Below are 54,822 nucleotides of genomic sequence, written 5' to 3'. Positions count from 1 at the left end.
ACCGCCACGCACCAGGTGCCACCGTTCGACGACGCGACCGCCACACGGGACGCAAGTCTTTTTCTGGATATGGACCTGTCGATCCTGGGAGCCGCGCCGGACGACTTCGCCGCCTATGAGCGCGCCGTGCGGCGCGAGTATCACTGGGTGGAGGAGCCGATGTGGCGAGCCGGACGCAGTGCGGTCTTGAAGAACTTCCTCGCCCGCCCGCACATCTTCCACACGCAAGAGTTTCGCCAGCGCTGCGAACCGCAGGCCAGGGAAAACATGACGCGGTCATTGCAGGCCCTGCAAACCCCTTTGTGATCGTCGCCGGGGCGCGCTTGCATATCGCCCTATCCGGCCACGGGCGTTGCATCGAACAATGCACCGAGAAACGCCTGAACAAGCGAGCGCTGCGCGTCGGTCTTGCGATAGGCGACGCGGTGTATGGAACTGAACGAATAGGCCCTTGGCTTGATGGCCCGCATGTCTCCGGCCGCGACCCAGGGATCGGCAAAATGGCACGGCAGAAAGCCGATGAAATTGCCCGACAGGATCAGCATCAACTGCGCCTCCATGTGAACGACCGATGCACTCGCCCTGGGATGGCCGACAAGGTAGAGGTCGTCGAAATGGCGATAGCTGCGCACCGAGAACCGCGCAGCGTCGACGGCGCCTTGGTCGATCCTTGAATCGGGCATCGCAAAGAGCGGGTGCCGACGGCCGCAATAGAGAAGATGCGGTTCGCCGCAATAGTCGCGATAGACGACCCCAGGCGCTTTCTGCGACAGCGGCCCGATGACAACGTCGCGGCCGCCATCGGCGACTTGTTGCTCGAGTTCGGACGGCGTGCCCACCGAAAGGTCGATGAAGACGTCGGAATCCGGGCCCATGAAGCGGCTGAGGGCGTGCTGGATACCCAGTTCGCCACTGGTGAAGACCCCATCCGACGTGCCGACCCGCAAGCGGCCCGACAGGCTGCCGCTGGCTGCATTGATGCGATGTCCGAAATCGTCAAGGTCGCGGAACAGCTTCTGCGCCGCATCGTAGGTTGCCTGTCCAACCTCGGTCAGGCGGAATTGCTTGCGCCCGCGATGGCAGAGCTGCGCACCGATGCGTTTCTCCAGTTCCGCCAGATGCGTGCTCAGCGTCGGCTGCGACAGGTTGAGCGTGATTTGGGCGGCGGCGAACCCGCCTGAATCGGCCAGCGCCACGAAAACCCGCAGCAGGCGGATGTCGATGTTGTCCAGCCGGCGCATGCCCAGTCCCCCATGATGCCCAGAACGATACATCGATATTATTCGATGTATCGTTCTAAATAAACTCATTTACATCAATGTCAGAAATCGCGAGCCTGTACGGAACAAAATTGGGGAACAATCATGAAACCGTTACTCGGCACCGCCTTGTCCGCAGCCCTGCTGCTCGCCAGTTCGCAGCTCGCCCTCAGCGCCGACCAGATCCGCATCCTGGCGCCGACATGGCTGGGATTTGCGCCTGTCCATATCGCCAGCGACCTTGGCTGCTTCACCGCCAAGGGCCTCGACGTCAGCATCAAGTTCGAGGACGACCTGACCAACGTCATGGCGGCGATGGCGCGCGGCGACATCGAGATGCAGATGCGCTCGGTCGGCGAATATCAGGGCCGCCCGCGCGATGCTTCGACGCCCGGCATCATCATCGGCACGATCGACGAATCCGTCGGCGGCGACGGCGTCATCACGGATGACAAGATCAAGTCGGTTGCCGATCTCAAGGGCAAGGTCGTCGCGGCCGAGCCCAACATTCCTTCGCGCCTGCTGCTGCAGATGGAGCTGAAGCAGGCCGGCCTGTCGCTGAAGGATCTTCAGATCAAGGACATCGCGACAGCCGATACGGGCGCGGTTTTCGTCGATGAATCGATCGCCGCGATCGCGACCTACGAACCGTTCATGTCGCAGGCGCTGAAGGCCTCGACCCGCACCGGTGCCCGCATGCTGATCTCGTCCAAGGATCATCGCGGCATCATCATCGACGCGATCATCGCCCGCAACGACGACTTCAAGGCGAGCCCCGACAAATACGCAAAATTCCTCGGCTGCATCTACGAGGCGGTCGACTTCATCAAGGCCGAGCCGGAAAAATTCGCCGACATGGCGTCCAAGCATTTCGGCCTGACGCCTGCCGAAGTGACCGACATCGTCAACTCCAGCCTGTCCTACACGACGCTTGCAGAATCCCTGGCCTATATGGGCAAGCCGGGAGAAAAAGGCACGCTGCACGGGATATTCGACACGGTGATGGATCTTAACCTGGAGAACGGTGCCGCCGACAACAGGCTGGTGGCGGCCGACCAGATCGACAATTCGGCGATCAACAAGATTCCGGCGAAATAGCGGTTCGCACGGCCGGGCCGGCAGCCTCTTGGCGGCTGTCGGCAGGGTTATTCCGGCTCGCGCCGGTGACGGCCGTTCTTTCGATCATCCGGGGATAGTGATTTGTTCAGCAGCCTGTTTGTCTTCCGCGGTCGCGCATCGCCGATGCTGGAGTTTGCCGTCAGTGTCGCCGCGGCTGTGCTCGTCGTTGCCCTGTGGGAGCTGGCGGCGCGCGCGGGCATCATTGCGCCGCAGTTCCTGCCGTCGCCGAGCCGCGTCGTCATCGCGCTGTGGACGATGCTGACCGAGCAGAACCTGCTCTGGCACGTCGCGGTCTCGACCACCCGTGTCTGGATCGCGTTCCTGCTTGCCGCCGTCATGGCGGTCCCGATCGGCATCATGATGAGCAGCTACCGGATCGTCGGCGCCGCCCTCGAGCCGATGATCGATTTCATCCGCTATCTGCCGGTCCCCGCACTGGTGCCGCTGTCCATTATCTGGTTCGGCGTCGGCGAGGAGACCAAGATCTTCCTGCTCTGGCTGGGCACGTTCTTCCAGCTCGTTCTGCTTGTCGCCGACGACATGCGGCGCGTGCCGCAGGAGTTCGTCGAGGTCGCCCGCACCGTCGGCGCCAATTCGAGGCAGGTCATGATCGACGTCGCCCTGCGCTGGATGGGGCCGACGCTGCTCGACAATCTGCGCATCACGCTTGGCTGGTGCTGGACCTATCTGATCATCGCCGAGATCGTCGCCGCCGATTCCGGCATCGGCTATGTGATCTGGACGGCCCGGCGCTTCGTCAAGACACCGGAGGTCATGGCCGGCGTCGTCGTCATCGGCCTGATCGGCCTTGTCACCGACCAGCTTTTGCGCCTGCTTCACCGCCGGCTGTTCCGGTATCTGTGAGGAGCATGACATGACCGGATATGTTCAATTCGTCGGCACGGCCAAGTCCTTCGGCCCCGTCGATGTGGTGCGAAAGACCAGCCTTGGCCTCGACCGCAATTCGCTGGTCGTCTTCCTCGGCCCGTCGGGCTGCGGCAAGACCACCCTGATGCGCATGGTCGGCGGCCTCGACGAACCGAGTTCGGGCTCGATCCTGCTTGGCGGGGAAAAGGTCGTCAGGCCGGACCGTCGGCGCGGCATGGTGTTCCAGTCCTATTCGTCGTTTCCCTGGCTGACGGTCAAAAACAACATCGCTTTCGGCATGCGCTACAGGAAGGACCTCGGCGCCACCGAAAGAGCCGAGCGTATCAGCCACTATCTCAAGCTGTTCGGGCTCGCCGACTTTGCCGACTCCTATCCAAACCGTATCTCTGGAGGCATGCGCCAGCGCGTGGCCATAGCCCGCACGCTCGCCGCGGGCTCGGACGTGCTGTTGATGGACGAGCCCTTCGGCGCCCTCGACGCGCTGACGCGCGAGCGGCTTCAGGTCGAGCTGCGGCAGATCCAGATCCGCGAGGAAAAGACCATCATCTTCGTCACCCACGACGTGGAAGAGGCGGTGTTCCTCGCCGACCGGATCATCCTGTTCTCGCGCCGTCCGGCTTCGATCGTCGCCGATATCGATGTTGCGGCAGAGCTTGGTCCGGACCGGCCGCTGGAGATCCGGGAAACCCAGAAATTCTTCGAGCTGCGCAACAAGGTCCTGCATCTGATCCGCAACGAAACGGGAGTGGCCGTATGAGCCTCTCCTTTTGCGGAAAGACCGTCGTGATCACCGGGGCCAGCCGCGGCATCGGGCTCGGCATCGCCAAGGGCTTCGCCCAGGCCGGCGCCAGCCTGCACCTTATTGCCAACGACGCGGCCGTGCATGAACGGGCCCATGACTTGGGCGCCACCGGCACGGAGGCCGACATCGCCGACCGCGAGGCGGTCGGGGCGGCACTCGAACCGATCTCCCGGATCGACGTGCTCATCAACAATGCCGGCCTCGAGCTGATGACGCCGATCACTGACAGCAGCGACGAGGCCGAAGCCGCCTTCCGGCGCATCATCGAGATCAACATCATCGGCACGGCGCTGGTCACCGCGCGCGCCTTGCCGCGCATGCAGGCCGGCGCTTCGATCATCAACACCGCATCGATCTGGGGCCGCGTCGCCGAAGCGCGGTTCGGCGCCTATGTCGCCTCCAAGCACGCCATCATCGGCCTGACGAAAACCTGGGCCAAGGAACTTGGATCGAGAGGCATCCGCGTCAATGCAGTCTGTCCCGGATGGGTCCGCACGGAGGCATCGATGCGCTCGCTTGGCCGCATGGCCGAACAAGGCGCGGTCAGCGAAGCAGCGTTGCTTGAAGACATCGTCGGCGCGCAGGCCCTGCCTGGCCTGATGGAGCCGGCCGACATGGCCGGCACCTATCTGTTCCTGGCGTCGGATCTCGCGGCCAACATCACCGGGCAGTCGCTCGGCGTCGATAGGGGAGAAGTGCCTTGGTAACGCCACTGCACGGAAAACGCGCGCTGGTCACCGGTGCGGCCAGCGGCATCGGCCGCGCGACCGCGCTCGCCTTGCGGGACGCCGGAGCCATTGTTCTCGGGTTCGATCTCAAGGCATCGGACGGCGATATCCCGATCCTTGCCTGCGACCTTGCCAATGAGGCCGACATCATTGCCGCGGTCAGGCAAGGCGCGCAACGGATCGGCGGCTACGACATCCTGGTCAACAATGCCGGCATCCTCCAGGAAGCACCGCTTGAGGCGATTTCGCTCGACCATGTCGATCGCATGTTCGCCGTCAATGTGCGCGGCGCCATAATCGTGGCGCGGGAAGTCCTGCCGCACCTTCCCGATGGCGGCCGCATCGTCAACATCGCCTCCGAGCTCGCCTATCTCGGCCGGTCGAACGCATCGGTCTATTGCGCGACCAAGGCGGCATTGCTCGGCCTGACCCGCTCCTGGGCGCGAGAGCTTGCCCCTCGCATCCTGGTCAACGCCGTGGCGCCGGGGCCGACAGACACGCCGCTTCTCGGTTTCGAGGCGCTGAGCGAGAGCCAGCGCGCGCTTGAGACGACACACCCGCTGGGGCGGATCGGCCGTCCGGATGAGATCGCGTCCGCGGTGGTTTTCCTCGCCGGCCCCGGCGCCACCTTCTTCACCGGACAATGCCTGGGCGCCAATGGTGGCGCGGCGATGCTTTGAAATGGGATGATCATGAAAGACCGAGTTTTCCTCGCTGAACTGCCATGGCCCGAAGCCGAGAAAAGGATCGCCGCCGGCGCTCCTATCTTCCTGCCGCTCGGCTCGACCGAGCAGCATGGCCACCACATGGCGATGAATGTCGATGTCGTGCTTCCCACCGCCATCGCCGAGACGGTGGCGAAGCAGGTCGGCGGCCTCGTCGTTCCAACCATCGCTTACGGCAACCGCTCGCAGCCGAGAACAGGCGGCGGTCCGGCCTTCCCCGGCACGATCAACATCACGGCGCATACGTTTTCGCTGCTGGTCAAGGATGTGATCTGCGATCTCTATCGCCAGAAGGTCCGGCGCATCGTTGTCCTCAACGGCCACTACGAGAACATCGGCCCGTCGATCGAAGGCATCGAACTGGCGCTCGACGCCATCGGCCGCGAGCGTGCGGCGGATCTGACGATCCTGCGCATCGATCATTGGGAAATGGTGCGCACAGAGACGCTGGCGAAAGTGTTCCCCGACGGTTATCCCGGCATCGAGCTGGAACATGCGAGCGTCATCGAAACCTCGATGATGCTGGCGCTGCGTCCCGAGCTCGTCGACCTCGGCAAGGCGCTGCATGACGGCCCCGCGCAGTTCAGGCCATATGACCGCTATCCCAAGCCCGCCGAGGAAGTGCCGCCATCCGGCGTGCTGTCGCTGACCGAGGGCTCATCGGCCGAAAAGGGCCGATGGTTGCTCGACGACTGCGAGACCCGCATTGCGGAAATTGTCAAACGCGAATTCTTCTGAGGTGCCGACACCATGAGCAGCAATTTCTTCCAGCCGATCGACGCCTCCGCCGTGCCTCGCTTCGCCGGACTTTCGACCTTCATGAGACTGCCGGCCGTGGCAAGCGCGGACGGGCTCGACATCGCTCTCGTCGGCATACCGTGGGACGGCGGCACCACCAATCGAGCCGGTGCGCGGCATGGCCCGCGCGAGATCCGCAACCAGTCGAGCCTGATGCGGCGCGCCCATCACGTCTCGGGGACCGAGCCGTTCAGCATCGCCAATGTCGCCGATGTCGGCGATCTTTCGGTCAATCCGATCAACCTGCTGGACGGGCTGAAGCGCATCGAGGACGGCATCGCGGCGATCGTGGCATTGGGCGCCATTCCGCTTGCAGCGGGCGGCGATCATCTGACGACGTTACCGGTGCTGCGCGCCGTGGCCTGCAAGGCGCCCGTCGGCATGATCCATTTCGACGCGCATTCCGACACCAATGACCGTTATTTCGGCGACAATCCCTATACGCATGGCACGCCCTTCCGCCGCGCCATCGAAGAGGGACTGCTCGATCCCAAGCGCGTCGTCCAGATCGGCATCCGCGGCTCGATCTATGAACCCGGCGAACATGACTGGGCGATCGCCCAGGGCATCCGCATCATCTACATGGAGGAGTTCGTCAGGCGCGGCGCGGCCAGCGTCATGGAAGAGGCGCGCGGCATCGCCGGAAACAATCCTGTTTATGTCACCTTCGATATAGACTGCATCGACCCGTCGATGGCGCCTGGGACCGGAACGCCTGAACTTGGCGGCTTCACCACCCGGGAGGCCCAGGAAATGGTCCGCCTGCTCGACGGATTGACCATTGTCGGTGCCGACGTCGTGGAGGTGGCGCCGCCTTTCGACCTGGGTGGAATGACGGCGCTCGCCGGCGCGACGATGATGTTCGAGCTGCTGTGCGTCATGGCGAAGTCGGTTCAAGCAGCGAGAGCGCCAGACTGAGCGCAAGCGTCAAGGCCGCCTGACGCGTCGCCGCCAGGCAATGCTCAAACCAGGACCATCGCGAACCGCGGCAAGCCGGGATCGCGAGAAATCACGTGAACGCCCCTATTGTCGATGCCAGCATCGCCAGAATGGCTAGGCCCGCCATTACCGACAGCCCGTTGAGGATGATCCCCAGAACGCCAAGCGCGCGGCTGTCGTTCGAACGCACCAGCGCCATCACGCCGAAAACCGCGCCGGCGATGTGCGCCAGCGGAGCGGCGAGCAGAAACACCGCCATGAAGAAACCGGTGGCGATGTTCTGCGCAAGTGTCGAGGCGTCGCTCGGCATCGCCACCAGGATGGTTATGGCAAGTGCCCCTGCCGCAAACGCCGACAATGCAAATATCACCGAACGTTTGCCGAGTCCGCCTTGCGCGACCGCGCCCGGTACGGCAGTCGTGCTTCGTCCCCATTGTGCCACTGTTGCCCGCTCCCCTCGCCGTCCGCTCAGAGCGGATTTTCGGCATAGAACTCCAGCACGCGCTGCTTGAAGGTCTTGTCCCCGACGGCCAGCATATGGTCACGGCCCTCGATGTGAAAGGCGCTGGCGTGCGGCATTAACGCTGCAAGCTCATCGGGCGAGCCACCAATGTCGTCGGTCGTTCCGACGGCGACCAGCGTCGGCTGGGCGATGCGGGCGATATCCTGCTCGCTCAGCAATTCGCGCGATTTGGCGATGCAAGCGGCCAAGGCGCGGCGATCGCTGCGGGTCTGGTCGGCGAAGGCGCGAAACGACCGGCCGCGCGGATGGCTGGTCGCGGCCGGATCATCGGCAAGCAGAGCGGCTGCGATGGGATCCCAATCGCCGACACCATCGATCATGCCGATACCGAGACCGCCGAAGACCAGCGTCGCCACCTTGTCCGGATCGGACAGCGCCATGAACGCCGCGATGCGGGCGCCCATCGAATAGCCCATGACATGGGCGCGCTCGATGCCTAGATGGCCGAGCAAGGCAGCGGCATCGGAAGCCATCTTGACCGGCGTGTAGTCGGCCTCCTCATAGCTCTTCGACGACGAGCCGTGGCCGCGATTGTCGAAGGCGATGGCGCGGTAGCCGGCATCGTTCAGCGTCTTGAACCAGCCGGGCGATACCCAGTTGACATAATGGCTCGAGGCGAAGCCATGGATCATCAGCACCGGATCGCCCTCGCCCGATGCCGGCTGGCGGTCGAGGAAGGCAAGCTCGAAGCCGTCATGGGTGAAAGACTGCATCTGCGATCCCGCCTGTGTGCTCAACCGCCACCGCCATTTGGCGAATCGCCGTTGTCGGCTGGTGGCATGCCGGGGCCGGATACCGTGCCCACGGCCGGATGGCGCAAAAGGTCGCCATACTCGATGCCGTTCCTGGCGGCAGTGCCGGCCTTGAGCTCGAGCACGAAGCGCACCGGTACACCGGGCGAAATGACGGCGTCCGATTGCGGCTCGCCGTGCTTGACCGCCCGGATCTTGCCGTCCTGGCCGACGAAAATCAGATCAAGCGGCATTGGCGTGTTATGCATCCAGAAGCCGACCTGCTGCTGGACCTCGAAGACGAACAGCATGCCGTGGTTGTCCGCCATGTCCTGGCGGTACATCAAGCCGGCCTCGCGCTCGGCGGCGGTGTCGGCGACTTCGATGGAAAAAGAGCGATCACCGCCTTTCGTCACCACGACCAGTGGCGTCGGATCGGCCGGAAGGATCATCGCCTGGCTGTCCGCCGAGGTCGGCTTTTCGGAATAGAAGTAACCACCGGCGGCGGCCATGACGGCAATCGCGCACATCGCGCCCGCGGTCAGCCAGTTCCTGTAAGCCATTCGAAATCCTCGGCCGGAAACGCCCTAGTGCGAGACCGGCAAGGTCCCCATATCGGGGTGAATTTCGGCGGCCATAAGGCCTTTGTCGCCGCGCCCGAAACGAACCAGCACGACCTGTCCGGGCCGAAGCTCGGTGATACCGTAACGGCGCAAGGTCTCCATATGGACGAAGATGTCCTCGGTGCCCTCGCCACGGGTGAGAAAACCAAACCCCTTGGTGCGGTTGAACCATTTCACCAGGGCGCGTTCGAGACCGCTCTCCGGCGTCACCGCGACATGGGTGCGCTGCTCCTGCATCTCGGCCGGGTGGACCGCGGTGGTGACGTCCATGGAGAGCACCCGGAAGGCCTGCAATCCGCGGTCGCCATGTTTGACGAGGCAAACCACACGTGCGCCCTCCAGGGCCGTCTGGAAGCCGTCCCTTCGAAGACATGTCACATGGAGGAGGATATCGCCGGAGATGCCGTCATCCGGCAAAATGAAACCATAGCCCTTGGCCACGTCGAACCACTTGATGGCGCCGGCTATTTCGAGCAAGTCCGCGGCATCGCCGCCTTCGTCACGCTGCAAGGCGTCGCCGAGGGGTCCGTCCCGCCCCGTCAAAGAGGCCTTTTCCCCCATAAGAATGCCCCCTTTTTTCAAGAACACCGCAACTGATTCTTGCTAACAGATTAACACCGCGGCTTCCCGTGTGTGCAAGACCTGCCGTGCCTTTTTTCACGGTTCATTGGAGCAATACCGGATTTGTTCTTTGCCGGCATTGCGCACCGCCGCACGATTGCCCTTTGGCAAGGCCGACCCTATGTTGCGCCGCAACGCAATTACGAGGAAATCACATGCGCTATCTGCACACCATGATCCGCGTCGCCGACGTCGATGCCTCGCTCGACTTCTACTGCAACAAGCTCGGCCTCAAGGAAGTGCGCCGCTACGAAAACGAGCAAGGCCGCTTCACGCTGATCTTCCTCGCGGCCTCCGAAGACGAGCAAAGCGGCATCGCCGACAAGGCACCGCTGGTCGAACTGACCTACAATTGGGATCCGGAGGACTACAAGGGCGGGCGCAATTTCGGCCACCTCGCTTATGAGGTCGACGACATCTACGCCACCTGCCAGCATCTGATGGACAATGGCGTCATCATCAACCGGCCGCCGCGCGACGGCAACATGGCTTTCGTCAAGTCGCCGGACGGCATCTCGATCGAGCTTCTGCAGAAAGGCCCGGCCAAGGCCAAGGCGGAGCCCTGGGCTTCGATGGCGAACACCGGAAGCTGGTAAGCAATCACGCTATCTTGAGCAGATAATGCTCGACTGACATGCCTGGCACCGTTTGGTTTTTCCGGAACGGTGCCTACCTGTCCGGCTAAACAGGCGCTTGCCCAGGAGAGTTCATGCCGACCAGCCATGCCGACGTTACCACCGAACATGCCAGCCGCTACCTGCAGCAGCTGTGCAAGCACTGGGCACACAAATTCCCGGTCGAGTTCGATCCCACCCATGGCACCATCGATCTTTCGATGGGCCGTACCGTCATGGATGCCGATGCGGCGACGCTGCATATCACGGTGTCGACTGACGAAGCAGGGTCGATCGAGCGCCTGGAAAGCGTTGTCGCCGATCACATCAAGCGCTTTGCTTTCCGCGAAGAACTGACCTTTGACTGGAAACCAGTCTGATCTGCTATCAGCCGGACACCGGAAGCTGCCGGCAACCGGAGGCGCCAGAAAAAATGATGGCGCCGCCTGGTCGCGACGCCATCTGAACTACATCGGAACGGCCGATCATCAGAACTTGTAGTTCAGTCCGATCTTTATCGTGTGGGCGTCGATCTTCACCTTCGCCTCGTCACCATCGAGGTCGCTCAAACCAACCTTGCCGAAATCGAAGTACTGATATTCCAGCTTGGTGGTCCATTTGTCGGAAACGGCCCATTCGACACCGCCACCGACCGTGTATCCGAAACGGCCGCCGCTTTTCGACGCATTGCTGTCCGGATCGGGATCGCCGCCGTCGAGGTCGCCGTAGCTTACTTTGTAATGCGTGGCCGCCGCGCCGCCCTTTGCATAGATCAGCAGTCGTCGGCGGCATAGCCCAAGCGTGCAGTCAGGTCGCCATAGACGCCCAGCTTCGTCGATCCGAAATTGTCGGGACTTTCGACGACGAAATTATCACCACGAATCCCGAGATAGCCGAGATCGGCTTCGACACCGTATACGAACGCACCAGACTGCCAGTTGTAGCCAGCCTGGACCCCGCCGAGAAAGCCATCGGTACTGACGTCGAAGGTCTGGCCGGCGTCTTCCTCGAAGAAATTGCTGCTCGGATCAACTGCATCAGCACTTCCCCAGCCATAGCCGGCGTTGATACCGACATAACCACCGGACCAGTTGAAACCCGCCGGTACCTCGGTCATGACCGCATCGGCCGCGAACGATGCGCCGCAGGCAGAGATCAAGAAAGTGGACGCAATAATTAGACGTTTCATCGAAATCCCCCAAGAATAGATTGGGAGATTACCACGGTGCGGGTTATCTCGGCAGCCCAGCAAATCAGACAGCCACAAATTGTTGCAGAAAAAACACAGTGGCTTGACCCAGGAACAATACTCGCCGACCGGCAAGGCTGCACTTTAAATCGAAAGCAAGTCAGGGCACACGGGCCATCTCCAGCAGCGCCTGCACGGAGCGCCAATTGCGCGCGGTGCCCGGTACTTTCAGCGTGCGCGGGATCAGCCCGGCAAACACCGATTTGCCCAGCCCGTCCGGTGCGCTGAGGTAGAGCACATCGCCCTTGATCTCGAAGCGTTCGGGGCCGGTGCACTTTTCGGTCAGCCGCGCCACCTCGTCCGCTGTCGGCTCGCGCTCCAGCACATAGGCGTGCAGCTTCGTATGGTCCGCGGCAACTTCCGGGTAAGGGTTTTCGTTCACCAGCCGCTCGAACCAGGAGAGATCGCGCACCATGATGCGCGAATGGAACCCCCATTTCTTCTCGAAGGCTGCTTCGAGCTGTGTCGCCAGTGCCGCCGCGTCGCCCTTCTTCGCCCGGAACACGGCATTGCCGCTCTGCACGTAGGTGGCGACGTCGGAAAAGCCGAGATCCTCGAAGAACGACTGCAGCTCCGCCATCTTGACGATGCGGTTGCCGCCGACATTGATGCCGGAAAACAGCGCGACGAAGATTTTTCCTGCCTCCTTGCCGCTCATATGATGAACCCGGCCAGTGTCTCGTTGTCGGTGATGTCCTGATACTGGACGCCCTCGGCCTCGAACTTCGCCTTGAGCAGATCGAAATTGCGACGATCCCTGGTTTCGATGCCGATCAGCACCGAACCGAAATTGCGCGCCGATTTCTTCAGATATTCGAAACGGGCGATGTCGTCGTCGGGCCCGAGCAGTTCGAGGAAGTCTCGCAGCGCGCCTGGCCGCTGCGGAAAGCGGATGATGAAGTATTTCTTCAACCCCTCGAAGCGCAACGCCCGTTCCTTGACGTCCGGCAGCCGCTCGAAATCGAAATTGCCGCCCGAAACCACGGCAACGATGGTCTTGCCCCTGATCTCCTTCTTGGAGAAATCCTTCAGCGCATCGATCGCCAGCGCGCCGGCCGGCTCCAGCACGACGCCTTCGACGTTGAGCATTTCGATCATGGTGGCGCAGAGCCGGTTTTCCGGGATCAGCCGCACTGTGTCGGCCGGAAAATCCTTGAGATGACGCAACGGCTCGCGGCCGATCTCGGCCACCGCGGCGCCATCGACGAAATTGTCGACCTTGGCGAGCTTGAGCCGTTTCCCCGCCGCGAGGCTCTCGCGCAGGCTCGGCGCGCCTGCCGGTTCGCAGAAGACGAAGCGTGCTTCCCTGCCCTGATCGGCGAAATAGTGGGTGACGCCCGCGGCAAGGCCGCCACCGCCGACCGGCAGCATGACGATATCGGGCATGCGGGCGCCCGGCATCTGGTCTGCGATCTCGTAGGCGACGGTTGCCTGGCCCTCGATGATGTCCTTGTGATCGAAGGGCGGCACCATATGGGCGCCGGAACTGTCGGTGAATTCCAGGGCCGCGCGATAGCAGTCGTCGAAGAAATCGCCGACCAGCCTGATCTCGATGAAATCGCCGCCGAACAGCCTGGTCTTGTCGATCTTCTGCTGCGGCGTCGTCACCGGCATGAACACGACGCCTCGCCTGCCGAAATGGCGGCAGACGAAAGCAAAGCCCTGCGCGTGGTTGCCGGCGGACGCGCAGACGAACAGTTCTGCCTCGTTGCCGGCCGCCAATGTCTTGCGGAAGAAATTGAAAGCGCCGCGGATCTTGTAGGAGCGGACCGGCGACAGATCCTCGCGCTTCAACAGCACCCGCGCACCGGTCTTTTTCGACAGATAGTCGTTTTCCTGCAGCGGCGTTTCAGGGAAGATCTGGCGGATCGCGGCGGCAGCGGCAGCAACGCGGGAAGAGAAACTGTTCATCGGAAACCACCTTTGGGGAAAACCACCTTGCGTTGCACGCTGTCCGCGGACCTCTATCATTGATCGGGTCGTGCACGTCCAATTGTTGAGCGCCTGACAAGGTGCGGCGCAAGCTCGCCTATTGCATATCCGGCTACGTGGCGCCATCGTCCATCATGTGCGCCCTTCCCAAGTGGAAATTTTGCGGAATATTTTCAGCTACTTGTGGGTACATTCTCATGCCCTTGGCACCGGGCGGCTTGAAATCGCTATCTCTGCGGGAATTGGAAGGCCGGCGGCGACGCCGCTCATTGCGCGGATCACGCAGGCGTTTTCCGCCATTTGGGCTTTCGCGCAACACTACGATGGCCGCAGCGGGGCGCCGATCACATTTCGAATGGACATGACTTAGTTCTGCCGCACTCTGGCTGTCCGGAGGTGTCGCGGGGGTAGACAGGCCTTTCGGCCGGAGTTGGAATTTCAGGCGTGCCTTTGAAGAAGATTTTTACCGTTGTCCTGGCCTTGTTGGTCGCCGGCTGCGCCGGCCAGCAAACACAGGAATTGCTGGGCAGCGCCATGGTGTCCGCGCCGGTGACGGAGATCGCCGGCAACCACTCGATCTTCATCGCCACGACGCGCAAGAAATCCGATGATCCCAACAAGGTTTTCGACGGCGAACGCTCGGCGACGCTGAACTATGCCCGCGTCAACGTCACCGTTCCGGGGCTTCACAAGACAGGTCAGATCGAGCGCCGCTCGCGCGGCAAGTCGGATGACCCGGCCAAGTATTTCATGGCTTCCGAGGTCGTCGGCTACGACACGCAGCCGAAATTCTCCAGCGCGCTCAACGCCGACATCGCGGCGCGTGGCGGCCGCGTCATGGTCTTCGTGCATGGCTACAACACCGGCTTCGATGCCGCCGTCTATCGCCTGACCCAGATCGTCCATGATTCCGGCTATCCCGGCACGCCCGTGCTGTTTTCCTGGGCATCGGGCGCCAGGACCACCGACTACGTCTATGACAAGGAAAGCGCCAGCGCTGCCCGCGACCAGCTGGAAGTGACGCTCAGAATGCTGGAGCAGTCCGGCGCGCGGCGCATCGACATCGTCGCGCATTCGCTCGGAACCTGGGTCACCATGGAAACGCTGCGGCAGATGGCCATCACCGGCGACCGCGATCTCGGCGGCAAGCTCGGCGACGTGGTGCTGGCTTCGCCCGACATCGATGTCGACGTGTTCAAGAGCCAGATGCGGCGCTATGGCAAGCCCGACAAGCCGTTCATCCTGCTGTTGTCGGACGACGACCGCGCGCTGCGGCTCTCCGGCCTGATCGCCGGATCCCGGCCGCGCGTCGGCGACTACAAGGATGCCGCCGATCTCGCCTCCTATGGCGTGTCGGTCGTCGACCTGTCCAAGGTCAAGGGATCGGACAGCTTCAACCATACGAAGTTCGCCGACAATCCGACGCTGGTGAAGATGATCGGCCAGCGGCTGCGCGAGGATGACGGCTTTGCCAGCGACCGTGACGTGACAGACCGCATCAGCCTGCTTGGCCAATAGGTGCGGTCCCGCGGTTTTCGTCGTGCCTGCCCGGCATCGCGGACGTGTGGATTCACTTTGAACTGGACCGCGCCGGTCTCTGGCCTTATCGGAATAGCCAGCGACGTCACGCGTTTGACGTCCCCTTTTGCGGGAGCCTGCGTGTGACCGTGCGTTCGAAGAGCTACCTCGTCGTTGCATTGGCGCTCGCTGTCACCGGCTGCGCCGGCGGCAAAACGCACGACCTGCTCAACAAGACGACGGTCACGGTGCCCGCTTCCGACATCGCGGCCACGCATGAAATCTTCGTCGCCACCACCCGCCAGAGGGCAACCAAGGACCCGCGACAGGTGTTCGACGGCGATCGCTCGCTGACCACCAGCTTTGCCCGTGTCGACGTCACCGTCCCGAAAAACCATCAGGTCGGCGCCATCGAGCGGGCCAAGGGATCGGCAAACAGCAATCCTGCCAAGGATTTCACCGCCAAGGATGTCACCTTCTATGAAGGCGCGCCGCAGTTCGCCAAGGCGGTCGGCGCCGACATCGCCATGCGCGGAGACCGTGCGCTGGTTTTCGTGCACGGCTTCAACAACGGTTTTGACGACGGCATCTACCGGCTGACGCAGATCGCGCACGACACGAAATATCCCGGCACCCCGGTGCTGTTCTCATGGGCTTCGAGCGGCAAGACCACGGGTTACATCTACGACAAGGAAAGCGCCAACGCGGCGCGCGACGACCTCGAGGCGACGCTCCGGATGCTGGCCAAGACCAAGGTCAAGAGCATCGACATCATCGCCCATTCGATGGGGACCTGGGTGACCATGGAGGCTCTGCGCCAGCTTGCCATCACCGGTGATCGCGATCTCGACGACAAACTCGGTTACGTCATCCTGGCCTCGCCCGACATCGATGTCGACGTGTTCAAGAAACAGATGATCCGCTACGGCAAGCCCGACAAGCCGTTCGCCATTCTGCTCTCCGCCGATGACCGGGCTCTCAAGCTCTCCTCCCTGATCTCGGGCGACAAGCCGCGGGTCGGCGACTACGGCAACGCTGCAGACCTCGCCAGCTATGGCGTGTCGGTGGTCGATCTTTCCCAGGCCAAGGGCGGCGACCGCCTCAACCACGCCAAATTCGCCGACAACCCGATGCTGGTGCAACTGCTCGGCGACCGGCTGCGGGCGCCGGCGGGCCTCGCCTCGGACGAACCCGACCCGACGCAGCTCAACAATCTCGGCCAGGGCCTCGGCAAGGCCGTCGGCTCGGTCGCTGAGATCGTCATCACCACGCCGTTCAAGGTGCTGACCATCGCCACCGGCGGGTGAGCCAGCGGGCAGCTTCCTGGTGGAGACCGTCAGGTGTCGAAGTCGGCGCCGCCCCTCACCTGCCTGCCGGCATCCTCTCCCCGTATAGTGACGGGGAGAGGGGCGCTGTCATCGCCGATTTCGCCAATCACCAGCGTTGGTAGGGCGCCAGCGTTGCGGCCAGCCACTTCTCCCCGTCACTATACGGGGAGAAGTGCCCGGCAGGGCGATGAGGGGCAGCGCCGGCGTCCTACACGAACAGATCGACCTTCTGGAATGTCGTCACGTCGATCAGCCCGACATCGGAAATCCTGAGTTCGGGAATGACGACCAGCGCCAGCAGCGAGTGCTGCATGTAGGCGTTGTTCAGCGAACAGCCCATCTTGCGCATCGCCTCGGTCAGCTTCTCGGCCTTGGCCGCGACGATCTCGGCCCGCTCGTCCGACATCAGGCCTGCGATCGGCATCTCGACCAGCGCCAATTCCTTGCCCTTGGAGAACAGCACGACGCCGCCGCCGACCTCGCCCAGGCGGTTTACGGCCAGCGCCATGTCCTGCTTGTTGGTGCCGACGCAGATGATGTGGTGGGCATCATGCGCCACGCTGGACGCCAGGGCGCAGTCGCCGATATAGCCAAAGCCGGAGACAAAGGCGTTGGTGACGCCGCCCGTGCCCCGGTGGCGCTCGACCAGCGCGATCTGGCAGATGTCGTTGCGGCGGTCCATGGCGACCAGCCCGTCCTCGACCGGCAGATCGGCCTCCAGCGCCCGCGTCGGCGCCTGGTTCTCGATGACGCCGATGACACGCACCCGCACCTCGTTGGCGCCCTTGGGGGCGGCGATATCGAAGTCGTCGCCCTTCAGCTTCTTGCCGAGCTTGACGGTGTCCTTCGCCGTCCGGGGGTAATCATAGGCCGGAATGTCGATTTCGAGCTTGCCGCCCTTGGCCAGCCTGACGCCGCGTGCATAGACCTCGTCGATGGTCATTGCGGCGAGATCCGAGACGATCAGCAGGTCGGCCAGCCGCCCTGGCGCGATCGAACCGATCTCGCGCTCCAGTTTGAAATGCTGGGCGGTGTTCAGCGTCGCCATCTGGATTGCCGTCACCGGCTTCAACCCCTGTTGGATGGCATGGCGCACCACGCGGTCCATATGGCCTTCCTGGACCAGCGTGCCGGAATGGCTGTCGTCGGTGCACAGGATGAAGTTGCGCGGATCGATGCCGCTCTCCGTCACCGCCTTAATCTGCGAGGCTACGTCGTACCAGGCCGAGCCCAGCCGCAGCATCGCCTTCATGCCCTGGCGCACGCGGGCGATGGCGTCCTCGGCGCGCGTGCCCTCATGGTCGTCCTCAGGGCCGCCGGCGACATAGCCATGGAACGGCAGGCCGAGATCGCGCGAGGCATAGTGGCCGCCGACCGTTTTCCCCGCTTTCACCGTCGCGGCGATCTCGCCCGACATGACAGGATCGTTGGCGGCGACGCCGGGGAAATTCATCACTTCGCCAAGACCGATGATGTTTTCCCATGTCATTGCCTCCGCGACATCGGCGACTGTCAACTCGGCGCCGGCATGCTCCAGCCCGGGCGCCGAGGGCACGCAGGACGGCATCTGCACATGCACGTTGATGGGCATGGCGACGGCCTCGTCATGCATCAGCCGCACGCCGGGCAGACCCAGAACATTGGCGATCTCGTGCGGGTCGATGAACATCGAGGTGGTGCCGTGCGGAATGACGGCACGGCAGAACTCGGTCACCGTCACCATGCCGCTCTCGACATGCATATGCGCGTCGCAGAGGCCGGGCACCAGATAGCGCCCGCCGGCGTCGACCACCTTGGTGCCCTGGCCGATGGCATGGCTGGCATTGGGCCCGCAATAGGCGAAGCGCCCGCCGGCAATGGCGATGTCGGTGCCGGCGATGATCTCGCCCGAATGAACGTTTACCCAGCGGCCGTTGCGCACGACCAGATCAGCGGGCTTCCGCCCCATGGCGACATCGACCAGATGTGTCGCCATCTCGGTCCACGGTCTGGGTTTTGCGGGCGTTGCTTTCGTCATTGGCGATTCCTCGGTTGCGGCCAGTCTCGCAAATGTCGGCGGGCGCCGCCAGAGCCGTCGGTCCGACACGCCGCGTCAGGGCGAGCTTGTTGACTAATCCGGTTGAAAGGCGATGCTGCCGCGGACCGAACCATATGAGGGAAGACATGACCCGGTTTTGCAAAGTGTTCGCGATCGTCATCCTGTTCGCCGCGTCGAGCGCTTTTGCCGCCGCCGAGGAACGTTGGCAGACCTTGCCGGAACCAGCGGCCATGCCCAAACCCGATCAGAGCGGATATGCGCCGGTGAATGGCATCCAGATGTATTACGCCGTTTTCGGCGCGGGCGACCCGGTGCTGCTCATCCACGGCGGCCTCGGCCACGGCGACATCTGGGCCAGCCAGGTGGCCACGCTTTCCAAGACGCACAAGGTGATCGTCGCCGACAGCCGTGGCCACGGTCGCTCCACCCGCACCGAGCAGCCCTATGGCTACGACTTGATGGCGTCGGACTATCTGGCGCTGCTCGATTACCTGAAGATCGACAAGACCGCGCTTGTCGGCTGGAGTGACGGCGGCATCATCGGCATCGACATCGCGCTGCATCATCCGGAGCGGCTGACAAGGCTGTTCGCGCAAGCCGCCAACGTAACCACCGACGGCCTTGATCCGGGCGTGATGACCAACAAGACCTTTGCCGCCTACATCGACCGCTCCGGCCGCGACTACAAGAAGATGTCGAAAACACCGGACCAGTATGACGCCTTCGTGGCGCAGATGAGCCACATGTGGGAGAGCGAGCCGGCGTGGACCAAGGAACAGCTCGCTGGGATAACCACGCCGACGGCGATCGTTGCCGGCGACCACGATGAGGCGATCAAGCGCGAACACACCGAATACATCGCCTCCGCCATCCCGGGCGCGAAGCTGATCATCCTGCCCAACGCCAGTCATTTCGCCATGCTGCAAGCGCCGGATGAATATAGCCAGGCTGTGCTGGACTTCATCGACGCCAGATAGAGGATTCTGTGCGGCGACAGGGGGATTGCGATTGCGGCGAATGCGGTTATCCTTCTGACGATCTTTCTGAACCATCATTTCGGGGAGTTCGATGCGTCGACTGATGGTCGCAAGTGCCGGTTTCCTTGCCGTTCTGGCCGTGCCGGCTTTTGCAGCCGACCCAGCGGTCGACGTGCCGATGACCGCGCCCGGCTTCGACTGGACGGGCTACTACGCTGGTCTGCAGGCCGGCTATGGCTGGGGCCAATCCGATATATCGGTGACAGAAGGCGCGCCGTTTTCCATCGCGCCCGACATTGACGGCGGTTTTGTCGGCGGCCATGTCGCCGGCCTGTGGCAGTTCGACCAGGCGGTGCTCGGCGCCGAGGCGGAACTCAACTATTCCTCGGTCGGCGGCACGACGGAATCGGGCCTGGGAAGCCCATTCGGCACCGACATCAAGTGGTTCGGGTCGGTCAACGCCAAGGCTGGCTATGCCATGGACCGCCTGCTGGTCTACGGCATTGGCGGCGTCGCCTTTGCCGGCATCGAAACATCGCAAGTCGCGGGTCCGGCGTTCACCAGCACGCGCACGAATGTCGGCTGGACCGTGGGTGCCGGCGTCGACTATGCGCTGACCGACAAGTTCGTCGTCGGCGCGCAATATCGCTACTATGATTTCGGCTCCGAGCACTACGAGGTGGCAGAACCCTTTAACGATCGCGATCAAAACGTGAAGCTGAATGCGGTCGGCATCAATTTGAGCTACAAGTTCTGAGCCAGCCCACTGTTGAGACACTACGGGCCGGGACAGGCTCGAGGAAAGCCGTTTCAAGGAGTTGGCGGCCGACGCTCCCAGTGGGCGGGGGGAATGGGTTGGGCCTGAGAGGCGCCGGCCTTGGCGGATCAAATCCACCACACAGGCATCCTACCACTACCCGCCGCGCCGATAATTCCGTGATCGCGCCAGTATCATCAAGCCGCCCGGTCTGTTTGCACGTTCGGCGAACGCTCAACAACACGACTTGACGGCCTCTGTCTGGCGTCTGAAAAGGGCTGGCCTGCGGACGTGGCGGAATTGGTAGACGCAAGGGACTTAAAATCCCTCGATCTCTGATCGTACGGGTTCGATTCCCGTCGTCCGCACCACCCTTCGCTCTTCGAGCTTCGGGTGGCAGGCCACCTGAAGCTCGGCAGGTTCGAAATCCGTTCAGATGCACCAAGTCACCAGCTACGGCTTGTCGACATCTCTACGCCTCGAACACTTTCTCAGTGAACCATTCCGCCAGCCTGGCAAGCTCAGGCCCTAGCAGACGATCCGCGCCGACAGGCGGCACGATAACTCTGATTTGATCGACGAAGGAGCGCAGTGCCGGCGGCGGCGTGCGTTCGGTGACGTGCAGCGCCTGCGAGGCGATCATCGCCAGCATCGCCATGGCCGCATCGACGCAGCGGCCGGCGGTTGCCTCCTTGGTCCATGCGAAGAATGCCGTCGTGGCGACGTCGTCCTGCCCCGCGCCAGCCGATTCCGTGCCCGGAATGAAGGTGCGCTGTGCGGCCAGCTTGGCCTGCTCGAGATAGCCGGTGATCGCCATCGGCACGTAGCCGACATTGCCATGGCCATCGCTGTCGGCTGAGTGACGTCCGGTCATCAGCAGATCCGGCAGCAGCGACACCTTGCCGTTGAGAAGCTTCGAGGCGTGGCGGTCGCAGAGCAGGCAGATGTCGGCCCATATCGCCGCCAGATCGTCCAGCGCCGGCGTCGCCATGGCGTTGTGATAGCCGCCGGTCGAGATGCAGCGGCCGAGCGGATGTGCATCGTCGGGCGGGATGTAGACCGGATTGTCCGATATCGAGGCCAGCGACACATTGGCCGCCCGCTCGGCCGACGACAGCGCACGATGCGCCTGGCCGAGGACGCGCGGCACGATGCGGTAGCTGACCGGCGCCTGATAATTGCGCCGCCCATCACCGGCGCCAACCAGAAATTCCCGCAAACCCTGCAGGGCCGCGGCCTCATGCTCATCGCCCCAGAGCGTGTCGAGCGCGGCGTCATAATGTTCGAGCGGGGCACGAAACGCCTCGATCGACAGCGCGAACACCTGGTGCGCCATGCGGATCCGGCGGCGCGCCGCGAGCGCTGCGTCTGCCACCAGAGCAGCAGCGCAAGGCGAGCCGTTGATGAGCGAGCCGCGTTCCTTGACCTCGAGGTCGAAGCGCGTCGAAAGTTCTGCAAACAAGGGGTAGAGCGCCAGGATCTCACCGGCGCCGCCCTGGCCGAAGGCCGGCACCGCCGGCATCGGCTCCCCGTCGAGCATTGCGGCCACGGCAAGCGCGATGCGCGGCGTTGTAGCGGCGTTGCCCTCGATGAAGTTTGTCAGACGGGCAAGCACGATCGCCCTGACCACGCGATCCGGCAAGGGATCGCCGAACGAGGTGGCGGCGGCAAACGCCTTGATGCGCGCATGGCGATCACGCTCGTCAGGTTCGAGCTTTCGGCTTGCCAATTCCCCCATGGCGGTTGTGACGCCATAGATGACCGGTGGCGGATCGGATTCAATCAGCTTCAGAAACGAGGCGCGGCATTCGGCGATGCGCTGCAGGGCCTTCTCGCCGATCTCCACCGTGTCCTTCTTCCAGGCGACACGGAAAACAGTGTCGAGGTTGATGTCCTCACGCGTCGACAGGCTAACTGGCATGCTTCACACCACTGGAAATAAGGGACTTAGTAGAGCGGTTCCTCGAACAGCGTCTTGTCGCCGTCGACCAGCGCCTTGATCTGCGCGGTGCCGTCGCCGGCGAGCGCAAGACGGATGCCGAATGGCCGCACCCGCATGTCGTTCTGGATCGCCATCCCCTCGCCTTCCGGCAGATAGAAGCGCTCGATGCCATAGTCCGGTGCGATGGTCGCCTCTTCGCCGCGAAGGTCCCAGCCCTCGGCGACATGGCCTAGAATATCGGCCTCGTCGGCCGCGGCCGGCGTTGGCGCCTTGCCGAACCAGGCGGTCGCCGGCTGCCAATAGCCGTCGGCGCCCTTCTTCAGGCGCACGACAATCGACGTATCGTCGCTTGAAAATTTGTCGGGCGGGATGTTGGCGATCATTTTCACCGGTATGCGCGAAATCTCGTAGCCCAGGATAATATAATCGCCGCGCAGGAGGTCGCGCGGATCGACAGGTTCGATCTTCAGCAGGACTTCCTTGCCGTTGCGCAGGATCGCCGCCCGGCCGGCGATGATCCAGCTCAGGAAGCCGATCTGGACGAGCGCCAGCACCAGTGCCGAGATGACAAGCCTTTTCCCGGTGATCATGCCGTGGCTCCTTTGGCATCTGGACCCTTCATGCGTTTTTCCACGCGGATGATGACGATCGCAAGGATGCCGAGCAGCACCGCGGCGGCAAGGAAGAAGCCGGCCGTATCGAGCATCGATTGCAAGGTCACCACATAGATGATGGCGAGTTCGAAGGCGAAGCCGAGATAGGCAAGCCAGCGCAGCCCACGGCTCTCCCGTCCTGCCAGCACGATTGCCGCGACAATGCCGGCCAGCGCGATCACCGAAGCGATGGCGAAACCGCTGTTGTAAGTGCTCTCGTCGGCGAGTTCGAACTGGATCATTGCGAGGCCGGTGAGGAAGCCGAGCAGTGCGTGCAAGGGCAAGCGGCCGCCGAGCTGCACGACCCGGTCGACCGGATCCGGCGCGAAGACCGAGGCCGCGAACAGCAGCGCCGAGACGACGACCAGCGGGATCGCCACCTGCAGCGTGTCGTGGTTGGTGACCAGCAGCACAAGATAGAACAGTACCGACAGGATGATCAGGTGGCGCGCCGCCTGGCTGCGGGTCCAGAACGAGACGGCAAACAGCACGATGGCCATGATCAAGAAGGCATGCGGAAATTCGCTGCGGCTGTAGTAGTCGAAGCCTTTCAGGAACAGCCAGGCATCGGCGATGCCGACCGAAGCCATGGTCAACGGGTTCGAACGCAGCGCCACCGCCGCCAGCGCCGTGCCGGCGCCCCAGGTGACCACAGCCGAGGCCTCGTCGCCCGAGAGATGATACATCTGGCCGATCAGCGCGATCGCGCCGCCGAAAGCCGCAGCCGCCACGATCCAGAGCGCTTCCCCGATCGCCGCATGGTCGCGGGCCTTCAGCACCGCGCCGCCGACATAGCCGCCAAGGATGACGGCAAACAGTGCCGCCACGCGTGCCAGACGCGGGATTGCGTCCCAGTTGGCGGCAACGAAAATCAGGATGGCGGCGCCGAACAGCAAGGCGGCCATCATTGCCAGGATAGAGCCGAAGCTGAGCGACTTGCGCTCGTTGGCCTCGACATCGCGCGAAAGCGAATCGGCCGTTGCCGCGTCGATCAGCCCGGCCTGCTGCCAGCGCGCGATATCCGCCCTGACCCGCGACGAATAACTCGCCATGCTGCCACTCCCCCAGTTCGGTCTTTTTTTCAGCCGATCCGGTCAAACCGCTGACGCGGCGGCATTTTCCGATTCGGGTTTCTTTGTGTCAGGTCCGTGAACGCTCGTTAATGCTGCATTGCACAATTTGCATTGCTGCCATGCAGCCATAGCGCTTTTAAATCGATATGGGTCCGCCTATTTATAGTTCGTACACAAACGGAATGATCCGCAAGAAAGACGAAACGAGAACTACCATGAACCTGATCCGCAACTACCGCAACTGGCGCCGCTACAGGGACACCGTGTCCGAGCTGAGCCGCCTGAGCAACCGTGAACTGACCGACCTCGGCATCAGCCGCAGCGACATTCCTTACGTCGCTCGCAAGGCGGTCTAATTCTTCGGACCGCGAATGGTCCGAACCAGTTTTGAAAAAGAGAACCGACAATGAACCTGATCCGCAACTATCGTAACTGGCGCGTTTATCGCGAGACGGTTACCGAGCTGGGTCGCCTTTCCAACCGCCAGCTGCATGATCTCGGTATCGTCCGCGACGAAATCAAGATCATCGCCCGCCAGGCGATCTAACCAGAATTTCGGCAGGGTCGACCTCCTCCCCGACCTTGACGAATACGGTCACCCCTTACCTCCTCCCAAGGGTTGACCACAAAAACGGCGCCCGCTGCACCTCCTCCCGCGGCGGGCGCTGTTTCCCCGGGGCAAAGCGAATTTGCCTACAAAGGTTTCGCTCCTTTTCAAACAGCGAAAGAGTTTTCGTCAAAGCCGACCTCCTCCCCGGCGATGACGAATAGGCCCGACCTTCACCTCCTCCCGAGGGTTGGCCATAAAAACGGCGCCCGCCGCACCTCCTCCCGCGGCGGGCGCTGTTTCCCCGGAGCAAAACGAATTTTGCTCCAAAGGTTTCGCCCCTTTTAAAATGGCGAAAGGAATTTCGTCAAAGCCGACCTCCTCCCCGGCGATGACGAATATGGTCGGCCTTCACCTCCTCCCGAGGGTCGACCCCAAAAACGACACCCGCCGGACCTCCTCCCCCGGCGGGTGTTGTTGTTTTCAGGGGACGCTCCCATCAGCAGCCGTTTGCCCCGCACCGCGCACGGCAATTGCAATCGCCGCACCAAGCGATTATTCCGGCGTCCATGAGCAAAAATCCAATCCACATCATCGGTGGCGGCCTCGCCGGTTCCGAAGCCGCATGGCAGGCAGCGCAGGCCGGCGTGCCCGTCATCCTGCATGAAATGCGGCCCGTTCGCGGCACCGATGCGCACAAGACCGACAGTCTGGCCGAGCTCGTCTGTTCCAATTCCTTCCGCTCCGACGACGCCGACAACAACGCCGTTGGCCTGTTGCACGCCGAAATGCGGCTGGCCGGCTCGTTGATCATGAGCGCCGGTGACGCCAACCAGGTGCCGGCCGGCGGCGCGCTGGCCGTCGATCGCAACGGATTCGCCGATGCCGTGACGAAAAAACTCGAAGCACACCCGCTGATCACCATCCGGCGCGAGGAAGTGCCAGGTCTGCCGCCGACGGATTGGGACCAGGCGATCGTTGCCACGGGTCCGTTGACCGCCCCCGGGCTTGCCCAGTCGATCGCGGAAGCGACCGGCGCCGATGCGCTCGCCTTCTTCGACGCCATCGCGCCAATCATCCATTTCGACACGATCGACATGGATACCTGCTGGTTCCAGTCGCGCTACGACAAGGTCGGTCCAGGTGGCACCGGCAAGGACTACATCAATTGCCCCATGGACAAGGACCAGTACCTAGCCTTCGTGCAAGCGCTGGTCGACGGGCAGAAAACCGAATTCAAGCAATGGGAAGGCACGCCCTATTTCGACGGCTGCCTGCCGATCGAGATCATGGCCGAGCGCGGCGTCGAGACGCTGCGCTACGGACCGATGAAACCGATGGGGCTGACCAATGCCCACAATCCGACGGTAAAGGCCTATGCCGTGGTACAGTTGCGCCAGGACAATGCGCTGGGCACGCTCTACAACATGGTCGGTTTCCAGACCAAGTTGAAGCATGCCGAGCAGGTCCGCGTGTTCCGCACCATACCGGGTCTCGAAAACGCCGATTTCGCCCGCCTCGGCGGCCTGCACCGCAACACCTACATCAACTCGCCGACCTTGCTGGACGCCTCGCTGCAACTGAAGTCGCGGCCCGGCCTGCGTTTCGCCGGCCAGATCACCGGCTGCGAAGGCTATGTCGAAAGTGCGGCCATCGGCCTGCTCGCCGGCCGCTTCGCCGCAGCTGAACGGCTCGGCCACGCACCGTCGCTGCCGCCGCTCACCACCGCCTTCGGAGCGCTACTCAACCACATCACCGGCGGCCACATCGTCTCCGATGACGAACCGGGAAAGCGTTCCTTCCAGCCGATGAATGTCAATTTCGGCCTGTTCTCGCCTGTCGAAGCCCCGAAGACCGAGGGCAAACGCATGCGCGGCAAGGACAAGACTGTTGCCAAGCGGCATGCCATCACCTCGCGCGCACGTGCCGATTGCCGGCAATGGCTGGGGCTGCCGGCACAGACGGAAACGGCCGAGGCGGCGGAATAAACAGCTTCGCGTTCTGATTTGTAACCCGGCACGAAGTGGGATAGTATCCTACTTTATGCCGGGAGACGCATCCATGGAATCCGCCGAGAAACTGTCTGTCACAGTCACGCCAGCCATGGCACGCATGATCCGCGAGAAAGTCGAGGACGGCTCCTTCGGATCAGCGAGCGAGGTCATCCGCGCCGCCCTTCGCGCCTTCCAGCGCGAGGAAGATGAGCATGCCGAACGCATGGCGTCGATCAGGGCACGAGTGAAAGCATCGATCGAGGACACGAGGCCGAGCCATTCGGGAGAAAAGGTTCGCGACCATCTTCGGGAGCTCGCCGCTCAATATTCGAGCCGCAGCGATGATTCAGCGGCTTAAGGTTGAATATGGCGAAAGTGCCAGGACCGATCTGGCCGCCATTTTCAGACATATCGTCAACGCCGGTGGAAGTCCTGACGTCGCGCTGAAGTTCACCTTGCGCATCGAAGACCGCTGCCAGAGCATCGGCGACGCACCGCGTGGCGGCCGATCGCGCGACGACATCGTGCCAGGATTGCGAACGGTTCCGTTCGAGCACTCTGCCCTTGTCGCTTACATCATTGATGATGCTGTCGTCCGCATCGTTAACATCTTCTACGGCGGTCGCGACTACGAAACGCTGATGCGTGATGGTGGTTCGAGCGCGCCCTCATAGCAATCGCGATGGAACAGCTATTCAGCCGGCTCGACCCTCGTTGCCGGCAATCCCGGCTTCCCCGCTTCGCTCGGATTTCGCCTGACATAGGCGGCCTTGAGACTCTCGGAGGTTTCGCGCGAGCCGTCATGGCTCCAGCCCGGCGGCTTGATCAGATAGTTCAGGCGATCGCTCAAGGTCAGGCCAGGCGCAAAGGCGTCCCTGAACATGCCGATCCATTCATGGAACGCCACTTTCAGCGGATTGAAGGTGCCGAGATTCCTGACGATGCCGTAGCGCGGCCGGTCTTCCTCCAGTTCCCCGACGAAGGTGCCGAACATGCGGTCCCAGACGATCAGCGTTCCGGCATAGTTGGCGTCGAGATAGCGCGGATTGGTGGCGTGGTGGACGCGGTGGTGTGAGGGCGTGTTGAAGACGAACTCGAACCAGCCCCACATCTTGCCGATGGTCTCGGTGTGGATCCAGAATTGCCAGACCAAATTGAAGCCGAAGGTGAAGGCAATCGCCGCCGGGTGGAAGCCGAGCAGCACCAGCGGCGCCTGCAGCACGAACATGAAGGTGAACAGGCCCGTCCAGCTCTGCCGCAGCGCCGTCGACAAATTGTAGTGCTGGCTGGAATGGTGGTTGACGTGTTCGGCCCACACCCAGCGCACCCGGTGCGCGATGCGATGATAGAAATAGTAGCGCAAATCATCGAGCAGGAAGGCGGCGAGGAACACCCAGACCGACAGGCCGAGATTGAAGACGCGGAATTGCCAGAGCCACAGCAGTGCCCAGTAGGACACCACGCCAAGCAGCAGCCCGGCGACGACATTGCCGGTGCCCATCATCAGGCTGGTCAACGTGTCGCGCGTTTCGAACGAACCCCTGGCGCGGCCGGTGCGCACCAGCCACAGCTCGATCAGGATCGCGACAACAAAGAACGGGATGGCCAGCTGGGTGACTTGCGGGAAATTGTAGCTGTCCATCACGCGGCCTCCCCAGTGGAATTCGAACGTTGCGGCTCAAGCGCTTCCAGCAGGCTCAGCGCATCCGTTGCGCTGGCAAAGCGGAAGCGGCCGCCCTTCCAGGTGAAATCGGCGAGCCGGAACGAGACCGTATTTCCATCTTCGGCGGTCAAAACCCCGACATCTCGAGGCGTGACGATGCGGGTCAAAAAGCAGTCGCCGATGCCGTGAACGATGCCGATGCGCCCTCGCCCGACATCCAGAAACGCCGTCCTGGCATCCGCCGTCAGGCGCACCACCGTTGCGGTCTCGTCGGGAAAATCCTCGGCGAATCGGCTCATTGCCTGATCGGCGTCGGCCAGCGTCGCCGTCTTGCTGCCGCCGGTGAAATGCACCGCCGCAACCGACAGCGCGATGCCGAAGGTAACGATCGCTACCAATATGGGTAAGCTCATTGATCTCCTCCGGCCGGTCTGTTGTCTTCGGCAACAGTTTTGGCGCCGGGACGTCTTAACATGATTGACGTTTACGTCAAAGTGCCGGCCAGCCCTTGCCCGCACGACGCAGCAACAGCCAGTGCCGGCGCAAGGCCGACAGCCGCGCAACACCATCAAGCGGCGAGCCATTCTCCATCTTGCCGAGATAGGCACGCGACAGGGCCAGCGGCAGGAATGCCGGGCGCAGCGAGACCGGAACAGCCGACGCGCCCTGTTCAAAGGCGGAAAGATGTTCCCGTGCCAGCGCGATCATCGCCGCCACCGCGCGTTTGGCGCCGGGTCCGCCGTCGCCGGCAACGAATTCTTCCGGCGACGATCCCGCCGCCGCCAGAATGTCGGCCGGGACAAAACACTGTCCGCGCCTGCGGTGCAGCGGCAACAGCAGCAACAGGCCGGTCATCGCTTGCGCACAGCCTGCCCTGCCCGCCAGTTCGGCAAACCGTGGCGCCTCACCGGGATCGAGCACCATCGCCGCAAGCTGGATGAGTGCTGCGGCCGTCTCGCCGCAATAGCCCTCCAGATCGGTGCGCGATGGCATCGGGTCGTCGTAGAGGTCGAAGATGCGCGCATCGAGCATGTTCTCGAAGGCCGGCTTCGGCAGACCGAATGTCGCTATCGTAGCGTTCAAGGCTTCGGCTGTGGGATGGCCGGCGCCCGCCTCGCTGCCGGCGGCAATGACATCGCGCCACCATTGCAGCCTCACCTCGCCCGGCAGCGCCTCGTGGATGCGATCGCGGATGCCCGCGATCTCGGCGTTGAAGGCATAGAGCGAAAACAGCGCGTCGCGCTTGTCCGCCGGCGCATAAAGCACGGTCAGATAGCGGTCATGGTCGGCGACGCGCACCGCGTCCATGACGATTTTGGCATTCTGGGACATGTCAATCTACGGCGATGAGCGCCGCGGCCACCGCGCGCTCTTCCGCCAGAAGGACATTGTAGGTCCGCACCGCGGCCCCCGTCGACATCGGGTCGGATGCAATGCCGGCGGCCTTCAGCGCGGCCCGCAGTGCCGCAGGCAATGGCCGGAGATCCCTGCCCATGCCGACCAGCAGGATCTCGACCTTGTCGGCCTCGGTCAGCAGCTTGTCGAAGTCCGCCACTGTCAACGCCAGGGGATCCGCCGGCTCCCAGCCATGGATGCCGGATGGCAGACACATGAGCGAGCCGCGATGCGACATGTCGGCAAAGCGGAACCCGCCATTGCCATAAGCCTCGATCGGCGCGCGTCCGGGAAAATGCGCCTCGCGGATGACGATGCCTTTGCCGGTCACCGTTATACCCGGCGCGTCAGGTCGCGACCGCCTTGCCGCCATTGACCGGCTTCTCCTCGTCGGCCGTGGCCTGCGGCCGCAGCTTGAACAGGATCAGCAGCGGCGCGGCGATGAAGATCGACGAATAGGTGCCGAAGACGACGCCGAACAGCATGGCCATGGTGAACGAGCGAATCACCTCGCCGCCGAACAGAACCAGCGCCAGCAGCGCCAGGATCGTCGTCACCGATGTCAGCGTCGTTCTCGACAGCGTCTCGTTGATGGCGTTGTTCAGGAGTTGCGGCAGCGGCATGCGCTTGTATTTCCGCAGATCCTCTCGAACACGGTCATAGACCACGATCGTATCGTTCAGCGAATAGCCGATGATGGTCAGGATCGCCGCCAGCGATGACTGGTTGAACTCCAGCCCGGTGATGACGAAGAAGCCAAGCGTCATGACCACGTCGTGCACCGTCGCCACGATGGCGCCGACCGCGAACTGCCATTCGAAGCGGAACCAGACATAGACCAGGATGCCAAGCAGCGCGATCAGCATGGCGATCGTGCCTTGCTTGGCAAGCTCGCCCGAGACGGTCGGTCCGACCACTTCGACGCGGCGGAAATCGTAATTGTCCTGCAGCTCGCCACGCACCTTGTCGATGACGGTCTGCTCGGCATTCTCGCCGCCATCCTGCGTGCCGACGCGGATCAGCACATCGTTCGGCGTACCGAACTGCTGCACCTGGACTTCGCCGATGTTGAGTTCGGTCAGCCGCGCACGGAGGTCGGCGAGGTCGGCATTGCCGCTCTTGGCCTGCACCTCGATCAGCGAACCGCCCTTGAAGTCGATGCCGTAATTGATGCCGACGGTCATGAACAGAACCACCGACAGGATCGACAGTGCGCTGGACAGCGTGAACGTCCAGCGGCGGATGCCCATGAAGGGGATCTTGGTGCCGGGTGGAACGAAGGTCACCGGCGCGCGCGGCAGTTCCTTCGGGCGAGCACGCCGCAGCCAGATCGAGACCAGCAGACGGGTGAAGGTGAAGGCGGTGAAGACGGTCGTCAGGATGCCGATGGCGTAGGTGATGGCAAAGCCCTTCACCGGCCCGGTACCGAGATAGAACAGCACCACGGTGGCGATCAGCGAGGTGATGTTGGAATCAACGATGGTCGCCAGCGCCTTGGTGAAACCGGTATCGATCGCCTGGATCACGGAGCGGCCGGCGCGTCGCTCCTCGCGGATGCGTTCGTAGATCAGCACGTTGGAATCGACCGCCATGCCGATGGTCAGCACGATACCGGCGATACCAGGCAAGGTCAGCGTAGCGCCAAGCAACGAGAGCACGCCGACGATCATCGCCACGTGCACCGCCAGCGCGATGTTGGCGAGGAAGCCGAGGAAGCCGTAGGCGACGAACATGAAGGCGACGACGAGGATAGAACCGATGATGCCGGCGACCTTGCCGGCATGGATCGAATCCTGGCCAAGGCCCGGACCCACCGTACGTTCTTCGATCACCGTCAGCGTCGCGGGCAACGCACCGGCGCGCAGCAGCACCGCAAGGTCATTGGCGCTCTGGGCGGTGAAATTGCCTGAGATCTGGCCGGTGCCGCCGAGGATCGGCTCGCGGATCTGCGGCGCCGAAATCACCTGGTTGTCGAGGATAATGGCGAACAGCTTGCCGACATTCTGCGCCGTGGCCTGGCCGAAGCGCGCCGCCCCTTTCGAATCGAAGCGGAACGACACCACCGGCTCGTTGTTCTGCGAATTGTATGTCGCCTGTGCATCAACGAGGTTTTCGCCCGAGACGATGACGCGGTTCTCGATCAGATAGGGAACCGGCGGATCGTCCTGCGAATACAGCACCGACGAGCCGGCAGGCGGACGGCCGTTGAGCGCGTCCTGCACCGGCATCGACTGGTCGACCATCTGGAAGGTCAGCTTGGCGGTCTGGCCGAGGATTTCCTTCAGCCTTTGCGGGTCCTGAAGACCCGGCACCTGGACAAGGATACGGTCGTCGCCCTGCCGCTGCACGATCGGTTCGGTTGTGCCGAGTTCGTTGACGCGGCGTTCGACCACCTCGATCGACTGCGTCAGCGCGGTCGACGTGCGGTATTTGATGCCGGCGTCGGTGACATTGAACTTGAGCAGACCGGGCTCGGAATCGTCGAGCGTCATTTCCTGGACGGAGCCGCCGGTGAACAGGCCGGCGGCGACCGGATCGGTCAGCGTCTTCAGCGCCGTCTTGGCGGCATCGATCTGGGCGGGATCGGTGATGCGGACCTGCAGGGTCCGCCCCGTGCCGGCAAGGCCGGTATAGCCAATCTTGGCGTCGCGCAGCAGCGTGCGGATCTCGTCGCGCGTCGTCTCCAGCCGGTCCTTGATCAGATCGTTCTGGTTCATTTCCAGCAGGATGTGCGAACCACCCTGCAGGTCGAGGCCGAGCGTCATCTGCCGCTTCGGCACCCAGTTGGGCAGTTGCGCCAGCGTGCTGGCAGAGAACAGGTTCGGCGCGGCGAGGATCACCGTGATGGCCACGGCCACCCAGATCAGGATCATCTTGAAGCGCGAGAAATACAACATATGGCGTCGTCCGTCAGAGCGTGTCCGCGGATCGCTCCGCCTAAAATTGGATTATTTCTTGGCGTTCTGGTTGGCCACCGGCTCGCCCTTGACGCGCACATCGACGATCGTCGAGCGCAGCGCCGTCACCTTCAAACCATTGCCGAGGTCGATCTCGAGCTCGTTGTCGTCGATCACCTTGGTCACCTTGCCGACGAAGCCGCCGCCGGTGACGACCGTGTCGCCGCGACGGACAGCCGCCAGCATCTCGCCGCGCTTCTTCAGCTGCGTGCGCTGCGGCCGGATGATCAGAAAATACATGATCACGAAAATCAGGACAAATGGCAAAATGCTGATGAACATGTCTGGAGAAGCGCCGACGCCTTGGGCGTATGCCGGTGTCACGAACATCGAGGTACTCCTGAATTTTGAAAACAGCCGCCAATTTGGCGGCCTTTGAAATTTGGCCGGAATATAGTCGGTAAAGTTGTCAATGCAACTGCGCGGCCGGCCAAATCGGCTGCTTTTACGGCCTGTTGAGCCGTGTTAGAGCATGATCGCGAAAAGCGCGAGCCGGTTTCCGCAAAAGATTATGCTCTAACAAAAGGTTGCGACCGGTTTTGTATCAGGCGGAATCGGGCAGCTTCACGCCCCCAGACATCAAAAACGCGAAAACAAAAGACAGTCATGACCGACAGCAGCATTGAAGCCCTGAACCAGAAACTCGACCGGCTGATCGAGGCGGTGAGCCGCCTTGCCCCGCCGCCGGTGCCCCAAACCGACCTCGGCGAGGCCGATTGTTTCGTCTGGCAGGCCGATCCGGGCTATCTGGAGCCGGTGCGCAAGGTCAATCGCGTCGACATCGGCCTGATCCGTGGCGTCGACCGCGTCCGCGACATCCTTGTCGACAACACCGAACGCTTCGCCGCCGGCTATCCGGCCAACAACGTATTGTTGTGGGGCGCGCGCGGCATGGGCAAATCGTCGCTGGTCAAGGCCGTGCATGCCGAGATCAACGCCAAGACCAAGTCCGACCTGCCGCTGAAGCTGATCGAAATCCACCGCGAGGACATCGACACGCTGCCGAAGCTGATGGGATTGCTCAAGGCGGCCCCCTTCCGCTTCATCCTGTTTTGCGACGACCTCTCCTTCGACCATGACGACACTTCCTACAAATCGCTCAAGGCAGCGCTCGAAGGCGGCGTCGAGGGTCGGCCAGTCAATGTCATCTTCTACGCCACCTCGAACCGCCGCCATCTGTTGCCGCGCGACATGATCGACAATGAGCGCTCGACCGCCATCAACCCGTCCGAGGCGGTCGAGGAAAAAGTGTCGCTGTCCGACCGGTTCGGGCTGTGGCTCGGCTTCCACAAATGTTCGCAGGACGAATATCTCGAAATGATCGCCGGCTATATCAGCCATCATGACCTTGTCATCGATCCCGAGCAGCTACGCACTGAGGCATTGGAGTGGGCGACGACGCGCGGCAGCCGCTCGGGCCGCGTCGCCTGGCAGTTCACCCAGGATCTGGCTGGCCGGCTCGGCAAACCCCTGAAGGACTGAACTGGTCGAAGCTCAATTTGGCTGGGTGGAACGCAACCGCGTCTACCCAATGTCGATCAACCGGTTACCACAGGCAAGACGATGTAGTTTCCGTAAAGGGACACAACAAGAAGGAATGAGGCCATGATCACGCCGGCATAGGCGGCGCTGGTCTTGCCTTGCAGTCTTTGCTCTCGGCTCGGCCAACTGCGGTAGACAAGCCAGATCGAGAAAAGGGTCAGCGTAATCGAGAACCCGAACATTAGAAGTTCGAAGGCATGAAAACTGTAGTGGCGAAGAACTGTACCGCCAACCACGAGCGGCACACCAATTAGCAGCCGCGTCCTTGTCTGGCGCCACACATCTAAATTTGCCATAATTTGCCTAGCGATTGGTCCCGAGTGCCGGCGATCATAGGCAAAGAAAATTACTGAATGCCTGATGGGATTTCCATGCCCGAAAAGCGGTCTCGGTTTCGGGAAAACGACCATGCATGGAAACACACAAGATCCCACAACCAACTGAAAAAGCCCGCTCCTTTCGGAACGGGCTGAGCCGGCGGGCCGGACTGGAGGTCAGACGGCCCGCAAATTGCTTTTTTTCTTCTATTCGAGGTAACCCGAGGGATCGACCGGGGCGGAGTTCTTGCGCACTTCGAAGTGCAGCTTCGGCGAGTCCGTCGTGCCGCTCATGCCCGACAGCGCGATTTCCTGGCCGCGCTTGACCTTCTGGCCGCGCTGCACCTCGATCGAGCTGGCGTGGCCGTAGACGGTGACCAGGCCATTCTCGTGGCGCACCAGCACCGTGTTGCCGAATTCCTTGAGGCCGTCGCCGGCATAGATGACAACGCCGTTTTCGGCTGCCTTGACCGGAGTGCCAGAGGGTACGGCGATGTCAACGCCGTCTTTGCCGGAGCCGAAACCGGAGATCACGCGGCCGCGCACCGGCCAGCGCATCTTGCCGATGCCGGTGGCGTCCGGCGCGACAGCATCGTCGGCCTCGGCCTGCTGGATGACCTTCGAATCTTTCTTCGGCGGTGTGTAGGACGCCAGCGTTTCCGACGGCGTGGTCTTTGCCGCAGGCTGCGTCGTGGCCGTCGTCACCGGATCGACCTTGGCCGGCTTGGCGGCGGCGACGGTCGCGGTTCCACCGGCCGGCACCTTCAGGGTCTGGCCGATCTTGAGCAAGCCATCCTGCATGCCGTTGGCCTGCTTGATGGCAACGACGCCGACACCGGTCTTTCTGGCAATCGAAGAAAGCGTGTCGCCCGACTGGACCGTATAGGTGCCAGCTGCATTGGTCGCCTTGGCCGCGGCCACCTGCGGCTTCGGCTCCTTGGGCTGGCTCGCGGCGGCCGATGTGTCGACCTGAGCGGCGGACTTGCCCTCCCTAGGCTTCGGCTGCTGCGGCAGGACGGCGACCTTGTCCGGCGCAGTGGCCGGCAGGTTGTGCTTGCCGTCTTTCGCCGGCTTGGCGTCGGCGACCTTCGCCTCGCCCTTGCTGGAATAGGCGTAGGCCGGGATGACCAGCTTCTGGCCGGTCTTCAGCCCCTTGGTCGCGCTCAGCCCGTTGACCTTCATGATCACGTCGGACGGCACCTTGTAGCGCTGCGCCAGGCCGCCGATCGTTTCGCCGTCCCTGACGACGATCTCGGTTGCATGCGGAGTGCCGGAAGCAGCCATGCGGGGTTCGTCAGGTTGCGAAACCTTGAAAGGCGACGCCACTGGGGCGACCGTGCCGGTCGTGGTCCTGTCGACATGCGGTGCCGGGGCCAATGCGGTGCGCACAGGCTTCGATGCCGGCGCCAGTTCGGGGGCCTGCTGCGCCTGGGCAACCGGCGGCGGCAGCGGCCGCGTCGAGACCGGCTCGAGGCTGGAGCGGCTGACCGATTGTGTATGGCTGCCATCGATCGGAGCGGCGGCGACATCGCCCGGATAGGGCTGCTGTACGGCATCCTGCTTGCTGATGATGGCGCGCTGATTGTTGGTCGAGGATGTAAAGACGTCGTCGACGCCATTAAACCGCGAAACCTGGGAACTGCACCCCGCAGCAGCACCCGCGACCATCAGTATGGCGCACCCTCGCGCCAGATTGCGACCGTTTGTCTTCAAAACACTGAGTTGCATCGCACTAACCCGCACATACCCGGTACAAACTAGGCATGATTAAAGCGCGTTAATGTTACTCGACGGTTAACCCCATGGAATCCGACGCAATTTTTCTTAAAATATTAGAGAGCGAGCCGAGGGGAGATTTTCAGGTCAGGCCAGCCGGGGTCGAAGACCGGCGCGCTACCCGACGCGGCCCGGCCCGAAACATCGACATACGCGCTAGATGATAGCGGCGACACCGCGCAGGATCGGCTGCAGGCGAACGAGGCCGATGTCTTCACGCTCGAAGCGGCTGCCGACCTTGGTCAGCTTGGCCAGCACCTGTTCGCCCTCTTCAGGGCCGATCGGAGCGATGACGATACCGCCGCTCGACAACTGGTCGAGCAGGAAGCGCGGCAGGCTGTCGAAGGCAGCCCAGGCGACGATGCGGTCAAATGGCCCTTCATTCGGCAGCCCGCCGGAACCATCGGTGTGGCGCACGATCACATTGCCGATGCCGAGCGCCTCGAAGCGCTGCCGCGCCTGCTCGGCGAGCGTCTTGTAGCGATCGGTGGTGATGACCCGCCCGGCCAGCCGCGACATCACCGCCGAGGTGTAACCCGAGCCCGTGCCGATCTCGAGCACGCGGTTGCCCTGCTGGATGGCTAGCGCCGCGGTCACCGCCGCCTGCATGTCGGCGCCTTCGATCGCCTCGCCGCATTCGATCGGCAGCATGCGGTCCGACCAGGCGATCTGATGGAACTGGGCCGCCAGGAAGCCGCGCCGCGGCGTCGCCTCGAAGGCAGCGATCAGTGCCTTCGGCACGGTACCCCGGCCGCGCAGGCGCAGCAGAAAGGCGGCAAAGCCTTCGCGATCATCGATCCCCTGGTTCATGCAAGCGCCTTGCTCAGCTGGTCACGGATTTCATGCGCTGTGAGGTCGAGCTGCAATGGCGTCACCGAAACCAGCCTGTTACGCAGAGCGTACAGATCGGTGCCTTGCTTGCCTTCGACCGGCTCGCGGCCGAAGCGCAGCCAGTAGTAAGGCAGGCCGCGCCCGTCGCGGCGCTCGTCGACCCACAGGCTGTGCACCAACTTGCCTTGCGTGGTGACCACAGTGCCGGCGACCTCCTCGGGAAGACAGTTCGGAAAATTGACGTTGAGCAGCACGCCGTCCGGCAACGGCGTCGCGACCAGTTTCTTCAGCAGTGCCGGCGCCAGCGCCTCGGTCGTCTCGTAAGGGACGACGCGATCTTCGCCGACATAGCTGTAACCCTGACTGAGCGCGATCGAGCGGATGCCGAGCAGTGCGCCTTCCATGGCGCCGGCAACAGTGCCGGAGTAAGTGACGTCGTCGGCGATGTTGGCGCCGGAATTGATGCCGGACAGGATCAGGTCGGGTGCGCCAGGCAGGATTTTCTTGACGCCCATGATGACGCAATCCGTCGGCGTGCCGCGCACGGCAAAATGCTTCTCGCCGATCTTGCGCAGCCGCAGCGGCTCCGAGATCGACAGCGAATGCGCATAGCCGGACTGGTCCTGCTCGGGCGCCACCACCCAGACATCGTCGGACAGCGTACGTGCGACGCGTTCGAGCGACGCCAGGCCCTCGGCATGAATGCCGTCGTCATTGGTCAGGAGAATGCGCATTATTTCGCTTCGATCTTTTCCAGACCGCCCATGTAAGGCCGCAGCACTTCAGGAATGGTTACGCTGCCATCTTCATTCTGGTAGTTTTCGATGACGGCGATGAGCGCGCGGCCAACGGCTGTGCCCGAGCCGTTGAGCGTGTGGACGAAGCGGTTGCCCTTGCCGTCTTTGTCCTTGTAGCGGGCGTCCATGCGGCGCGCCTGGAAATCGCCGCACACCGAGCAGGACGAGATCTCGCGATAGGCATTCTGGCCGGGCAGCCAGACCTCGATGTCGTAGGTCTTGCGCGCGCCAAACCCCATGTCGCCGGTGCACAGCGTCATGGTGCGGAACGGCAGGCCGAGCCGCTTCAGCACTTCCTCGGCGCATTGCGTCATCCGCTCATGCTCGGCAAGCGACGATTCCTGATCGGTGATCGACACCAGTTCGACCTTGTAGAACTGGTGCTGACGCAGCATGCCGCGCGTGTCGCGCCCGGCCGAGCCCGCTTCCGAACGGAAACACGGCGTCAGCGCGGTGTAGCGCAGCGGCAGTTTTTCATGCGCGGTGATTTCCTCACGCACAAGGTTGGTGAGTGGGACCTCGGCGGTGGGAATCAGGCCAAGCCTGCCCTCCCCGTGCGGCGTGAAGAACAGATCGTCCTCGAACTTCGGCAATTGGTTGGTGCCGAACAGAACATCGTCCTTGACCATCAACGGCGGGATGACTTCTTCGTAGCCGTGTTCGGTCGTATGCAGGTCCAGCATGAACTGGCCGAGCGCACGTTCCATTCGGGCCAGTCCGCTTTTGAGCACCGTAAAGCGCGAGCCCGACAGCTTTGCCGCGCGCTCGAAATCCATCATGCCGAGCGCTTCGCCGATCTCGAAGTGCTCCTTCACCCAGTTCGGCCGCGTCGGCACCTTGCCGACGATGTGCTTGACGACATTGTCGTGCTCGTCCTTGCCGACAGGCACGTCATCGAACGGTACGTTGGGCAGCACCGCCAGCGCATCGTTCAGCGCCTTGTCGAGCTCGCGTTCGCGCGCCTCGCCGTTCTGGATGAAGACCTTGATCTCGCCGACTTCGGCTTTCAGCGTCTCGGCCAGGGCGGCATCGCCCGAACGCATGGCGTTGCCGATCTCCTTCGACGCGGCATTGCGGCGCTCCTGCTTGGTCTGCAGTTCGGTGACGTGTTCGCGCCGCGCCTCGTCCGAGGCGATCAGCCCGTCGACCGTGGACTGCGCTTCACCGGCCGACCACGAGCGCTTAACCAGCGCCTCGACAAGGGCCTTCGGGTTGTCGCGAATCCATTTGATGTCAAGCATGGTTTGAACGCTCCGGGGTAGCATGTCGCCCAAAAGTGCGCAGCGGTTTTGGGACCACGACATGCTTCAAACAAAACTGAAACGCATCGCTTTGAGTACGATGCGTTTCAGGCAGAGGGCGTAAACCGCATCCTCGATCGATGCAAGATGGGGCATGGGGAACGCAAGCATGCGATCACGCTTTGACGCGCTTTCGACTGAAGGCGGAGGAGAGCCTGAAATGAAAAACCCGCCTCTACGGCGGGTCGTTGGCGCAAATCAGCACCATACCGAAAATCATAGCATAGCTGCCCTCAGCAGGTCAAGAAAAAATTCCTATCGACATCGGTTCCGAAGCTGGCCAGACGCAGCCGCGCCGTTCAGGTGGAGGACGCGTCCGCCGGCTTCTTCTCGGCGACTTCTTCCGCCGCGTCCTGCTTCTCGCGTGCCACGCGCTGCTTTTCCCGATCGCGCTCGATCAGCCGGGCAGCCCAGATGGAGACCTCGTAGAGAAGGATCGTCGGGATGGCCAGGCCGATCTGGCTCATCGGATCGGGCGGCGTCAGTATCGCCGCGACGACGAAGGCAATGACGATCGCCCATTTGCGCTTCTCGGCCAGCCCCTTGGACGACAGCATGCCGACGCGCGTCATCAGGCTGGTCACCACCGGCAGCTGGAATACGAGGCCGAAGGAGAAGATCAGCGTCATGATCAGGCTGAGATATTCCGACACTTTCGGCAGCAGTGAAATCTGCACCTGATCGTCGGTGCCGGCCTGCTGCATGGCGAGGAAGAACCACATCACCATCGGCGTGAAGAAGAAATAGACCAGCGACGCGCCCATCAGGAACAGGATCGGCGACGCGATCAGGAAAGGCAAAAACGCGTTGCGCTCGTTCTTGTAGAGGCCGGGTGCGATGAATTTGTAGATCTGTGTGGCGATCAGCGGAAAGGCGATCACCATGCCGCCGAACATGGCGAGCTTGACCTGGGTGAAGAAGAATTCCTGCGGCGCGGTGTAGATCAGCTCGACCTTGTGCGGATCGAGCCCGGCCCACTGCGTCGCCCATTTGAACGGGACGACCAGAAGGTTGAACAGCTTCTTGGCGAAGAAGAAACAGACCAGGAAGGCAACGAAGAAGCCGCCCAGCGACCAGATCAGCCGCCGGCGCAGCTCTATCAGGTGCTCCATCAGCGGCGCCGACGATTTCTCGATCTCGTCCTTTTCGGTGTCCGAAACGCTCACTTGGCGGCTCCCGCCGTCTTCTTGGCCACCGGCTTCTTCGCCGCGGCAGGCTTCGGTTCGGCTTTCGCCGCCATCTTGGTCGCCACGGCCTTGGTCGCTACGGCCTTGGACGCGATCACCTTGGCCACGGCAGGCTTGGCGGCTTTGACCGCTTCAGGCTTTGCCGCAGTCCCGGTCTTCTCTGGCGCCCTGGGCGCAGGCGCGGCCTTCGCGGCGACCGTTTTCGCCGGCGCTGGAGCCTTTGCGCCATTTGCCGAAGCCTTGGCCGGTGCTTTTGCAACCGGTATCGCCTTTGACGGCGCAGCCTTGGCTGCCTTCTTCGCCGCGGACGCCTTCGGCGCCACGACAGGCGCCGCCGGCACTGACGACGTCACCACCGATTCGTCCGTCATTGCGGGGAAAATCGGCGCTGCGGGCGCTGCTTCCGGTCCGTTGACGCCGGGCATGGTCGTTGCACCGTTCTTCAATGGCTCGGCCGCCTGCGGGGTCGAAGCGGCTGGCGTTGCCGGATTCTCCGCCGGCTTCGGCTTCATCGCCGCATCGACGCCGGAGCGAACGTCGGCCGCGGCCTGCTCGAACGGATTGAGCTGCTTCCTGATCTCGGCCATCGGACTGAGGCCCCTGAGCTCGTCGACGGACTTCTTGACGTCGTCGAGCTCGGCTTCCTTAAGCGCCTCGTTGAACTGTTTCTGGAAATCGGACGCCATGGCGCGCAGCTTCGCCGTCGTGCGGCCGAAGGTACGCAGCATATTGGGCAAATCCTTGGGTCCGACGACCACGATCATGACGATCGCGATGACCAGCATTTCGGTCCAGCCGACTTCAAACATGGCACTCTGTTCCGACTAGAACCTTGGGCTCAGCTCTTGCTGGCTTTTTCCTTCGCGGCCGCAACGGTCTCGTCGGCACGGTGTTCGACGGTGCGCTTGTCTTCGGCAACCTCGTCGTCGGCCATGCCCTTCTTGAAGCTCTTGATGCCCTTGGCCATATCGCCCATCAGCTCGGGAATCTTGCCGCGGCCGAACACCAAAAGCACGATCACCAGCACGATCAGCCAATGCCAAATCGAAAATGAACCCATAGCAAATCTCTCTCGAATGTTTTCCCTGGCGATGATCTATGCGTTTTCGCGTTGGGATTCAAACACAACTGCGACAGAGTTTATGAAAGGGTGGTGGATGTCACGCGTTTTCGGCGTGAAGGCCCGCTACGAATCCGCGCATCCTCATCAAGTTGGCCGCCAATGCCAGTCAATCTTCCGTGACGCGCGGCGTCAGCAGGCCGAGTTCCTCGAGATCGATGTCGGTCAGCGCATCCTCGTCCTCGGTCAATGCGTCGGGATCGGCCGGCGGCTGCGGAATGGAGAAATTCGACGGCATGCGGCCCGAAAGCAGTCCGGCCCCCTTCAGTTCCTCCATGCCGGGAAGATCGCGGATCTCTTCCAGCGCGAAATGGTCGAGAAAGGTCTCCGTCGTGCCGTAGGTGACTGGGCGGCCGGGCGTCTTACGCCGGCCGCGCATGCGCACCCATTCCGTTTCCAGCAGCGTGTCGAGCGTGCCTTTCGAAGTTTCGACGCCGCGGATGTCCTCGATCTCGGCACGCGTCACCGGCTGGTGATAGGCAATGATCGCCAGCACTTCGAGAGCCGCGCGGGAGAGCTTCCTTTGCTGGACGGTATCCCTGCTCATCAGGAAAGCCAGGTCGCCGGCAGTGCGGAACGCCCAGGCGTCGCCGACACGCACCAGATTGACGCCGCGCCGCGCATAGATCTGCTGCAGCTCGGCCATGGCCAGGGTGATGTTGATGCCGTCAGGAAGGCGGGCCGCAAGCTGCTTTTCGCTGACGGGTTCGGCGCTGGCGAACACGATCGCCTCGGCCATGCGCACGGCCTCGGCCAGATGCAGCCGCTCGGCCGGGTTCTGTAGCTGCTGCTCGGCCGGATCCTGGGAAAGCGACTCCTCTTCGGGTTCATCGCCGACCTTGAACGGGACAACCGAAGCGTTGGCGCGTTCGCTCATGATGCCACCTCGACTGCCTTGATTGCCTGCGTGCGGCCGCGCAGGTAGATCGGCGCGAACGTCTGATCCTGCCGCACATCCATCGTGCCGTCGCGCACCAGCTCCAGCGTGGCCGCAAACGAACTGGCGATCGCCGTGCGCCGCTCCTCGGGGCTGGTCATGTACGCGATCAGAAAACTTTCCAGCGCCGTCCAGTCACTTGCAGCCCCGACCAGGCGGGTCAGGATGTCGCGCGCGTCCTTGAGCGACCAGACGCCGCGCCTGGCGATGGTCACATTGTTGATCGCCTGCTTCTGCCGCTGCTGGGCATAGGCGGTCAAGAGATCGTAGAGCGAGGCCGAATAGGCGTTACGCTTTTCGACGATGACCATTTCCGGCATACCGCGCGCGAACACGTCGCGGCCGAGCCGGTTGCGGTTGACCAGCCGCGCCGAGGCGTCGCGCATGGCTTCCAGCCGCTTCAGACGGAACTGCAGCACCGCCGCCAGTTCCTCGCCGCTTTCGCCCTCGTCGCCGGGCTGCTTGGGGATCAGGAGCTTGGACTTGAGGAAGGCCAGCCACGCCGCCATCACCAGATAGTCGGCGGCAAGCTCCAGCCTGAGCGCCCTCGCCGTCTCGACAAAGGTCAGATATTGCTCGACCAGCGCCAGGATCGAAATGCGGGCCAGATCGACCTTCTGGGTGCGGGCAAGATGCAGCAGAAGATCGAGCGGACCTTCGAAGCCGGCCACGTCGACGACCAGAGACGGGTCGCCGGTGACGCGTGAATCGTCATTCTCGGCCCACAGACGGTCCATCGGTGCGGCCTTCGCGGCCTTGCTTTCCAATGTTTCCGCCACTGCCTGTCACTTTCCCTTTGCTATGCCACCGCGTCGAAGTAGGTGGCGAATTCGGCACGTATTTCGGTTTCTTCGACCGTGTCACGGTCCTTTATATAGGTCAGCGCCCGCTTTGCGCGCTCCAGCGACGTGCCCTCAAGCCCCGTGGTGCGCGATGCGATGCCGGCCATCTCCTCGAAAACGCCGTTGCAGTGAAGGACCAGATCGCAGCCCGCCGCAAGGATCGAGGCCGCCTTTGTCGGGAAATCCCCAGAAAGTGCCTTCATCGAGGTGTCGTCGCTCATCAGCAGTCCGTCGAAGCCGATTTCGCGCCGGATGATCTCGTCGATGACCTTGCCGGAGGTGGTCGCCGGATTGTTGGGGTCGATCGCGCTGTAGACGACATGGGCTGTCATCGCCATCGGCAGATGGCTAAGCTCCTTGAACGGGGCGAAATCATGCCGCTGCAGGTCGCTGAGCGAGGCATTGACCACTGGCAGTTCGAAATGCGTGTCGGCAAAGGCACGCCCATGACCCGGAATATGCTTCATGACCGGCAGCACGCCGCCCGACATCAGTCCCTCCGCGGCTGCGCGGCCGAGTTCGATCACCGGCCACGGGTCCTTGCCGTAGGCACGCGCGCCGATGACATCGCTGGCGCCTTCGATCGGCACGTCGAGCACCGGCAGGCAATCGGCTGTAATGCCGTAGCGCAGCAGGTCGAAGGCATGCAGCCGCGCCATCAGCCAGGCCGCGCGGGCGCCGGCATCATGATCGTCGCGCCACAGCGCGCCCAGCGCGCCGCCGGCGGGATAGTTCGGCGCCAGCGGCGGTCGCAAGCGCTGCACACGGCCGCCTTCCTGATCGATGAACACCAGCGCGTCCGGGCGCCCAATGCAGTCCCGCATCTCGGCGACCAGATCGCGGATCTGTTCGGTCTCGCCAATGTTGCGCGCAAACAGGATGAAGGCCCACGGGCATTCATTGCGATAGAAATTGATTTCTTCGCGGGTGAGCGATTTCCCGGCACAGCCGAGGATCATGGATTTTGATTCGGTCATGTCGGCAGTTTAGGGCTTTGTGCGATCAAAGGGAATCGCCAGGGATTCATCCAGTGCAACGCCGGATCTGCTTTCCCCATGAAAAAAGCCGGCGCGGTGGACCGCGCCGGCTTTTAATTGGTTGGCTCCGGCTTTAGCGCGAGACGAAGCAGTTGCCGCCGGCGGCCTTGTAGCTGGTGCACAAATTGATCGCGTCATTGCGCGACTGGGCCGGAACGCGCACGCGGTAAAACGTGCCTTTGCCGGCGATCTCGGCCTTGACGATGTTGGCGGTACGCCCGGCAAGCACGCTGCCGTAGCGGCGCTGCAGATCCTGATAGCTGGACTGGGCGCTTTCGACCGTCGGCTGCGAGGCGATCTGCATCGACCACGAGCCACCGCCGGCCGCGGTCGATGCCGGATCGATGGACGCAACCTGATCGGGCTTGACCTCGCCGACGACGTCGACGGGCTGGTCGGACGGACGCTGCGGCGCGAGCGGAACCTTTGCCGGCGTGTTGGCCGATTGGGCCTCGGCCTTCGGCTTGGCCACCGGCTTGAGGGCCGGCTCGTCGTCCGCCTGGGCGGCGGCCGGCGCCACGGTGCCGGTCTGGTCCGCATCCGCTTGCGCCGTCGGGGCAACATGCTGCGGCGCCGGGTCGACCGGCTCGGTAGCGGCCACTTGCGGAGCGGCGGGCGCCGCCGGATCTTCACGCGGCACCAGCGAACCGTCCGACTTGACCACCATGGTCCTCACCTTGCGCGGCGCAACGGCGACGACATCGGCATTTGTGCCCTTGTCGGCATCCTGCAGCACCTGCGCGATGCGGTCCTCGGACTTGGGCGCTGGCGCCGTATTGTCGGCCGAAGCGGCGCCGGCCATCGGCGCGGCATTGCCGACATCGGTTCCAGCGGCGGCTGCATTCTGGTCGGGCGAAAGATCGATGGCGCGGGCCGGGTCCTTCGCCTGCACGTCCACCGGCTCTTCGGTGTTGGTGACCAGCTTTTCCTGGACCGGCTCGGCCGGCTTTGCGCCCCTGACCGCGTCGTAGACCTTGTTGTCCTGATTGGGCACCACGGCGCCGCCCGGATTCTCCGGCTTGACCTTGATCGGCGCGTTGTCGGCCTTGACAATGACAGGCGCTTCGCTGCCGCCCTTGCCGCCAAAGGACAGCGCAAAGGCACCGAGACCGCCCGCGACCGCGACCGCGCCGACAATCGCGGCGATGAACAGGCCGCGTCCGCGCGACGGCCTCGCGGCCTCACGCTCGCCGAGCCCCGGAACAGCCATAGCCTCGTCGAGTTCGGGATCGTAGTCGAGTTCATCGACGGTGAAATCATCGGCTTGGGAAACCGGCTGGCTCCCTGGCAGACTGTCGAGGTCGAAGCCAGAGGCGTCGGCATAACCCGTGGGCGCCGCCGCGCGGGCAGACATGTCCATCGGCCGCGCCGCATAGGTTCGCGCTTCCGGCTCATAGCCCGGCTTGACCCCGTCATAGCCCGGCTTGAGGCTGTCATAGCCCGGCTTGAAGCCCGCGGCATAGGAGTCATCATCGTAAGACGCGCCGGCCGCATTGTTTGCGGGAGCGGCAGCGACCTCCACCGCGTTCATCTCGGAGAGAAGGCTGGAGAACTCGGCATCGAGATCGTCGTAGCCAGGCGACGCCGGCTGGTCTTCGTCGAAGTGCAGTTCGGGGATATCGAGATCGTCCGCCAGCGCCACGACACGCTCGGGCACATCGACCGTCTCGACATCGGGCATGTCTTCGTAACGCGCCGGCTGGCGCGATTGCGGCGCCGACACCGGGGCAGCGGGAGCCACGGTCTCGACCGGGTCTGACGAACGATAGGACGTCATGGCGGCGACTGCCGGCGCTGCGGCCATGGATGCCATCGAAGCGGCCGACTGAGCGCTGAACGCAGGCTGTGCGCTGAATGACGGCTGCTGCGGAACCGGCGTCACGCGGCTCCACGAACGCGTCGGCTCTGTCGGTTGGGAACGCTCCGCAAGCCAATCGAGAGAATCCGCCGAATTGTCCCGGGGAGCGGCTTCGTCACGCGGATCAAGGCCCTGGGCCAAAGCCACGTCGAGCGCATCGTCGTCGAAATCGACATCGCCAATGGTGTCCGAGTTCGGATCCTGGAGTTCATCAGGCATAAGATTGTCAATATCCGCATCGGCCGCCTGGGCCGTGCCGACATGCCGATTCTGCTCAGGCGTGGATTCGTCAAGATCCCAGTCAAGGTCGCCGACAAGGTCGGCCGGTTCCTCGGCGGGCTCGGCAACAGGCGGCAGGGCAGCGACAGCCGGCTGAGCCGTGACAGGCTCGCTGGCCACCGGCGCCGTGCGCGCCGTCATGGCACCCAGCAGCGCATTCAACTCGTCTTCCAGGCTCCGCTCGTCCGCGATCGGGGCGTGCACCGCCGGCGCGACATTGGCTTCTGGCGCCGCCGGCTGGACCGTAGCGGCGGCAACCTCGGCGACCGGCTCTTCGGCCGTTTCGGCAAACGCGTCGTCCAAATTCAGGTCAAAAGCATCGTCCGACATGCCTTCAGGGCTGGGAATCTCGCCTGTTGCGTCCGCAGCATCGGCAAGCGCATCATGCGCTTCCGGCTCATCGAAGGCGGTCGGTTCATCGGCGCGAACGTCGAAATCCATGTCGACATCGGCCATGGCATCATCGAAATGGCCGGCAAAGCTCTCGTCGGAGATGGCCTGGCCGTCACGCGCCGCCGCCTGCTCCGGCATGGCATGCTCGACGGGATCGGCGGCCATGAATGACTGTTCCGCCGCCGAATGGTCGTCGAGCATCAGCTCGTCTTCAAGCGACACCGCCACCGCATCGTCGAATTCGCCATCGGAGGCAAGGGGCTCGACAGAAGCGGGCGTGTCGGCAACGGCGTACCGGGCCTCTTCGGCTTCCTCATCGATCCGAAGATCCTGGTCGAGCGAGGCGGCAAGCTCGTCCGCCATCGACTGATCGTCCTCGAAGGGGGACACGTCCTCAAGCGAACCGGCAACGGCATCGCCAAAATCAGACGCGAAAGCGGGCTCGACGGACGGCGCGGCTTCAGCAGCGACCGCATGGCTGGCGCTGGCGACGTGGTCGTCCATCTCAGCCATGTCCAGTTGGAAATCGTCGTCGAGCGACACCGAAAGCTCGTCCATCGCGCTGGCGTCAGCCGCTTCGAATGCCGGCTCATGCACGAAGCTCGGCTCATGAGCCTGCACAACCGGAGCGGCGTCGCTGTCGTCAGCGCCGAACTCGCCCATCATTTCTTTCTCGAGATCGATATCGAAATCGCCCTCTTCGAGCCCGTGATCGGCGGCTGGGGCCTGCGGCTGGGCGGGCGATTGCGGCCTGACCGGCTGGCGCGGGTCGAATCCCATGATCCTGGTCAGCTCCGCGAACGGATCATCGTCAGCGATGTCGTTGTTGTCGGCTACTCTCAGCTGGGTTCTGTCTGCCATTATTGTTCCCGAACTCGCACTCATTCGGACGCCATGGACGTCGCGTAGGGTTGGCCCTTACCAGCGCAATGTGGGCAAAAGGTGACAGGTTATTTAGTCAAACCTAACGCATTTCGGTGGGCGCGGCGGCTCCGATCAACGTCAGGCCGGACGTCAAAACGTCCGAAACAGCCTGCACCAGCCCTAGTCTGGCATGCGTCAATTGTCGGTCGTTAACCTTAACAAAACGTAAGTCCGGATTATCCGTGCCACGGTTCCAGTGTCCGTGGAAGCTGGAGGCCAGGTCATAGAGGTAAAATGCCAGCCGATGCGGCTCGAGCGCAAGGGCGGCGGACTCGATCAGCCGCGGGTATTCGGCAAGCTTGCGGATCAGGCCGATCTCGCCCTCGTCGGTGAGCAATGCCGCGGCCGAGGCCAGGCTGTTGCGGTCGAAATTGGCTTCGCCCAGTTGCTCGCTCGCCTGCCGGAACACCGAATGACAGCGCGCCGAGGCGTACTGGACATAGAACACCGGATTGTCCTTGGACTGCTCGGTGACCTTGGCGAAATCGAAATCCAGCGGCGCATCACCCTTGCGGAACAGCATCATGAAGCGCACCGCGTCGCGGCCCACCTCTTCAATGACTTCCCGCGCCGTGATGAAATTCCCAGCCCTTTTTCCCATTCGGACCGGCTCGCCGTCGCGAAACAGCTTGACGAGATTGCAAAGCAGAACCGTGAGCTTCACTTCATCGCCGGCAATCGCCCGCGCCAAGGCTTCCAACCGCTTGACGTAGCCGCCATGGTCGGCGCCGAGCACATAGATCAGGTCGACGAAGCCGCGATCGACCTTGTCCTTGAGATAGGCGACGTCGGCGGCGAAATAGGTGAACGAGCCATCGGACTTGACCAGCGCCCGGTCCATGTCGTCGCCGACCGCGGTCGAGCGGAACAGCGTCTGCTCGCGATCCTCCCAATCGTCGGGTTTCTCGCCCTTGGGCGGCGGCAGCTTGCCCTTGTAGATATGGCCCTTCAGCGTCAGATCGTTGATCGCCAAGCGGATCTTCCTGGCATTGTCGGCGTGTAACGTACGTTCCGAGAAGAACACGTCGTGATGCACGTTGAGAAGCGCCAGATCATCGCGGATCATCGCCATCATCGCATCGATGGCGCGGTCTTTGACGATAGCTAGCGCCTCGTCCTCCGGCATCTGGAGCAGACTGCGGCCGAACTCTTTCGCCAGCGCCTGGCCGAGAGGAACCAAATAATCGCCTGGATAAAGGCCGGGCGGAATCTCGCCGATCTCGTCGCCGAGTGCCTCCCGATACCGCAGTATGACCGAGCGACCGAGCACGTCGATCTGTCCGCCAGCGTCGTTGATGATATATTCCTTGGTCACGTCGTAGCCGGCAAACGCCATCAGATTGGCGAGCGCGTCGCCGACGACAGCACCCCGGCAATGGCCGACATGCATCGGGCCTGTCGGGTTGGCCGAGACATATTCGACATTGGTCTTCCGGCCAGCGCCAACCGTCGAGCGGCCATAGTTGCGGCCCTCGCCGAGCAGTGCGATCAGATGTGTCTGCCAGAAGCCGTCCTTCAGCCTGAGATTGACGAAACCGGGGCCAGCCACCTCTGTTGCCGCGACATCCTTGTCGTCGCGCAACGCCTGCGCCAGCCTTTCGGCCAGCGCGCGCGGGTTCTGGCCGGTCGGCTTGGCCAGCACCATCGCCGCATTGGTCGCCAGGTCGCCGTGGCTGGCGTCGCGCGGCGGCTCGACGGCAATGCGCGACAGGTCAGGCGAAACGCCGTCTTTGTCTTTCAGATCAAGCGCTTCGACGGCTTTTATGATTCGCGCGGTGAAATCGGCGAAGATGTTCATTTGTGTGACTCTGGGGTCTGGCTCTGGCGGCTTTGCAGCGAATCCGGCTCGTTGGCCGGCAAAATCGAGCCCGCCCTAGCCCAATTCAGGCGTATGGTCAAACAAACGCCGGTGTTCCTTGAGCGCGTAGGTGTCGGTCATACCCGCCAGGAAGTCGGCGACGCTGCGCGCCTTGATGCGATCATCGGCCCGATCCAGCCCCTCGCGCCAGCCATCCGGCATGGCGCGCGGATCGGCGAAATAGGCGTCGAACAGATTTTTGACGATCTGCTCGGCGTCCGCGCGCACCCGCATGACTTCCGTGTGCCGGTAGAGGTGCTTGTACAAAAAGGCCTTCAGTTCTTTCTCCAAGGCAGCCATTTCGGCCGAGAAAACCACCATCGTCTCGCCGGCTGCCCTCACCGCATCGGCGCTCCGCGGCCTGATGCGATCGAGATTGGCGGTCGTCGACTTGATCACGTCCTCGACCATGGCGGTTATCTGCCGCCGCATCAGTTCGTGGCCGGTGCGCACGGCGTCGAGGGAGGGATAGCGTGCGCGCACGCCTTTCAGGATCGTTCCCGGCAGCGAAACCGTCTCCAGCATGTCCAGCGTCAAAAGCCCTGCCCTCAAGCCGTCATCGATGTCATGCGTGTTGTAGGCGATATCGTCGGCGATCGCCGCGCATTGCGCCTCGATGCCGGCGAACCGGTCGAGTTCGAGATCGTGCAGTTGCGAATAATCACGGATCGCCTGCGGCACCGGCCCTTTCAGACCCTTGCCGTTGGCGTCCGTCAGCGGCCCATTGTGCTTGACCAGGCCTTCCAGCGTTTCCCAGGTCAGGTTGAGCCCGTCGAATTCGGCGTAGCGCGCCTCAAGCCTCGTCACGATGCGCAACGATTGCGCGTTATGGTCGAAGCCGCCCCAGGTAACCATCTTCTCGTTGAGCGCGTCCTCGCCGGTGTGGCCGAAGGGCGTGTGGCCGAAATCATGCACCAGTGCCACCGCCTCGGCCAGATCCTCGTCGCCGCGCAGTGCCCGTGCCAGGGCGCGCGCGATCTGCGCCACTTCGATCGAATGGGTCAGGCGGGTGCGATAGTGGTCGCCTTCATGGGCGATGAAGACCTGCGTCTTGTGCTTCAGCCGCCGGAAGGCCGTCGAATGGATGATGCGGTCACGGTCACGCTGGAACGGCGTGCGGGTCGGGCTTTCCACCTCGTCGAACAGCCGTCCGCGCGAGTTTCCCGGATCGCAGGCATAGGCGGCGCGTGGCCGATAGCCGAATCCGATGTCGCCCAACTCATTGGTCATGGCTGATGCTGCCGCGTTTGACTTAGCCAGGTTGACTTGGCCCCTCGCGCTTCATACCTATCATGTGAAACCGAAAGCAAGGTGACGCCCATGGGCGCTGATGCCAAGACTGCCATGAAAGTCGATATGACCGAGGCCGCCGCCAAGCGGATCGCCAGGATTGTCTCGAACGAGGCCGGCAAGACGGCGCTGCGCGTGTCGGTCGAAGGCGGCGGCTGCTCGGGCTTCTCCTACAAGTTCGATCTGGTCGATACGCGCAACGACGACGATGTCGCCATCGAGAAGGACGGCGCCACCGTGCTGATCGATGACCTGTCGCTGGTCTATATGGGCGGCTCGGTGATCGACTTCGTCGACGACCTGATGGGCCAGTCGTTCCAGATCCGCAATCCGAACGCCGTCGCCTCCTGCGGCTGCGGCACGAGTTTCTCCATATAGAATGCCTGTTATCGGTGCGGTCCGTCAGATCGCGCTGTCGGCCGGCCGTGACCTCGACGTGACGCTGGCTTTCTGGCGCGACGTACTCGGCATGGCCGTCCATGCACGCTTCGATCCGCCGGGCATCGCCTTCATCATGGCCGGAGAAACCAGGCTGCTGTTCACCGACGGCGTACCGGCCGGAACCGTCTATCTCGACATATCGGGCCTCGATGACTTCCATGCCTCTGCGATCGCGGCAGGCGTGCCCTTCACCGCGCCGCCGACGCTTGTCCATCGCGACACGGAGGGCCAGTTCGGTCCAGCGGGGGAAAGCGAATGGATGGCCTTCCTAAAGGACCCGGCTGGCAATACGATTGGCCTCGTCGAACGCCATCCGCCGCAAGAATCCAACTGAACAGCATCGAGACCGCCATGAAAATCGTCACCTGGAACATCAACGGTGTCCGCGCCCGCATTGGCAACCTCACCCATTGGCTGACCGAGAGCGCACCCGACATCGTCTGCCTGCAGGAGATCAAGACCGTCGACGAGCAATTCCCGCGCGCCGAGATCGAGGCGCTTGGCTACAATGTCGAAACCCATGGCCAGAAGGGTTTCAACGGCGTGGCCCTGTTGTCGAAGCTGCGCTTCGACGAAGTCATCCGGGGCCTGCCCGGCGACGATGCCGATGAACAGGCGCGTTTCATCGAAGGCGTTTTCTCAACCGACAAGGGCGCCTTGCGCGTCGCCTCGCTCTATCTGCCGAACGGCAATCCGATCGATGACGAGAAGAAGTTTCCTTACAAGCTGTCCTGGATGGCGCGGCTGGAGCGCTGGGCCGAAGAACGGCTGAGACTGGAGGAGGCTCTGGTGCTCGCCGGCGACTACAACGTCATTCCCGAGCGGATCGACGCGCGGTTTCCGGAGAACTGGCTGGGCGACGCGCTGTTCCAGCCGCAGACGCGACAAGCCTTCCGCCGGTTGCTCAACCTTGGTTTCACCGAGGCGGTGCGCGCGGTCACCGACGCGCCCGACACCTACACATTCTGGGACTATCAGGCCGGCGCCTGGCAGAAGAACAACGGCATCCGCATCGACCACCTGCTTTTGTCGCCGGAAGCCGCCAACCGGTTTTCTTCCGCGTCGATCGAAAAGCACGTGCGCGCCTGGGAAAAACCATCCGATCACGTCCCGGTGGCGATCGATCTAGCGCTTCAGCCGGCCTGAGAGAACCCTCGCCGGGCCCGTTTGCGCTGGACCTCATATAGCCACATTCCGGCGCTTGATGGGAGATCAGCATGGCGGCTGGGGTTCCCATGACCATTCGATTTTCTCTTTGTCCGATCGGCCTGGCATTTGCCATGGCCGCTCCTGCGGCGGCATTTGCCGACCAGGAATGCCTGGCCAATGGAAAATCCTACCAGCTTGGCCAGGTCGCCTGCCTGACGGTTGCCGACCGGAGCCATCTGGCCCGCTGCGACATGGTGCTCAACAACACCTCGTGGACGAAGATCGGGGATAGCTGCCCGGAAAACACGCTGGCGCCACACCCCCATGTCACGCCGATCTCGACGCCGGCGCCCAGCATGGTGCCGACGGAGCCGATCGCGAACTGAGCCAATCTCCCGCCCGTGGAAGATCGGCAGTTCAGCCGCCAGCAAAACTACTGGTCCGCGTTGTTGCCCTTGGTGAGGATATCATCGGCCAGCGAGATGGCGGTGCGGCGGTCGGCCTCGCCAGCGGTGGCAAATGCCTCTTCCTGCATGCCGCGGATCCAGGGCTGGTCAGCCGGCGAAGCGCGTTCGAGCGCTGCCGTCATCATCGCCAGGCCGCGAACGATCTTGCCGCTCTGGAACAACAAATGGCCCAGTGTCGCCTGGGCGCCGGCATGGCCTTTCTCGGCGGCGAGTTGGAACCAGCGCCCGGCCTGCTTGACACTGGCCTTCACGCCGCCCTCGCCCTTCAGGAACATCTGCCCCATCTCGAACTGCGCGTTCGGATTGCGGTAGTTGGCGGCGGCGCGCATGTAATATTCCTGGGCCGCGACCTCGTTCTCGGCGACCGGGCTGCCGGGAATGCCCGTGCGCAAATAGTCGCCAAGCGCCACCAGCGCATCGGAGACATAGCTTTCCTCAGGCGAGCCGGGCTCGACGTCCTGGTCGACGATCTCGGAGAAGAACTTGAACGCCTCATAGTCGTCGCGCGCCACGCCGTCGCCCTCGGCATACATGCGGGCAAGCTTCCAGGTGGCGCCGATCTGGCCGTTTTCGGCGGCGTATTTGTAGGCTTCGGCGGCCTGTTCCTTGTGGCCGTTCTTGTAGGCGGAGAAGCCGAACTGGAAGACCGCCCAGGGGCTGGATTGCGGCTTCACCCCGGTCTTGTCGTCGAACACCTTGTCGTCGAAGGCCATGGCCTGGCCCACGGCGCCAAAGGTCGCGCCAAACGTGGCGGCCACGACCAGTGCCGAAAAGACAGACGACCTCAACAACTCTGGTGTTGACTTCAACAACTCAGATGTCCGCATAACAGTGTGTTTCTTTCGCACCGCCCGGATGGGTCACCGCGCCATCGCGCGCCGGCCCTACCGTCTGTGCATATTTCCATATCGCGCCCGACTGATAATCGGTCGCGCGCGCCTTCCATGTCTTTGCCCTCGCCGCCAGTTCGCTATCGGACAACGCCACGTCGATCGTGCCGTTCACCGCGTCGATCGAGATCACGTCGCCATCCCTGAGCAGTCCGATCGGGCCGCCCACGGCTGCCTCGGGGCCGACATGGCCGATGCAGAAACCGCGCGTCGCGCCCGAGAAGCGCCCGTCGGTGATCAGCGCCACCTTGCCGCCCATGCCCTGGCCGTAAAGTGCTGCCGTCGTCGACAGCATCTCGCGCATGCCGGGGCCGCCGCGCGGTCCTTCGTAGCGAATGACGAGAACCTCGCCCTCCTTGTAGTTGCGATGCGTCACCGCCTCGAAACATTCCTCTTCCGAATCGAAGCAGCGTGCCGGGCCGGAGAACTTCAACTCCGCCATGCCCGCGACCTTCACGATCGCGCCTTCGGGGGCAAGGTTTCCCTTCAAGCCCACGACACCGCCGGTTTGGGTAATGGGTGTGTTGGCCGGGCGGACCACATCCTGATGCTCATTCCAGACAACGTGCTGCATGTTTTCGGCCAAAGTGCGGCCAGTCACGGTCATGCAGTCGCCATGCAGATAGCCGTGGTCGAGCAGCGTCTTCATCAGCAGCGGAATGCCGCCGGCCTCGAACATGTCCTTGGCGACATATTTGCCGCCCGGCTTGAGGTCGGCGATGTAAGGCGTCTTCTCGAAGATCTTGGCCACGTCGAACAGGTCGAACTTGATGCCGGCCTCATGCGCGATCGCCGGCAGATGCAGTGCCGCGTTGGTCGAACCGCCGGTGGCCGAGACCACGGTCGCCGCATTCTCAAGCGCCTTCAGTGTGACGATGTCGCGCGGCCGGATATTTCTGGCGATCAGCTCCATGATCTTTTCGCCCGAGGCGAAATTGAACCGGTCGCGCATCTCGTAGGGGGCCGGCGCGCCGCAGGAATAGGGCAGCGCCAGGCCGATCGCCTCGGCAACGGTGGCCATGGTGTTGGCGGTGAACTGGGCGCCGCAGGAGCCGGCCGACGGGCAGGCCGCCTGCTCGATTTCGAGAAGCTCGGCATCGTCGATGGTGCCTACCGAGTGCTGGCCGACCGCCTCGAACACATCTTGCACGGTGATCTGGCGGCCGCGATAGCTGCCGGGCAGGATCGAACCG

The 54,822-nt window shown here is 63.0% G+C and carries 59 protein-coding genes and 1 tRNA gene (2 of these 60 cut by a window edge); 25 read left to right on the top strand and 35 right to left on the bottom strand.

The annotated features are described in order from the left end of the window. A protein-coding gene (locus MESCI2_RS0126965; RefSeq protein ID WP_027039189.1) for an HD domain-containing protein crosses the window boundary here: on the top strand, positions 1 to 306 show its 3' portion. Its footprint begins 300 nt before the window's first position; the window shows 306 of its 606 coding nt (coding positions 301-606); the start codon falls outside the window, past its left edge; the stop codon is at positions 304 to 306. A gap of 29 nt (positions 307 to 335) precedes the next feature. On the opposite strand, the gene MESCI2_RS01000000135790 is transcribed toward MESCI2_RS0126965, so the two are convergent. Then, complete coding sequence (locus MESCI2_RS01000000135790; RefSeq protein WP_050596708.1) at positions 336 to 1,241, bottom strand: LysR family transcriptional regulator; 906 nt, start codon at positions 1,239 to 1,241, stop codon at positions 336 to 338. 123 nt (positions 1,242 to 1,364) lie between these two features. Here MESCI2_RS01000000135790 and MESCI2_RS0126955 point away from each other — a divergent pair, with 123 nt between their 5' ends. From MESCI2_RS0126955 to speB, 7 genes are all read left to right on the top strand, one after another. Then, entirely contained in the window at positions 1,365 to 2,357 is a 993-nt protein-coding gene (locus tag MESCI2_RS0126955; RefSeq protein WP_027039188.1) for an ABC transporter substrate-binding protein, read from the top strand. Positions 2,358 to 2,459: 102 nt separating this feature from the next. Continuing rightward, positions 2,460 to 3,242 carry an ABC transporter permease gene (locus MESCI2_RS0126950; protein ID WP_027039187.1) on the top strand — a complete coding sequence of 261 codons (783 nt, stop codon included), beginning with the start codon at positions 2,460 to 2,462 and terminating at the stop codon, positions 3,240 to 3,242. Positions 3,243 to 3,252: 10 nt separating this feature from the next. Continuing rightward, positions 3,253 to 4,023: an ABC transporter ATP-binding protein gene (locus MESCI2_RS0126945; protein ID WP_027039186.1), complete on the top strand. Its 771-nt coding sequence runs from the start codon at positions 3,253 to 3,255 to the stop codon at positions 4,021 to 4,023. Beyond that, a complete protein-coding gene (locus MESCI2_RS0126940) occupies positions 4,020 to 4,775 on the top strand; it encodes an SDR family NAD(P)-dependent oxidoreductase (RefSeq protein ID WP_027039185.1) in 756 nt (251 codons plus the stop codon). The genes MESCI2_RS0126945 and MESCI2_RS0126940 overlap by 4 nt, the downstream gene beginning before the upstream one ends. Continuing rightward, positions 4,769 to 5,476, top strand: a complete 708-nt coding sequence (locus tag MESCI2_RS0126935) for an SDR family NAD(P)-dependent oxidoreductase (RefSeq protein WP_027039184.1) — start codon at positions 4,769 to 4,771, stop codon at positions 5,474 to 5,476. The genes MESCI2_RS0126940 and MESCI2_RS0126935 overlap by 7 nt, the downstream gene beginning before the upstream one ends. Positions 5,477 to 5,488: 12 nt before the next feature. Further along, positions 5,489 to 6,259 (top strand): creatininase, encoded by a 771-nt coding sequence (locus MESCI2_RS0126930; protein ID WP_027039183.1) that lies wholly within the window; start codon positions 5,489 to 5,491, stop codon positions 6,257 to 6,259. A 12-nt stretch (positions 6,260 to 6,271) separates the two neighbouring features. Further along, on the top strand, positions 6,272 to 7,237 hold the full coding sequence (speB, locus tag MESCI2_RS0126925) for an agmatinase (RefSeq protein WP_027039182.1): 966 nt from the start codon (positions 6,272 to 6,274) through the stop codon (positions 7,235 to 7,237). Between the two features lie 91 nt (positions 7,238 to 7,328). Here the strand turns inward: speB and MESCI2_RS0126920 are convergent, their stop codons facing one another. From MESCI2_RS0126920 to MESCI2_RS0126905, 4 genes are all read right to left on the bottom strand, one after another. After that, on the bottom strand, positions 7,329 to 7,628 hold the full coding sequence (locus tag MESCI2_RS0126920; RefSeq protein ID WP_155936696.1) for a hypothetical protein: 300 nt from the start codon (positions 7,626 to 7,628) through the stop codon (positions 7,329 to 7,331). A gap of 98 nt (positions 7,629 to 7,726) precedes the next feature. Beyond that, the gene (locus MESCI2_RS0126915) at positions 7,727 to 8,494 is read right to left on the bottom strand and encodes an alpha/beta fold hydrolase (protein ID WP_027039180.1); all 768 of its coding nucleotides are present in this window, start codon (positions 8,492 to 8,494) and stop codon (positions 7,727 to 7,729) included. Between the two features lie 20 nt (positions 8,495 to 8,514). Further along, positions 8,515 to 9,075: a DUF192 domain-containing protein gene (locus MESCI2_RS0126910; protein WP_027039179.1), complete on the bottom strand. Its 561-nt coding sequence runs from the start codon at positions 9,073 to 9,075 to the stop codon at positions 8,515 to 8,517. A gap of 24 nt (positions 9,076 to 9,099) precedes the next feature. Beyond that, positions 9,100 to 9,696 carry a cold-shock protein gene (locus MESCI2_RS0126905; RefSeq protein WP_032901396.1) on the bottom strand — a complete coding sequence of 199 codons (597 nt, stop codon included), beginning with the start codon at positions 9,694 to 9,696 and terminating at the stop codon, positions 9,100 to 9,102. A 215-nt stretch (positions 9,697 to 9,911) separates the two neighbouring features. On the opposite strand from MESCI2_RS0126905, the gene gloA reads away from it, so the two are divergent. Both gloA and MESCI2_RS0126895 read left to right on the top strand, forming a co-directional pair. Further along, positions 9,912 to 10,352 carry a lactoylglutathione lyase gene (gloA, locus tag MESCI2_RS0126900; RefSeq protein ID WP_027039177.1) on the top strand — a complete coding sequence of 147 codons (441 nt, stop codon included), beginning with the start codon at positions 9,912 to 9,914 and terminating at the stop codon, positions 10,350 to 10,352. Between the two features lie 113 nt (positions 10,353 to 10,465). After that, on the top strand, positions 10,466 to 10,750 hold the full coding sequence (locus tag MESCI2_RS0126895; RefSeq protein WP_027039176.1) for a DUF2218 domain-containing protein: 285 nt from the start codon (positions 10,466 to 10,468) through the stop codon (positions 10,748 to 10,750). Between the two features lie 108 nt (positions 10,751 to 10,858). On the opposite strand, the gene MESCI2_RS1000000139350 is transcribed toward MESCI2_RS0126895, so the two are convergent. Genes MESCI2_RS1000000139350 through ilvA form a run of 4 tightly spaced genes read right to left on the bottom strand, consistent with a single transcriptional unit; the run spans position 10,859 to position 13,530 of the window. Next, positions 10,859 to 11,143 carry an outer membrane protein gene (locus tag MESCI2_RS1000000139350; protein ID WP_430981688.1) on the bottom strand — a complete coding sequence of 95 codons (285 nt, stop codon included), beginning with the start codon at positions 11,141 to 11,143 and terminating at the stop codon, positions 10,859 to 10,861. Further along, the gene (locus MESCI2_RS0126885) at positions 11,143 to 11,694 is read right to left on the bottom strand and encodes an outer membrane protein (protein WP_155936695.1); all 552 of its coding nucleotides are present in this window, start codon (positions 11,692 to 11,694) and stop codon (positions 11,143 to 11,145) included. The genes MESCI2_RS1000000139350 and MESCI2_RS0126885 overlap by 1 nt, the downstream gene beginning before the upstream one ends. A 25-nt stretch (positions 11,695 to 11,719) precedes the next feature. Continuing rightward, the gene (locus MESCI2_RS0126880) at positions 11,720 to 12,277 is read right to left on the bottom strand and encodes a DUF1697 domain-containing protein (protein WP_027039173.1); all 558 of its coding nucleotides are present in this window, start codon (positions 12,275 to 12,277) and stop codon (positions 11,720 to 11,722) included. After that, the gene (gene ilvA, locus MESCI2_RS0126875) at positions 12,274 to 13,530 is read right to left on the bottom strand and encodes a threonine ammonia-lyase IlvA (RefSeq protein ID WP_024503866.1); all 1,257 of its coding nucleotides are present in this window, start codon (positions 13,528 to 13,530) and stop codon (positions 12,274 to 12,276) included. The genes MESCI2_RS0126880 and ilvA overlap by 4 nt, the downstream gene beginning before the upstream one ends. Before the next feature lie 465 nt (positions 13,531 to 13,995). Here ilvA and MESCI2_RS0126870 point away from each other — a divergent pair, with 465 nt between their 5' ends. Together MESCI2_RS0126870 and MESCI2_RS0126865 are read left to right on the top strand one after the other, a co-directional pair. After that, on the top strand, positions 13,996 to 15,069 hold the full coding sequence (locus MESCI2_RS0126870; RefSeq protein ID WP_027039172.1) for an alpha/beta hydrolase: 1,074 nt from the start codon (positions 13,996 to 13,998) through the stop codon (positions 15,067 to 15,069). A 143-nt stretch (positions 15,070 to 15,212) separates the two neighbouring features. Then, positions 15,213 to 16,376 carry an alpha/beta hydrolase gene (locus MESCI2_RS0126865; protein WP_027039171.1) on the top strand — a complete coding sequence of 388 codons (1,164 nt, stop codon included), beginning with the start codon at positions 15,213 to 15,215 and terminating at the stop codon, positions 16,374 to 16,376. 229 nt (positions 16,377 to 16,605) lie between these two features. Here the strand turns inward: MESCI2_RS0126865 and ade are convergent, their stop codons facing one another. After that, complete coding sequence (ade, locus tag MESCI2_RS0126860; protein ID WP_027039170.1) at positions 16,606 to 18,414, bottom strand: adenine deaminase; 1,809 nt, start codon at positions 18,412 to 18,414, stop codon at positions 16,606 to 16,608. A 146-nt stretch (positions 18,415 to 18,560) separates the two neighbouring features. Here ade and MESCI2_RS0126855 point away from each other — a divergent pair, with 146 nt between their 5' ends. The 3 genes from MESCI2_RS0126855 to MESCI2_RS0126845 all read left to right on the top strand — a co-directional run bounded on the left by MESCI2_RS0126855 (position 18,561) and on the right by MESCI2_RS0126845 (position 20,540). Next, positions 18,561 to 19,412: an alpha/beta fold hydrolase gene (locus MESCI2_RS0126855; RefSeq protein WP_027039169.1), complete on the top strand. Its 852-nt coding sequence runs from the start codon at positions 18,561 to 18,563 to the stop codon at positions 19,410 to 19,412. A gap of 91 nt (positions 19,413 to 19,503) precedes the next feature. Next, positions 19,504 to 20,169 (top strand): outer membrane protein, encoded by a 666-nt coding sequence (locus MESCI2_RS0126850; RefSeq protein ID WP_027039168.1) that lies wholly within the window; start codon positions 19,504 to 19,506, stop codon positions 20,167 to 20,169. Between the two features lie 285 nt (positions 20,170 to 20,454). Further along, positions 20,455 to 20,540 (top strand) — tRNA-Leu (locus tag MESCI2_RS0126845). Between the two features lie 101 nt (positions 20,541 to 20,641). Here the strand turns inward: MESCI2_RS0126845 and MESCI2_RS0126840 are convergent. Genes MESCI2_RS0126840 through MESCI2_RS0126830 form a run of 3 tightly spaced genes read right to left on the bottom strand, consistent with a single transcriptional unit; the run spans position 20,642 to position 23,816 of the window. After that, on the bottom strand, positions 20,642 to 22,090 hold the full coding sequence (locus MESCI2_RS0126840) for an aromatic amino acid lyase (RefSeq protein ID WP_027039167.1): 1,449 nt from the start codon (positions 22,088 to 22,090) through the stop codon (positions 20,642 to 20,644). A gap of 26 nt (positions 22,091 to 22,116) precedes the next feature. Beyond that, the gene (locus MESCI2_RS0126835) at positions 22,117 to 22,701 is read right to left on the bottom strand and encodes a GDYXXLXY domain-containing protein (protein WP_027039166.1); all 585 of its coding nucleotides are present in this window, start codon (positions 22,699 to 22,701) and stop codon (positions 22,117 to 22,119) included. Next, positions 22,698 to 23,816, bottom strand: coding sequence for a DUF2157 domain-containing protein (locus MESCI2_RS0126830; RefSeq protein WP_027039165.1), 1,119 nt, complete (start codon positions 23,814 to 23,816; stop codon positions 22,698 to 22,700). Before MESCI2_RS0126830 ends, MESCI2_RS0126835 begins: the two co-directional genes overlap by 4 nt. Positions 23,817 to 24,052: 236 nt before the next feature. Here MESCI2_RS0126830 and MESCI2_RS1000000137565 point away from each other — a divergent pair, with 236 nt between their 5' ends. From MESCI2_RS1000000137565 to MESCI2_RS0126805, 5 genes are all read left to right on the top strand, one after another. Further along, positions 24,053 to 24,193, top strand: coding sequence for a DUF1127 domain-containing protein (locus MESCI2_RS1000000137565; RefSeq protein ID WP_013531315.1), 141 nt, complete (start codon positions 24,053 to 24,055; stop codon positions 24,191 to 24,193). A gap of 50 nt (positions 24,194 to 24,243) precedes the next feature. Continuing rightward, on the top strand, positions 24,244 to 24,384 hold the full coding sequence (locus MESCI2_RS1000000137560) for a DUF1127 domain-containing protein (RefSeq protein ID WP_013531314.1): 141 nt from the start codon (positions 24,244 to 24,246) through the stop codon (positions 24,382 to 24,384). A 569-nt stretch (positions 24,385 to 24,953) separates the two neighbouring features. After that, complete coding sequence (trmFO, locus tag MESCI2_RS0126815) at positions 24,954 to 26,372, top strand: methylenetetrahydrofolate--tRNA-(uracil(54)-C(5))-methyltransferase (FADH(2)-oxidizing) TrmFO (protein ID WP_027039164.1); 1,419 nt, start codon at positions 24,954 to 24,956, stop codon at positions 26,370 to 26,372. 73 nt (positions 26,373 to 26,445) lie between these two features. After that, complete coding sequence (locus tag MESCI2_RS0126810) at positions 26,446 to 26,736, top strand: type II toxin-antitoxin system ParD family antitoxin (RefSeq protein WP_027039163.1); 291 nt, start codon at positions 26,446 to 26,448, stop codon at positions 26,734 to 26,736. Next, complete coding sequence (locus MESCI2_RS0126805) at positions 26,720 to 27,052, top strand: type II toxin-antitoxin system RelE/ParE family toxin (RefSeq protein ID WP_081738917.1); 333 nt, start codon at positions 26,720 to 26,722, stop codon at positions 27,050 to 27,052. The genes MESCI2_RS0126810 and MESCI2_RS0126805 overlap by 17 nt, the downstream gene beginning before the upstream one ends. A gap of 17 nt (positions 27,053 to 27,069) precedes the next feature. Here the strand turns inward: MESCI2_RS0126805 and MESCI2_RS0126800 are convergent, their stop codons facing one another. The 6 genes from MESCI2_RS0126800 to yajC all read right to left on the bottom strand — a co-directional run bounded on the left by MESCI2_RS0126800 (position 27,070) and on the right by yajC (position 32,723). Continuing rightward, positions 27,070 to 28,020 carry a sterol desaturase family protein gene (locus MESCI2_RS0126800; protein WP_197031605.1) on the bottom strand — a complete coding sequence of 317 codons (951 nt, stop codon included), beginning with the start codon at positions 28,018 to 28,020 and terminating at the stop codon, positions 27,070 to 27,072. Then, positions 28,020 to 28,454, bottom strand: coding sequence for a hypothetical protein (locus tag MESCI2_RS0126795; protein WP_027039160.1), 435 nt, complete (start codon positions 28,452 to 28,454; stop codon positions 28,020 to 28,022). Before MESCI2_RS0126795 ends, MESCI2_RS0126800 begins: the two co-directional genes overlap by 1 nt. Before the next feature lie 76 nt (positions 28,455 to 28,530). Beyond that, positions 28,531 to 29,373, bottom strand: a complete 843-nt coding sequence (locus tag MESCI2_RS0126790) for a phytoene/squalene synthase family protein (RefSeq protein WP_027039159.1) — start codon at positions 29,371 to 29,373, stop codon at positions 28,531 to 28,533. A 1-nt stretch (position 29,374) separates the two neighbouring features. Beyond that, complete coding sequence (locus tag MESCI2_RS0126785; protein WP_050596707.1) at positions 29,375 to 29,809, bottom strand: Mth938-like domain-containing protein; 435 nt, start codon at positions 29,807 to 29,809, stop codon at positions 29,375 to 29,377. Then, positions 29,784 to 32,333 carry a protein translocase subunit SecDF gene (gene secDF, locus MESCI2_RS0126780; protein WP_027039157.1) on the bottom strand — a complete coding sequence of 850 codons (2,550 nt, stop codon included), beginning with the start codon at positions 32,331 to 32,333 and terminating at the stop codon, positions 29,784 to 29,786. The genes MESCI2_RS0126785 and secDF overlap by 26 nt, the downstream gene beginning before the upstream one ends. 51 nt (positions 32,334 to 32,384) lie before the next feature. Further along, a complete protein-coding gene (yajC, locus tag MESCI2_RS0126775) occupies positions 32,385 to 32,723 on the bottom strand; it encodes a preprotein translocase subunit YajC (protein ID WP_027039156.1) in 339 nt (112 codons plus the stop codon). 276 nt (positions 32,724 to 32,999) lie between these two features. On the opposite strand from yajC, the gene MESCI2_RS0126770 reads away from it, so the two are divergent. Continuing rightward, entirely contained in the window at positions 33,000 to 33,875 is an 876-nt protein-coding gene (locus MESCI2_RS0126770) for an ATP-binding protein (RefSeq protein WP_027039155.1), read from the top strand. A 56-nt stretch (positions 33,876 to 33,931) separates the two neighbouring features. Here the strand turns inward: MESCI2_RS0126770 and MESCI2_RS1000000138235 are convergent, their stop codons facing one another. From MESCI2_RS1000000138235 to MESCI2_RS0126695, 14 genes are all read right to left on the bottom strand, one after another. After that, on the bottom strand, positions 33,932 to 34,231 hold the full coding sequence (locus MESCI2_RS1000000138235) for a hypothetical protein (protein ID WP_155936693.1): 300 nt from the start codon (positions 34,229 to 34,231) through the stop codon (positions 33,932 to 33,934). A gap of 228 nt (positions 34,232 to 34,459) precedes the next feature. Beyond that, on the bottom strand, positions 34,460 to 35,980 hold the full coding sequence (locus tag MESCI2_RS0126760) for a peptidoglycan DD-metalloendopeptidase family protein (RefSeq protein ID WP_027039153.1): 1,521 nt from the start codon (positions 35,978 to 35,980) through the stop codon (positions 34,460 to 34,462). A 204-nt stretch (positions 35,981 to 36,184) separates the two neighbouring features. Beyond that, positions 36,185 to 36,838: a protein-L-isoaspartate(D-aspartate) O-methyltransferase gene (locus MESCI2_RS0126755; protein ID WP_027039152.1), complete on the bottom strand. Its 654-nt coding sequence runs from the start codon at positions 36,836 to 36,838 to the stop codon at positions 36,185 to 36,187. Further along, complete coding sequence (gene surE / locus MESCI2_RS0126750; protein WP_027039151.1) at positions 36,835 to 37,593, bottom strand: 5'/3'-nucleotidase SurE; 759 nt, start codon at positions 37,591 to 37,593, stop codon at positions 36,835 to 36,837. Before surE ends, MESCI2_RS0126755 begins: the two co-directional genes overlap by 4 nt. Further along, entirely contained in the window at positions 37,593 to 38,897 is a 1,305-nt protein-coding gene (gene serS, locus MESCI2_RS0126745; RefSeq protein WP_027039150.1) for a serine--tRNA ligase, read from the bottom strand. The genes surE and serS overlap by 1 nt, the downstream gene beginning before the upstream one ends. 359 nt (positions 38,898 to 39,256) lie before the next feature. Further along, positions 39,257 to 40,123, bottom strand: coding sequence for a twin-arginine translocase subunit TatC (gene tatC, locus MESCI2_RS0126735; RefSeq protein WP_027039149.1), 867 nt, complete (start codon positions 40,121 to 40,123; stop codon positions 39,257 to 39,259). Further along, a complete protein-coding gene (gene tatB, locus MESCI2_RS0126730; RefSeq protein ID WP_027039148.1) occupies positions 40,120 to 40,953 on the bottom strand; it encodes a Sec-independent protein translocase protein TatB in 834 nt (277 codons plus the stop codon). The genes tatC and tatB overlap by 4 nt, the downstream gene beginning before the upstream one ends. Positions 40,954 to 40,982: 29 nt before the next feature. Beyond that, on the bottom strand, positions 40,983 to 41,204 hold the full coding sequence (locus MESCI2_RS0126725) for a twin-arginine translocase TatA/TatE family subunit (RefSeq protein WP_023812188.1): 222 nt from the start codon (positions 41,202 to 41,204) through the stop codon (positions 40,983 to 40,985). A gap of 169 nt (positions 41,205 to 41,373) precedes the next feature. After that, positions 41,374 to 42,141 carry an SMC-Scp complex subunit ScpB gene (scpB, locus tag MESCI2_RS0126720; protein ID WP_027039147.1) on the bottom strand — a complete coding sequence of 256 codons (768 nt, stop codon included), beginning with the start codon at positions 42,139 to 42,141 and terminating at the stop codon, positions 41,374 to 41,376. Next, complete coding sequence (locus MESCI2_RS0126715) at positions 42,138 to 42,938, bottom strand: segregation and condensation protein A (protein WP_050596706.1); 801 nt, start codon at positions 42,936 to 42,938, stop codon at positions 42,138 to 42,140. The genes scpB and MESCI2_RS0126715 overlap by 4 nt, the downstream gene beginning before the upstream one ends. 62 nt (positions 42,939 to 43,000) lie before the next feature. Then, a complete protein-coding gene (gene nagZ / locus MESCI2_RS0126710) occupies positions 43,001 to 44,020 on the bottom strand; it encodes a beta-N-acetylhexosaminidase (protein WP_027039145.1) in 1,020 nt (339 codons plus the stop codon). 133 nt (positions 44,021 to 44,153) lie between these two features. Further along, a complete protein-coding gene (locus MESCI2_RS0126705) occupies positions 44,154 to 47,471 on the bottom strand; it encodes an SPOR domain-containing protein (RefSeq protein ID WP_027039144.1) in 3,318 nt (1,105 codons plus the stop codon). 103 nt (positions 47,472 to 47,574) lie between these two features. Further along, positions 47,575 to 49,332: an arginine--tRNA ligase gene (argS, locus tag MESCI2_RS0126700; RefSeq protein WP_027039143.1), complete on the bottom strand. Its 1,758-nt coding sequence runs from the start codon at positions 49,330 to 49,332 to the stop codon at positions 47,575 to 47,577. A 75-nt stretch (positions 49,333 to 49,407) separates the two neighbouring features. Further along, on the bottom strand, positions 49,408 to 50,622 hold the full coding sequence (locus MESCI2_RS0126695; RefSeq protein ID WP_027039142.1) for a deoxyguanosinetriphosphate triphosphohydrolase: 1,215 nt from the start codon (positions 50,620 to 50,622) through the stop codon (positions 49,408 to 49,410). A gap of 90 nt (positions 50,623 to 50,712) precedes the next feature. On the opposite strand from MESCI2_RS0126695, the gene erpA reads away from it, so the two are divergent. The 4 genes from erpA (at position 50,713) to MESCI2_RS0126675 (ending at position 52,658) form a co-directional block, all read left to right on the top strand. Then, positions 50,713 to 51,060 (top strand): iron-sulfur cluster insertion protein ErpA, encoded by a 348-nt coding sequence (gene erpA / locus MESCI2_RS0126690; protein WP_013531288.1) that lies wholly within the window; start codon positions 50,713 to 50,715, stop codon positions 51,058 to 51,060. Position 51,061: 1 nt separating this feature from the next. Continuing rightward, on the top strand, positions 51,062 to 51,457 hold the full coding sequence (locus MESCI2_RS0126685) for a VOC family protein (RefSeq protein WP_027039141.1): 396 nt from the start codon (positions 51,062 to 51,064) through the stop codon (positions 51,455 to 51,457). 17 nt (positions 51,458 to 51,474) lie between these two features. Further along, positions 51,475 to 52,269, top strand: a complete 795-nt coding sequence (gene xth / locus MESCI2_RS0126680; RefSeq protein WP_032901394.1) for an exodeoxyribonuclease III — start codon at positions 51,475 to 51,477, stop codon at positions 52,267 to 52,269. A 71-nt stretch (positions 52,270 to 52,340) separates the two neighbouring features. Beyond that, positions 52,341 to 52,658: a hypothetical protein gene (locus MESCI2_RS0126675; RefSeq protein ID WP_027039139.1), complete on the top strand. Its 318-nt coding sequence runs from the start codon at positions 52,341 to 52,343 to the stop codon at positions 52,656 to 52,658. Positions 52,659 to 52,705: 47 nt separating this feature from the next. Here MESCI2_RS0126675 and MESCI2_RS0126670 read toward each other — a convergent pair whose 3' ends face one another. Then, a complete protein-coding gene (locus tag MESCI2_RS0126670) occupies positions 52,706 to 53,566 on the bottom strand; it encodes a tetratricopeptide repeat protein (RefSeq protein WP_032901393.1) in 861 nt (286 codons plus the stop codon). Further along, positions 53,553 to 54,822: the 3' portion of a dihydroxy-acid dehydratase gene (gene ilvD, locus MESCI2_RS0126665; protein WP_027039137.1), read on the bottom strand. Its footprint extends 455 nt past the window's final position; only the last 1,270 of its 1,725 coding nucleotides appear in the window; its start codon lies off the right edge, out of view; its stop codon occupies positions 53,553 to 53,555. The genes MESCI2_RS0126670 and ilvD overlap by 14 nt, the downstream gene beginning before the upstream one ends.

Source organism: Mesorhizobium ciceri WSM4083 (genome assembly GCF_000519305.1).
In the GTDB taxonomy this organism is placed as follows: Bacteria; Pseudomonadota; Alphaproteobacteria; order Rhizobiales; family Rhizobiaceae; genus Mesorhizobium; species Mesorhizobium ciceri_B.
Note: the sequence above shows the minus strand (reverse complement) of the source record. Positions and strands in the feature narration are given on the sequence as shown.

Coding starts and splice junctions, on each gene's coding strand:
- MESCI2_RS01000000135790 (WP_050596708.1), bottom strand. CDS start 1,241: ATGCGCCGGCTGGACAACATCGACATCCGCCTGCTGCGGGTTTTCGTG.
- MESCI2_RS0126955 (WP_027039188.1), top strand. CDS start 1,365: ATGAAACCGTTACTCGGCACCGCCTTGTCCGCAGCCCTGCTGCTCGCC.
- MESCI2_RS0126945 (WP_027039186.1), top strand. CDS start 3,253: ATGACCGGATATGTTCAATTCGTCGGCACGGCCAAGTCCTTCGGCCCC.
- MESCI2_RS0126940 (WP_027039185.1), top strand. CDS start 4,020: ATGAGCCTCTCCTTTTGCGGAAAGACCGTCGTGATCACCGGGGCCAGC.
- MESCI2_RS0126930 (WP_027039183.1), top strand. CDS start 5,489: ATGAAAGACCGAGTTTTCCTCGCTGAACTGCCATGGCCCGAAGCCGAG.
- speB (WP_027039182.1), top strand. CDS start 6,272: ATGAGCAGCAATTTCTTCCAGCCGATCGACGCCTCCGCCGTGCCTCGC.
- MESCI2_RS0126915 (WP_027039180.1), bottom strand. CDS start 8,494: ATGCAGTCTTTCACCCATGACGGCTTCGAGCTTGCCTTCCTCGACCGC.
- MESCI2_RS0126910 (WP_027039179.1), bottom strand. CDS start 9,075: ATGGCTTACAGGAACTGGCTGACCGCGGGCGCGATGTGCGCGATTGCC.
- MESCI2_RS0126905 (WP_032901396.1), bottom strand. CDS start 9,696: ATGGGGGAAAAGGCCTCTTTGACGGGGCGGGACGGACCCCTCGGCGAC.
- gloA (WP_027039177.1), top strand. CDS start 9,912: ATGCGCTATCTGCACACCATGATCCGCGTCGCCGACGTCGATGCCTCG.
- MESCI2_RS0126895 (WP_027039176.1), top strand. CDS start 10,466: ATGCCGACCAGCCATGCCGACGTTACCACCGAACATGCCAGCCGCTAC.
- MESCI2_RS0126880 (WP_027039173.1), bottom strand. CDS start 12,277: ATGAGCGGCAAGGAGGCAGGAAAAATCTTCGTCGCGCTGTTTTCCGGC.
- ilvA (WP_024503866.1), bottom strand. CDS start 13,530: ATGAACAGTTTCTCTTCCCGCGTTGCTGCCGCTGCCGCCGCGATCCGC.
- ade (WP_027039170.1), bottom strand. CDS start 18,414: ATGACGAAAGCAACGCCCGCAAAACCCAGACCGTGGACCGAGATGGCG.
- MESCI2_RS0126855 (WP_027039169.1), top strand. CDS start 18,561: ATGACCCGGTTTTGCAAAGTGTTCGCGATCGTCATCCTGTTCGCCGCG.
- MESCI2_RS0126850 (WP_027039168.1), top strand. CDS start 19,504: ATGCGTCGACTGATGGTCGCAAGTGCCGGTTTCCTTGCCGTTCTGGCC.
- MESCI2_RS0126840 (WP_027039167.1), bottom strand. CDS start 22,090: ATGCCAGTTAGCCTGTCGACGCGTGAGGACATCAACCTCGACACTGTT.
- MESCI2_RS0126835 (WP_027039166.1), bottom strand. CDS start 22,701: ATGATCACCGGGAAAAGGCTTGTCATCTCGGCACTGGTGCTGGCGCTC.
- MESCI2_RS0126830 (WP_027039165.1), bottom strand. CDS start 23,816: ATGGCGAGTTATTCGTCGCGGGTCAGGGCGGATATCGCGCGCTGGCAG.
- MESCI2_RS1000000137565 (WP_013531315.1), top strand. CDS start 24,053: ATGAACCTGATCCGCAACTACCGCAACTGGCGCCGCTACAGGGACACC.
- MESCI2_RS1000000137560 (WP_013531314.1), top strand. CDS start 24,244: ATGAACCTGATCCGCAACTATCGTAACTGGCGCGTTTATCGCGAGACG.
- trmFO (WP_027039164.1), top strand. CDS start 24,954: ATGAGCAAAAATCCAATCCACATCATCGGTGGCGGCCTCGCCGGTTCC.
- MESCI2_RS0126810 (WP_027039163.1), top strand. CDS start 26,446: ATGGAATCCGCCGAGAAACTGTCTGTCACAGTCACGCCAGCCATGGCA.
- MESCI2_RS0126805 (WP_081738917.1), top strand. CDS start 26,720: ATGATTCAGCGGCTTAAGGTTGAATATGGCGAAAGTGCCAGGACCGAT.
- MESCI2_RS0126800 (WP_197031605.1), bottom strand. CDS start 28,020: ATGGACAGCTACAATTTCCCGCAAGTCACCCAGCTGGCCATCCCGTTC.
- MESCI2_RS0126795 (WP_027039160.1), bottom strand. CDS start 28,454: ATGAGCTTACCCATATTGGTAGCGATCGTTACCTTCGGCATCGCGCTG.
- MESCI2_RS0126790 (WP_027039159.1), bottom strand. CDS start 29,373: ATGTCCCAGAATGCCAAAATCGTCATGGACGCGGTGCGCGTCGCCGAC.
- MESCI2_RS0126785 (WP_050596707.1), bottom strand. CDS start 29,809: ATGGCGGCAAGGCGGTCGCGACCTGACGCGCCGGGTATAACGGTGACC.
- secDF (WP_027039157.1), bottom strand. CDS start 32,333: ATGTTGTATTTCTCGCGCTTCAAGATGATCCTGATCTGGGTGGCCGTG.
- yajC (WP_027039156.1), bottom strand. CDS start 32,723: ATGTTCGTGACACCGGCATACGCCCAAGGCGTCGGCGCTTCTCCAGAC.
- MESCI2_RS0126770 (WP_027039155.1), top strand. CDS start 33,000: ATGACCGACAGCAGCATTGAAGCCCTGAACCAGAAACTCGACCGGCTG.
- MESCI2_RS1000000138235 (WP_155936693.1), bottom strand. CDS start 34,231: ATGGCAAATTTAGATGTGTGGCGCCAGACAAGGACGCGGCTGCTAATT.
- MESCI2_RS0126760 (WP_027039153.1), bottom strand. CDS start 35,980: ATGCAACTCAGTGTTTTGAAGACAAACGGTCGCAATCTGGCGCGAGGG.
- MESCI2_RS0126755 (WP_027039152.1), bottom strand. CDS start 36,838: ATGAACCAGGGGATCGATGATCGCGAAGGCTTTGCCGCCTTTCTGCTG.
- surE (WP_027039151.1), bottom strand. CDS start 37,593: ATGCGCATTCTCCTGACCAATGACGACGGCATTCATGCCGAGGGCCTG.
- serS (WP_027039150.1), bottom strand. CDS start 38,897: ATGCTTGACATCAAATGGATTCGCGACAACCCGAAGGCCCTTGTCGAG.
- tatB (WP_027039148.1), bottom strand. CDS start 40,953: ATGTTTGAAGTCGGCTGGACCGAAATGCTGGTCATCGCGATCGTCATG.
- MESCI2_RS0126725 (WP_023812188.1), bottom strand. CDS start 41,204: ATGGGTTCATTTTCGATTTGGCATTGGCTGATCGTGCTGGTGATCGTG.
- scpB (WP_027039147.1), bottom strand. CDS start 42,141: ATGAGCGAACGCGCCAACGCTTCGGTTGTCCCGTTCAAGGTCGGCGAT.
- MESCI2_RS0126715 (WP_050596706.1), bottom strand. CDS start 42,938: ATGGACCGTCTGTGGGCCGAGAATGACGATTCACGCGTCACCGGCGAC.
- nagZ (WP_027039145.1), bottom strand. CDS start 44,020: ATGACCGAATCAAAATCCATGATCCTCGGCTGTGCCGGGAAATCGCTC.
- MESCI2_RS0126705 (WP_027039144.1), bottom strand. CDS start 47,471: ATGGCAGACAGAACCCAGCTGAGAGTAGCCGACAACAACGACATCGCT.
- argS (WP_027039143.1), bottom strand. CDS start 49,332: ATGAACATCTTCGCCGATTTCACCGCGCGAATCATAAAAGCCGTCGAA.
- MESCI2_RS0126695 (WP_027039142.1), bottom strand. CDS start 50,622: ATGACCAATGAGTTGGGCGACATCGGATTCGGCTATCGGCCACGCGCC.
- erpA (WP_013531288.1), top strand. CDS start 50,713: ATGGGCGCTGATGCCAAGACTGCCATGAAAGTCGATATGACCGAGGCC.
- MESCI2_RS0126685 (WP_027039141.1), top strand. CDS start 51,062: ATGCCTGTTATCGGTGCGGTCCGTCAGATCGCGCTGTCGGCCGGCCGT.
- xth (WP_032901394.1), top strand. CDS start 51,475: ATGAAAATCGTCACCTGGAACATCAACGGTGTCCGCGCCCGCATTGGC.
- MESCI2_RS0126675 (WP_027039139.1), top strand. CDS start 52,341: ATGGCGGCTGGGGTTCCCATGACCATTCGATTTTCTCTTTGTCCGATC.
- MESCI2_RS0126670 (WP_032901393.1), bottom strand. CDS start 53,566: ATGCGGACATCTGAGTTGTTGAAGTCAACACCAGAGTTGTTGAGGTCG.